56 protein-coding genes and 1 tRNA gene (2 of these 57 only partly in view) are annotated in these 55,277 nt (G+C 67.4%); 28 read left to right on the forward strand and 29 right to left on the reverse strand.

Going from position 1 to position 55,277, the window contains the following annotated elements; all coding sequences use genetic code 11:
• The 4 genes from birA to ACX9OT_RS17830 all read left to right on the forward strand — a co-directional run.
• Positions 1-882: the 3' portion of a bifunctional biotin--[acetyl-CoA-carboxylase] ligase/biotin operon repressor BirA gene (gene birA, locus ACX9OT_RS17815; RefSeq protein ID WP_277779377.1), read on the forward strand. It extends 87 nt beyond the left edge of the window; the window shows 882 of its 969 coding nt (coding positions 88-969); the start codon falls outside the window, past its left edge; its stop codon occupies positions 880-882.
• Positions 879-1,610, forward strand: coding sequence for a type III pantothenate kinase (locus ACX9OT_RS17820; RefSeq protein WP_277779378.1), 732 nt, complete (start codon positions 879-881; stop codon positions 1,608-1,610). The genes birA and ACX9OT_RS17820 overlap by 4 nt, the downstream gene beginning before the upstream one ends.
• A 9-nt stretch (positions 1,611-1,619) precedes the next feature.
• Entirely contained in the window at positions 1,620-2,465 is an 846-nt protein-coding gene (locus ACX9OT_RS17825; protein ID WP_277779379.1) for an SPOR domain-containing protein, read from the forward strand.
• Positions 2,466-2,505: 40 nt separating this feature from the next.
• A tRNA-Thr gene (locus ACX9OT_RS17830) sits at positions 2,506-2,581 on the forward strand.
• Between the two features lie 81 nt (positions 2,582-2,662).
• Here the strand turns inward: ACX9OT_RS17830 and ACX9OT_RS17835 are convergent.
• A complete protein-coding gene (locus tag ACX9OT_RS17835) occupies positions 2,663-3,205 on the reverse strand; it encodes a hypothetical protein (RefSeq protein ID WP_100474927.1) in 543 nt (180 codons plus the stop codon).
• 521 nt (positions 3,206-3,726) lie between these two features.
• Positions 3,727-4,134 (reverse strand): hypothetical protein, encoded by a 408-nt coding sequence (locus ACX9OT_RS17840; protein ID WP_277779381.1) that lies wholly within the window; start codon positions 4,132-4,134, stop codon positions 3,727-3,729.
• A 599-nt stretch (positions 4,135-4,733) separates the two neighbouring features.
• On the opposite strand from ACX9OT_RS17840, the gene ACX9OT_RS17845 reads away from it, so the two are divergent.
• The gene (locus ACX9OT_RS17845) at positions 4,734-5,504 is read left to right on the forward strand and encodes a DUF3011 domain-containing protein (RefSeq protein WP_277779382.1); all 771 of its coding nucleotides are present in this window, start codon (positions 4,734-4,736) and stop codon (positions 5,502-5,504) included.
• 74 nt (positions 5,505-5,578) lie between these two features.
• On the opposite strand, the gene ACX9OT_RS17850 is transcribed toward ACX9OT_RS17845, so the two are convergent.
• Entirely contained in the window at positions 5,579-6,028 is a 450-nt protein-coding gene (locus ACX9OT_RS17850; RefSeq protein WP_277779383.1) for a hypothetical protein, read from the reverse strand.
• Between the two features lie 276 nt (positions 6,029-6,304).
• Between ACX9OT_RS17850 and rocF the strand changes: the two genes are divergently transcribed.
• From rocF to ACX9OT_RS17865, 3 genes are all read left to right on the forward strand, one after another.
• Positions 6,305-7,225, forward strand: a complete 921-nt coding sequence (rocF, locus tag ACX9OT_RS17855) for an arginase (RefSeq protein WP_277779385.1) — start codon at positions 6,305-6,307, stop codon at positions 7,223-7,225.
• A gap of 162 nt (positions 7,226-7,387) precedes the next feature.
• Complete coding sequence (locus ACX9OT_RS17860; RefSeq protein WP_014035659.1) at positions 7,388-7,525, forward strand: entericidin A/B family lipoprotein; 138 nt, start codon at positions 7,388-7,390, stop codon at positions 7,523-7,525.
• A 203-nt stretch (positions 7,526-7,728) separates the two neighbouring features.
• Positions 7,729-7,950 (forward strand): CsbD family protein, encoded by a 222-nt coding sequence (locus ACX9OT_RS17865; protein ID WP_004153772.1) that lies wholly within the window; start codon positions 7,729-7,731, stop codon positions 7,948-7,950.
• Between the two features lie 73 nt (positions 7,951-8,023).
• Here ACX9OT_RS17865 and ACX9OT_RS17870 read toward each other — a convergent pair whose 3' ends face one another.
• A complete protein-coding gene (locus ACX9OT_RS17870; protein WP_277779386.1) occupies positions 8,024-8,830 on the reverse strand; it encodes a hypothetical protein in 807 nt (268 codons plus the stop codon).
• 108 nt (positions 8,831-8,938) lie between these two features.
• Between ACX9OT_RS17870 and ACX9OT_RS17875 the strand changes: the two genes are divergently transcribed.
• The 4 genes from ACX9OT_RS17875 to ACX9OT_RS17890 all read left to right on the forward strand — a co-directional run bounded on the left by ACX9OT_RS17875 (position 8,939) and on the right by ACX9OT_RS17890 (position 13,548).
• Positions 8,939-10,231, forward strand: a complete 1,293-nt coding sequence (locus ACX9OT_RS17875; RefSeq protein WP_094001607.1) for a tryptophan--tRNA ligase — start codon at positions 8,939-8,941, stop codon at positions 10,229-10,231.
• A 167-nt stretch (positions 10,232-10,398) separates the two neighbouring features.
• Complete coding sequence (locus ACX9OT_RS17880) at positions 10,399-10,701, forward strand: hypothetical protein (protein ID WP_065724234.1); 303 nt, start codon at positions 10,399-10,401, stop codon at positions 10,699-10,701.
• A 156-nt stretch (positions 10,702-10,857) separates the two neighbouring features.
• Positions 10,858-11,790, forward strand: a complete 933-nt coding sequence (locus ACX9OT_RS17885; RefSeq protein ID WP_277779440.1) for an MBL fold metallo-hydrolase — start codon at positions 10,858-10,860, stop codon at positions 11,788-11,790.
• A 105-nt stretch (positions 11,791-11,895) separates the two neighbouring features.
• Complete coding sequence (locus ACX9OT_RS17890; RefSeq protein WP_277779442.1) at positions 11,896-13,548, forward strand: M28 family metallopeptidase; 1,653 nt, start codon at positions 11,896-11,898, stop codon at positions 13,546-13,548.
• Positions 13,549-13,713: 165 nt separating this feature from the next.
• Here ACX9OT_RS17890 and ACX9OT_RS17895 read toward each other — a convergent pair whose 3' ends face one another.
• Together ACX9OT_RS17895 and ACX9OT_RS17900 are read right to left on the reverse strand one after the other, a co-directional pair.
• Entirely contained in the window at positions 13,714-14,010 is a 297-nt protein-coding gene (locus ACX9OT_RS17895) for a hypothetical protein (protein ID WP_100435675.1), read from the reverse strand.
• Positions 14,011-14,077: 67 nt separating this feature from the next.
• The gene (locus ACX9OT_RS17900; RefSeq protein WP_010486964.1) at positions 14,078-15,412 is read right to left on the reverse strand and encodes an MFS transporter; all 1,335 of its coding nucleotides are present in this window, start codon (positions 15,410-15,412) and stop codon (positions 14,078-14,080) included.
• 223 nt (positions 15,413-15,635) lie between these two features.
• Between ACX9OT_RS17900 and yedA the strand changes: the two genes are divergently transcribed.
• Positions 15,636-16,541, forward strand: a complete 906-nt coding sequence (yedA, locus tag ACX9OT_RS17905) for a drug/metabolite exporter YedA (RefSeq protein WP_049462312.1) — start codon at positions 15,636-15,638, stop codon at positions 16,539-16,541.
• Positions 16,538-17,434: an EamA family transporter RarD gene (rarD, locus tag ACX9OT_RS17910; RefSeq protein ID WP_032128173.1), complete on the forward strand. Its 897-nt coding sequence runs from the start codon at positions 16,538-16,540 to the stop codon at positions 17,432-17,434. Before yedA ends, rarD begins: the two co-directional genes overlap by 4 nt.
• Positions 17,435-17,552: 118 nt before the next feature.
• On the opposite strand, the gene ACX9OT_RS17915 is transcribed toward rarD, so the two are convergent.
• The 5 genes from ACX9OT_RS17915 to ACX9OT_RS17935 all read right to left on the reverse strand — a co-directional run bounded on the left by ACX9OT_RS17915 (position 17,553) and on the right by ACX9OT_RS17935 (position 25,359).
• Positions 17,553-20,378: a TonB-dependent receptor plug domain-containing protein gene (locus ACX9OT_RS17915; RefSeq protein ID WP_134951782.1), complete on the reverse strand. Its 2,826-nt coding sequence runs from the start codon at positions 20,376-20,378 to the stop codon at positions 17,553-17,555.
• Between the two features lie 427 nt (positions 20,379-20,805).
• Positions 20,806-22,128 (reverse strand): ABC transporter permease, encoded by a 1,323-nt coding sequence (locus ACX9OT_RS17920; RefSeq protein WP_277779266.1) that lies wholly within the window; start codon positions 22,126-22,128, stop codon positions 20,806-20,808.
• 13 nt (positions 22,129-22,141) lie between these two features.
• Entirely contained in the window at positions 22,142-23,299 is a 1,158-nt protein-coding gene (locus ACX9OT_RS17925; RefSeq protein WP_277779267.1) for an ABC transporter permease, read from the reverse strand.
• A gap of 14 nt (positions 23,300-23,313) precedes the next feature.
• On the reverse strand, positions 23,314-24,003 hold the full coding sequence (locus ACX9OT_RS17930) for an ABC transporter ATP-binding protein (protein WP_134951785.1): 690 nt from the start codon (positions 24,001-24,003) through the stop codon (positions 23,314-23,316).
• Between the two features lie 102 nt (positions 24,004-24,105).
• A complete protein-coding gene (locus ACX9OT_RS17935) occupies positions 24,106-25,359 on the reverse strand; it encodes an efflux RND transporter periplasmic adaptor subunit (RefSeq protein WP_134951786.1) in 1,254 nt (417 codons plus the stop codon).
• A 202-nt stretch (positions 25,360-25,561) separates the two neighbouring features.
• On the opposite strand from ACX9OT_RS17935, the gene ACX9OT_RS17940 reads away from it, so the two are divergent.
• The 4 genes from ACX9OT_RS17940 to ACX9OT_RS17955 are packed head-to-tail and all read left to right on the forward strand — an operon-like array spanning position 25,562 to position 29,051.
• Entirely contained in the window at positions 25,562-26,458 is an 897-nt protein-coding gene (locus ACX9OT_RS17940) for an ABC transporter ATP-binding protein (RefSeq protein WP_149909340.1), read from the forward strand.
• Complete coding sequence (locus ACX9OT_RS17945; RefSeq protein WP_149909341.1) at positions 26,455-27,231, forward strand: ABC transporter permease; 777 nt, start codon at positions 26,455-26,457, stop codon at positions 27,229-27,231. Before ACX9OT_RS17940 ends, ACX9OT_RS17945 begins: the two co-directional genes overlap by 4 nt.
• A 6-nt stretch (positions 27,232-27,237) precedes the next feature.
• Positions 27,238-28,452 carry a sensor histidine kinase gene (locus tag ACX9OT_RS17950; RefSeq protein ID WP_149909342.1) on the forward strand — a complete coding sequence of 405 codons (1,215 nt, stop codon included), beginning with the start codon at positions 27,238-27,240 and terminating at the stop codon, positions 28,450-28,452.
• Positions 28,449-29,051 carry a response regulator transcription factor gene (locus ACX9OT_RS17955; protein ID WP_005407733.1) on the forward strand — a complete coding sequence of 201 codons (603 nt, stop codon included), beginning with the start codon at positions 28,449-28,451 and terminating at the stop codon, positions 29,049-29,051. The genes ACX9OT_RS17950 and ACX9OT_RS17955 overlap by 4 nt, the downstream gene beginning before the upstream one ends.
• A gap of 581 nt (positions 29,052-29,632) precedes the next feature.
• Here the strand turns inward: ACX9OT_RS17955 and ACX9OT_RS17960 are convergent.
• The 9 genes from ACX9OT_RS17960 to ACX9OT_RS18000 form a co-directional block, all read right to left on the reverse strand.
• A complete protein-coding gene (locus ACX9OT_RS17960) occupies positions 29,633-30,169 on the reverse strand; it encodes a cytochrome b (RefSeq protein WP_012509795.1) in 537 nt (178 codons plus the stop codon).
• Positions 30,166-31,269 carry a catalase family peroxidase gene (locus ACX9OT_RS17965; RefSeq protein ID WP_149909343.1) on the reverse strand — a complete coding sequence of 368 codons (1,104 nt, stop codon included), beginning with the start codon at positions 31,267-31,269 and terminating at the stop codon, positions 30,166-30,168. Before ACX9OT_RS17965 ends, ACX9OT_RS17960 begins: the two co-directional genes overlap by 4 nt.
• Positions 31,270-31,404: 135 nt before the next feature.
• Positions 31,405-32,772, reverse strand: coding sequence for a leucyl aminopeptidase family protein (locus ACX9OT_RS17970; RefSeq protein WP_049398105.1), 1,368 nt, complete (start codon positions 32,770-32,772; stop codon positions 31,405-31,407).
• 3 nt (positions 32,773-32,775) lie between these two features.
• Entirely contained in the window at positions 32,776-33,495 is a 720-nt protein-coding gene (locus ACX9OT_RS17975; protein ID WP_049398104.1) for an HAD family hydrolase, read from the reverse strand.
• A gap of 31 nt (positions 33,496-33,526) precedes the next feature.
• Complete coding sequence (locus tag ACX9OT_RS17980) at positions 33,527-34,636, reverse strand: AI-2E family transporter (protein ID WP_032128161.1); 1,110 nt, start codon at positions 34,634-34,636, stop codon at positions 33,527-33,529.
• A gap of 67 nt (positions 34,637-34,703) precedes the next feature.
• Positions 34,704-35,171 carry a hypothetical protein gene (locus ACX9OT_RS17985; protein WP_032128160.1) on the reverse strand — a complete coding sequence of 156 codons (468 nt, stop codon included), beginning with the start codon at positions 35,169-35,171 and terminating at the stop codon, positions 34,704-34,706.
• Positions 35,168-35,638, reverse strand: a complete 471-nt coding sequence (locus ACX9OT_RS17990; protein WP_149909344.1) for a phage holin family protein — start codon at positions 35,636-35,638, stop codon at positions 35,168-35,170. Before ACX9OT_RS17990 ends, ACX9OT_RS17985 begins: the two co-directional genes overlap by 4 nt.
• A gap of 8 nt (positions 35,639-35,646) precedes the next feature.
• Positions 35,647-36,012, reverse strand: a complete 366-nt coding sequence (locus ACX9OT_RS17995; protein WP_032128158.1) for a hypothetical protein — start codon at positions 36,010-36,012, stop codon at positions 35,647-35,649.
• Positions 36,013-36,113: 101 nt separating this feature from the next.
• Positions 36,114-37,547, reverse strand: coding sequence for a Do family serine endopeptidase (locus tag ACX9OT_RS18000; RefSeq protein ID WP_149909346.1), 1,434 nt, complete (start codon positions 37,545-37,547; stop codon positions 36,114-36,116).
• Between the two features lie 492 nt (positions 37,548-38,039).
• Here ACX9OT_RS18000 and ACX9OT_RS18005 point away from each other — a divergent pair, with 492 nt between their 5' ends.
• Together ACX9OT_RS18005 and ACX9OT_RS18010 are read left to right on the forward strand one after the other, a co-directional pair.
• Entirely contained in the window at positions 38,040-38,921 is an 882-nt protein-coding gene (locus ACX9OT_RS18005; protein ID WP_049421477.1) for a hypothetical protein, read from the forward strand.
• Between the two features lie 107 nt (positions 38,922-39,028).
• Positions 39,029-39,724 (forward strand): hypothetical protein, encoded by a 696-nt coding sequence (locus ACX9OT_RS18010; RefSeq protein ID WP_149909347.1) that lies wholly within the window; start codon positions 39,029-39,031, stop codon positions 39,722-39,724.
• 15 nt (positions 39,725-39,739) lie between these two features.
• Here ACX9OT_RS18010 and ACX9OT_RS18015 read toward each other — a convergent pair whose 3' ends face one another.
• Together ACX9OT_RS18015 and ACX9OT_RS18020 are read right to left on the reverse strand one after the other, a co-directional pair.
• Complete coding sequence (locus tag ACX9OT_RS18015; RefSeq protein WP_149909348.1) at positions 39,740-40,099, reverse strand: DUF1428 domain-containing protein; 360 nt, start codon at positions 40,097-40,099, stop codon at positions 39,740-39,742.
• A 91-nt stretch (positions 40,100-40,190) separates the two neighbouring features.
• Complete coding sequence (locus tag ACX9OT_RS18020; RefSeq protein WP_149909349.1) at positions 40,191-42,593, reverse strand: S9 family peptidase; 2,403 nt, start codon at positions 42,591-42,593, stop codon at positions 40,191-40,193.
• 210 nt (positions 42,594-42,803) lie between these two features.
• Here ACX9OT_RS18020 and ACX9OT_RS18025 point away from each other — a divergent pair, with 210 nt between their 5' ends.
• Both ACX9OT_RS18025 and ACX9OT_RS18030 read left to right on the forward strand, forming a co-directional pair.
• Positions 42,804-43,376 (forward strand): OmpO family porin, encoded by a 573-nt coding sequence (locus ACX9OT_RS18025; RefSeq protein WP_032130335.1) that lies wholly within the window; start codon positions 42,804-42,806, stop codon positions 43,374-43,376.
• Positions 43,377-43,566: 190 nt separating this feature from the next.
• Positions 43,567-44,238 (forward strand): response regulator transcription factor, encoded by a 672-nt coding sequence (locus ACX9OT_RS18030; protein WP_049398097.1) that lies wholly within the window; start codon positions 43,567-43,569, stop codon positions 44,236-44,238.
• A 7-nt stretch (positions 44,239-44,245) separates the two neighbouring features.
• Here ACX9OT_RS18030 and ACX9OT_RS18035 read toward each other — a convergent pair whose 3' ends face one another.
• On the reverse strand, positions 44,246-44,635 hold the full coding sequence (locus ACX9OT_RS18035; RefSeq protein ID WP_032130333.1) for a DUF6165 family protein: 390 nt from the start codon (positions 44,633-44,635) through the stop codon (positions 44,246-44,248).
• 178 nt (positions 44,636-44,813) lie between these two features.
• Between ACX9OT_RS18035 and ACX9OT_RS18040 the strand changes: the two genes are divergently transcribed.
• Positions 44,814-45,512 carry a TorF family putative porin gene (locus tag ACX9OT_RS18040; protein ID WP_149909358.1) on the forward strand — a complete coding sequence of 233 codons (699 nt, stop codon included), beginning with the start codon at positions 44,814-44,816 and terminating at the stop codon, positions 45,510-45,512.
• On the opposite strand, the gene ACX9OT_RS18045 is transcribed toward ACX9OT_RS18040, so the two are convergent.
• A complete protein-coding gene (locus ACX9OT_RS18045; RefSeq protein WP_343198528.1) occupies positions 45,509-46,657 on the reverse strand; it encodes an MFS transporter in 1,149 nt (382 codons plus the stop codon). The genes ACX9OT_RS18040 and ACX9OT_RS18045 overlap by 4 nt on opposite strands.
• A 143-nt stretch (positions 46,658-46,800) precedes the next feature.
• Between ACX9OT_RS18045 and ACX9OT_RS18050 the strand changes: the two genes are divergently transcribed.
• Positions 46,801-47,688, forward strand: a complete 888-nt coding sequence (locus ACX9OT_RS18050; protein WP_149909351.1) for a LysR family transcriptional regulator — start codon at positions 46,801-46,803, stop codon at positions 47,686-47,688.
• Here ACX9OT_RS18050 and ACX9OT_RS18055 read toward each other — a convergent pair.
• Positions 47,657-48,124, reverse strand: coding sequence for a YehS family protein (locus ACX9OT_RS18055; RefSeq protein WP_005411992.1), 468 nt, complete (start codon positions 48,122-48,124; stop codon positions 47,657-47,659). The two genes, ACX9OT_RS18050 and ACX9OT_RS18055, sit on opposite strands and share 32 nt — an antisense overlap.
• A gap of 117 nt (positions 48,125-48,241) precedes the next feature.
• On the opposite strand from ACX9OT_RS18055, the gene ACX9OT_RS18060 reads away from it, so the two are divergent.
• A complete protein-coding gene (locus ACX9OT_RS18060; RefSeq protein WP_019337645.1) occupies positions 48,242-48,994 on the forward strand; it encodes an SDR family NAD(P)-dependent oxidoreductase in 753 nt (250 codons plus the stop codon).
• A 154-nt stretch (positions 48,995-49,148) separates the two neighbouring features.
• Here ACX9OT_RS18060 and ACX9OT_RS18065 read toward each other — a convergent pair whose 3' ends face one another.
• From ACX9OT_RS18065 to ACX9OT_RS18080, 4 genes are all read right to left on the reverse strand, one after another.
• Positions 49,149-50,054 carry an SPOR domain-containing protein gene (locus tag ACX9OT_RS18065; RefSeq protein ID WP_049399052.1) on the reverse strand — a complete coding sequence of 302 codons (906 nt, stop codon included), beginning with the start codon at positions 50,052-50,054 and terminating at the stop codon, positions 49,149-49,151.
• Positions 50,055-50,075: 21 nt separating this feature from the next.
• Positions 50,076-51,764 (reverse strand): arginine--tRNA ligase, encoded by a 1,689-nt coding sequence (argS, locus tag ACX9OT_RS18070; RefSeq protein ID WP_012478915.1) that lies wholly within the window; start codon positions 51,762-51,764, stop codon positions 50,076-50,078.
• Positions 51,765-51,878: 114 nt separating this feature from the next.
• Entirely contained in the window at positions 51,879-52,583 is a 705-nt protein-coding gene (gene radC, locus ACX9OT_RS18075; RefSeq protein ID WP_049421495.1) for a RadC family protein, read from the reverse strand.
• A 70-nt stretch (positions 52,584-52,653) separates the two neighbouring features.
• A complete protein-coding gene (locus ACX9OT_RS18080) occupies positions 52,654-53,280 on the reverse strand; it encodes a response regulator (protein ID WP_459003070.1) in 627 nt (208 codons plus the stop codon).
• Positions 53,281-53,508: 228 nt separating this feature from the next.
• Here ACX9OT_RS18080 and coaBC point away from each other — a divergent pair, with 228 nt between their 5' ends.
• The 3 genes in view from coaBC to ACX9OT_RS18095 are tightly spaced (at most 12 nt apart) and all read left to right on the forward strand, a layout consistent with a single transcriptional unit that may run on beyond the window.
• Positions 53,509-54,771, forward strand: coding sequence for a bifunctional phosphopantothenoylcysteine decarboxylase/phosphopantothenate--cysteine ligase CoaBC (gene coaBC, locus ACX9OT_RS18085; protein WP_149909353.1), 1,263 nt, complete (start codon positions 53,509-53,511; stop codon positions 54,769-54,771).
• Positions 54,768-55,241: a dUTP diphosphatase gene (dut, locus tag ACX9OT_RS18090; RefSeq protein ID WP_132808895.1), complete on the forward strand. Its 474-nt coding sequence runs from the start codon at positions 54,768-54,770 to the stop codon at positions 55,239-55,241. Before coaBC ends, dut begins: the two co-directional genes overlap by 4 nt.
• A gap of 12 nt (positions 55,242-55,253) precedes the next feature.
• Positions 55,254-55,277: the beginning of a phosphomannomutase/phosphoglucomutase gene (locus tag ACX9OT_RS18095; RefSeq protein WP_149909354.1), read on the forward strand. Its footprint extends 2,322 nt past the window's final position; 24 of the gene's 2,346 nt are visible here — the first part of the coding sequence; the start codon lies at positions 55,254-55,256; the stop codon falls past the right edge of the window.

Here is a 55,277-nt window from a genome sequence, read left to right on the forward strand (position 1 = left end):
GCAATTTGGAAGCGTATTCAAGGGCTTAGGGCCGCCGGTGTGGACGTCGAGGGCCGTGCCGGCGAAGGCTACGGCCTGACCCGCCCGGTCGATCTGCTGGACCCGGACGCGATCCGCGCCGGCCTGCCGGCCGGGGTTCTGCCGCTGCTGCACGACCTGCAGGTGGCCTGGACGGTGGATTCGACCAACGCCGAATTGCTGCGTTGCAGCGCGCCCCAGCGCGGGGTCAGCGTCCTGCTGGCCGAACGCCAGACCGGTGGCCGTGGCCGTCGTGGCCGCACCTGGGCCTCCCCGCTGGCCGCGCATATCTACCTATCGGTGCTGCGCCTGTACTCCGGTGGCCTCGGCCGCCTGGCCGGGCTGAGCCTGGTGGCCGGCATCGCCGTGGCCGAAGCGCTGCACGACCTGGGCTACACCCAGGCGCAGCTGAAGTGGCCGAACGACCTGATCGTCGATGGTAAGCGCAAGCTGGTCGGCCTGCTCGCAGAAGGCGGTGGCGAATACGCCGGCCCGGCGCGCGCGGTGATCGGCATCGGCATCAACACGCACATGCCGCCGTCGTTCGCCGAGCAGATCACCCAGCCGTGGGTGGACCTGGACACCCTGGCCGGCAAGCCGGTGGACCGCAACGTGGTCGTTGCGGCCGTGCTGAAGCGCCTGCTGCCGGCGCTGGAAGAATTCGATCGCGAAGGCCTCGCTCCGTTCCTGCCGCGCTACGCCGCCTTCGACATGCTGGCCGGCCGCGAAGTACGCGTGGAACTGGACGGGCAGTGGCAGCACGGTACCGCGCTAGGCCTGGCCGATGACGGCGCATTGCGCGTGCGCATCGATGGCCAGGAACGCCTGCTGCACGCCGGCGAAGTCAGCGTGAGGGCAGCATGAGCGATTGGTTGTTCGACCTGGGCAACTCGCGCTTCAAGTTCGCGCCGTTGCAGGGCGACCGCGCCGGTGACGTGCAGGCCTGGGCGCATGGCGCCGAAGGCATGGCCGGGCAACCGCCGCACAGCCTGCCCAGCGGCCGCACCGCGTTCGTGGCCAGCGTGGCCGCACCCTCGCTGACCAGCGCCATGCTGGACCAGCTGCAGCGCCGCTTCGAACACGTGCATGTCGTGCGCACCAGCGCCGAATGCGCGGGCGTGCGCATTGCCTATGCCAAGCCGGAAAAGTTCGGCGTCGACCGCTTCCTGGCCCTGCTGGCTGCAGCCAAGGCGCAGCGCCCGGTGCTGGTGGTCGGCGTGGGCACCGCACTGACGATTGACCTGCTCGACGCCGATGGCCAGCACCACGGTGGCCGCATTTCCGCATCGCCCACCACCATGCGCGAAGCACTGCACGCGCGTGCGGTGCAGCTGCCGGCGACCGGCGGCGACTACAGCGAGTTCGCCAACGACACCGCCGACGCGCTGGCTTCCGGCTGCGATGGCGCTGCGGTGGCGCTGATTGAACGCAGCGCGCAGCAGGCGCACACGCTGCTGGGCGTGGCACCGTCGCTGCTGGTGCATGGTGGCGGCGCACCGGCGCTGATGCCGCGGCTGCCCGGCGCCGACTACCACCCATCGCTGGTGCTGGATGGCCTCGCCCGCTGGGCGGTGCACCAGCCCGCAGGCTAGTATCCGCGCATGCTGACCCGTGCCCTGATCGTCGTACTGGCCATTCTCAATCTTGGCGTCGCCTGCTGGTGGCTGCTGCGCGATGCACCGCAACCGCCCGCGCCGCCGCCGCAACCGGCCGGTGTGGCCGAGCTGCGCTGGGTGCCCGGTGGTGTGGATGCCAATGCCGCAGCCGAAGCGACTGCCGCTGCCCCGACCGCACCGCTGGTGGAGCGCGAACCGGCCGCGAAGACGGCCGTGGCTGCGACGCCTGCACCCGCGCCGGCAAAGCCGGAGATCGCCAAGCCGCAGGTGGCTGAGGCTGCGCCGGTTGCTGCCGCTGCCAAGCCGGTAACACCGCCTGTACCCGTTCCGGCAGCGGAAAAGCCCGTAACCCCGCCCGAGGCCGCCGAGCCGCCGCGCTGCGTCGCGCTGGGCCCGTTCGCCGACCGCGCCGCCGCGACCAGTGCGCAAGGCAAGGCCAGCACGCTGATCAGCCAGGTGCGCCTGCGCGAACAGCCGGCTGCCAGCGGCAGCGCACGTTACCGGGTGATGCTGCCGGCCGCCGCCAACCGCGACGAAGCGCAGGCCACCGTGAAGCGCATCGTCGCCGCCGGCCTGAGCGACTACTACATCATCAGCCAGGGCGAGGAAGCCAACGCCGTGGCGCTGGGCCAGTACCGCAACCGCGAAGGCGCCGAACGACGCATGGCGGCGGTGCAGGCCGCCGGCTTCCAGCCGCGCCTGGTCGCCAGCGGCGACGCCGGCCAATGGTGGCTGGAAGGGCAGCTGGCGGCGGGCACGCAGCCGGCCCAGGCCCAGCAGCGCAGCGGCGCGGCGCAGAGCCGGTCGCTGGAATGCACGCGGTTGCGCTAGAATCCCCTGACCGCGGCATTGCCGCCGGTGATCCACCCATGCCGCTTTAGCTCAGTTGGTAGAGCAACTGTCTTGTAAACAGTAGGTCATCCGTTCGATTCGGATAAGCGGCACCACTTGGGATCTCCGCTACGCCCCAGAGCCAGGGGTTCAGCGAGAAAGGCCAGCGCAGTGCGCTGGCCTTTTCGCGTTCAGGCCTACTGCAGACGAATCAACTCGTTTCCAATCTGCTGGCACCGTTGCAGCATCGACTCGCCGGATGGCGTTCCAAGCCGGATGGTGCCGTCCACCAGCAACGGATAGGTCTCAAGCCGCACACGATAGGCCTGCTGGGACGAGATGCGTACTGCCCGATCACCCGAAGCAAGCGGGGCTCCGGGCAAGCTCTCTTCCTTGATGAGCCCGTTGATCTTGAGCTGGGCACACAGCCCTGCGTAGTAGGCGCTTCTTTCGTCGCGCGCTCGCGGATGCCTGGTAGCGTGCCCCAATGCGTGAAGGCTCTCGTGCGCAACCAGGTCAACGAGATCCGCGAAGGCTTGTCGTTGATCGCCGTAGACGTGCGATGCAAGTGCAAGCGTCCTGCCTGTCGCAAAGCGGCCAAGTGATCTTGTCCGTATTGCCCCCGCAGTGCCTTCCGGCACTAGCAGGATCCGATAGCTGTTGGATGCCGCCGGTATCCATGACTCGGCCAGGTCCGCCGCCGCATCGATCCGTGAACAGACATCTTCAGCAACGATCACAAGCCCTTCTGCGATCTGCAGGCTGATACTCCGCTCAGTGTTTGCACAGAGGTGGACGTGCGTGGTGCCTACGGCGGTTCGCCCGGGAAGCAGGGAAGCCGTGTGGAAGTAGCGGAGAGGGCCCAGAGGAACAGAAACAACTTCGGTGTATCCAGCCGAGGCGACGCCTTTGGGAACCGCAGTAGTAGTGCAGCCTGAAAGCAAAACGGTGCAGACGCCGAAAAGGAACATCGCGACTCTGTACATCCCGCCCCCTGTAGAAGCGGGGATGGATGCCCCCGCTCCGGTGAGTTAACCAGTAGTAAATTGGCATGCACAAGTGTGGCGCTGAGTGATTGACGCGATCGCGCACCTCACACTCGAGGTAATAGCTCGCCTTTCATCGCTTCTCCCAAAAGTGCGGGTGCTCAAAGCGCACCCGCATCCCCTGCTGTTTACTACCCAGCAGTGGGTCTGCCTGATTCGATGGCTGGGGGCGTGGCGTTATAAGGCTGCACGCTGGGGATCTCAACGTTCCGCATTTACTGAGCCCCGCCCACCTGCAACGCCACATACTCCGCCAGCCCCCGGCAGGCCAGCATCAGCCCTTCGCGCGTGCCGTCGCCGATATCGTCTTTCTCTTCCCCGTCCACGCGCACACGCTCGGCGGCGTGGTACAGCTCCAGCAGCGACACCAGACCCACCGCGGCGCGATCCCGACGAGCGGCGGCCACGGCCTGGCCGGGTGCGCTGGCCGGCCCTTGCCACGGCTGTCCGTCGGCGGCATCACCGGCGCGGATGCGCTGCAGGCAGCTGGGAAGGTTGATCGGCGCGGGCGCCTCGTTTGCAGCGGCGAAAGCGGCTTCCAACGGCTGCGCCAGTTCGGGCGGCAGGCGCAGGGCGGCCTCGCCCAGTGTGGCGGTCAGGTATGGGTGGTGGGGCTTGGGCATGCGGGCATCCTCGTGCGGAACAGAGGTGCCACCGGAGAAGGGTGGCGGGCGATACGTGGTTTCCAATCCCGGGACTGAATGAGCCGGTGGGCACGAGGCCCCCACGCACCGCCCGCCGTCGATCGGCGAACGGATTGCCAGCCGGCGCCGCTCTTGAGAAGACGGCGCCGGCTGGCAAGCGTATACAGCTTTCAGTCTTCGGGTTGGAAATCCCGGCCACCCCGCTGAAGGTGGCAATTCATCATGCGCACGCGAAATCACCGCCTGCCAGTCGTTTGTTTCGATGACATCGGGTGATCTGAGAGGAAAAATGAATTATCGCCTTTGGCCCGTTTCGAGCATCGCAATGCCAGAGGCGACATATCGCGCAGTGCCGCCATCATCGGCAATCAGGGCCGCGCCCTCGTGGTGACACGGCTCACTTCGGCGTGCGAAGTAAAGCTGACTTAACAGGCTCGGCAAGGCGCCAACGCCACAATATCAGACCTGAGAGCCACAGCGCGCGCCGTGCGGATCTTGATATTCCTCACGGACAGCCCGCAGCGCTGCACCGCATACTGCCGCCACACGCCCATCCTGGGCCCCTTCGGAATCCGCACATGCGTCGCCATGCCCTACCGCTCACCGCCGCACTGTTGTCCTCCGTTTTCGTGGCCCCGGCCATGGCCGCGGTGCCGTTCTTCAACGCCAGCTGCCCGGGCGGCATCGACGTGCACGCCGACGAGGGCGGGCCGGTCTACGTGCAGGGCCGCGAGGCCACACTGAAACGCTTCAACGACCGCTACGTCGAAGCACGCGATGCCAACAGTGGCATCACGCTGTCGATCAGCAGCAGCGACGACGGCGCGCCGCAGATCAGCTACACCGGCCGTGGCGGCGCCAATGGCATCTGCCAGGTCAGTGCCAGCGGAACGCCCGCGCCGGCAGAGCATCGCGACCGCCGTCGCCACGATGACGACAACGATGCGGCGCTGCCGCGCGAGGTGACCTGCGAATCCACCGACCAGCAGCAGGTGTCGTGCGACATGGATACGCGCGGCAACGTGGAGGTGGTGCGCCAGCTGAGCCACACCCGCTGCGAAGAGGGCAGGAACTGGGGCCTGTCGCGGCACTCGGTATGGGTGAACGGCGGTTGCCGCGCGGTGTTCCGCAATGTGTCCAAGGTGGCGTACAGCGCACCGGCAGGGGATATCGCGTTGGGCTCCTGCAATATGCGCAAGGGCGCGCAAGGCACGCTGGTGACCCAGATGCCGGTAGGCAGCGATTACCAGGAACTGATCATTGATTATCCCGATGGTCGTTTCCTGTGCATGATGCGCAACAACGGCCAGGTGCAGAGCCTGACGCCGGTTCGCCGCCGCGGCGGTTGAGATACCGCGGGGACGAACCCGCCGTCGGCCGCGTGTTCGAAGGGGGCAATGCGGCGTGCGTTGCCCCTGTTTCGTTACTGCTGGTTTACCGGGTCATTGCCCTTCTTGTAGGTGTACCCAGTGACTTCCCAGCCGCCGCCATGGCCGGAGGAGGGTTCCACCCAGGTGAACTCCCATGTCTGCAGGGAGCCATCGGGAAGCAGGTTTTCCACCCGGTAGATCTCACCGGGAATGCCCTGCTCCGGCAGCTTGCCGGGAATCGATCCGTCCGAGCGTGCAGATGCGCCCCCGACGGAGAACGCCCGCCGTTCCACGTGTACGTTGCCGTAGCCCTGCGGGGCGAACGTCGGCTTTACACGCTGCGCCACCCAGTCGAGCACCTGGCGTGCGCCTTGCGTGTGCATTGCAAACGCATCGGAGGTCACCGTATGGGTGATGCGCTGCGAGGACGCGCTGGCATCTGCCGCAACCAGTCCGCCCAGGGCAATTGCCAGCACCGCCAATCCATTCAGTACATGTTTCATACGCGTCGATTTCCTTTATCGGGGAATTGAAGAGGCACCGTTGGGGGTGCCGATGCAGGGTGCAGGCAATGGCGGCCTTGGATAAGAGGCGATACCGACCTGGATGTGAGGCGTGTCAAGGAAGGCCGGATTCCTTACGAACAAGTGCCGGGATGCCTGACCAGGAACGCCAGCGTGGCCCCGGTGTTCTGGATCACCGCCTGCTGCACCGCCGCGAGTGGTGTCACACAGCTCTGGCTAGACTGTGCTTCTTTTTCCCCACCGCAGGAGGCACCCATGGCCCATCCCATCTCCGTATCCCTGATTGGCGTTCCCACCGATGTGGGTGCGGGCCATCGCGGTGCACGGCTGGGGCCGGAAGCGCTGCGCGTGGCGGGCCTGCCGGAGGCGCTGGAGGCGCGCGGCGTGGACGTGCGCGACCTGGGCAACCTGGATGGCCCGCGCAACCCGTGGACCGCGCCGGTGGAAGGCTACCGCCATCTGGATGAAGTGGTGGCGTGGAACCATGCGCTGATGGAAGCCAGCTATGCCGAACTGCAGGCTGGCCGCATGCCGATCATGCTCGGCGGCGACCACTGCCTGGGCATCGGTTCGATCACCGCCGTTGCCCGCTGGTGCCGTGAGCAGGGCAAGACCCTGCGCGTGTTGTGGCTGGATGCGCATTCGGATTTCAACACCAGCGATGTGACCCCGTCGGGCAATATCCACGGCATGCCGGTGGCCTGCCTGTGCGGCCTCGGTCCGGACGCGCTGACCCGCCTGGGCGGCACGTCGCCGGCGATCACCCCGGCGCAGATGCACCAGATCGGCATCCGTTCGGTGGACCCGGAAGAGAAGCGCCTGATCAAGACCCACAAGGTGGATGTCTACGACATGCGCTACATCGATGAGAACGGCATGAAGCGCGCGGTGGAAGCGGCGCTGGCCGGCATCGACGAGAACACCCACCTGCATGTCAGCTTCGATGTGGACTTCCTCGACCCGAGCATCGCCCCGGGCGTGGGCACCACCGTGCCGGGCGGGGTGAACTACCGCGAGGCGCAGCTGGTGATGGAGATGATTGCCGACACCGGGTGCATGGGTTCGCTGGACATCGTCGAGCTCAACCCCTTGCTGGACAAGCAGAATGCCACCGCCGAGCTGGCCGTGGACCTGGTGGAAAGCCTGTTTGGCAAGTCCACGCTGATGCGCGACTGAGCGCTGGGCCTGAACGGATCGTCGATCCGTTCACACCCGCTCCACGCCGCAGCCGCCAGATTGCACTTCACGCGGCGGCGGTGGGCGTTGGCCTTCTCCCGCCGAGCGATAGAACCCCATCCGCGAATGAAGCGGTGTAGCGGCGAACCCAAGGAGAAGCCCATGAAGCGCGTAGTTGCCCTGATGCTGTTGTCGATGTTCTCGGTGGCCCTGCTGGCCGGTTGCAACACCGTTGCCGGTGCCGGCAAGGACGTGCAGAAGGCCGGTGAAAAGGTTGAGGACGCCGCCAAGGGCAAGTGAGCCCGGCGCGGATTGGAAAGCGGAAAGGCCGGGAATCTTCCCGGCCTTTTTTGTGCGCGCTGTTTACCGCATGGCTGTCGAAGCGGAGTGAACCATTCAAGCAGGTGAGCATGTATTTCATTGCCGGTTGACCGGTATTCAACGGCCGCCACGCCAAGCTGGAGCCACGGTAAGAACGCCGTTGCAACCAAGGACTCCCAGCAATGAACAAAGACATCATTTCCGGCAAGTGGTCGCAGCTGAAGGGCAAGGCCCAGGCCAAGTGGGGCGATCTGACCAACGACGACTTCGATGTGGCCGAAGGCAATGCCGAATATCTGGCCGGCCGCCTGCAGGAACGTTATGGCTGGGCCAAGGACCGCGCGGAGAAGGAAGTGCGCGAGTTCCAGGACGCCGTGAGCAAGGACTACCCGGACTACAAGTAAGCACTTCGGGTTCCCCCACGACACGACGCCCGCACCGTAAGGTTGCGGGCGTCGTGTTGTCTGCGCGGGACGATCAACGTGCCGGCGGGTCCGGCACGTAGCGGTTGGGGAACGCCTGCGGTTCACGCGGCAGGCGCGAGGGCGCATCGACCAGGATGCCGCGCGCACGCAGGTTGCGCGCGCTGTCGTAGCGCAACTGCAGTACCTGGGCCGGACTGCGGCTGGCACGTTCGAAGTCGGTATCGCGTACCGAGGACTGTTCGCGAGCGCCATGGCCGGTACCCAGCGCCGGGGCCCGCGACTTGCTGGCGTAGCCCTCGATGCGGCTGGCGCTGGCGTTGGCACTGGCATCGGCCGCAGCTTCGGCCGCCGGGGCCGGCAGCGGCAGGCCACGGCGCAGGATCGGATCGGGGCGCCAGCGGCGCGCTTCCTCGAACACGGCCACGCCCACCACGCCGATGTTGTCCGGGCGGCCGGTGCGGCTGGCATAGCTGCCGCTGGGGCTGCTGAACACGAACTGCGCCACTTCGTCCTGGCTCTTGCGCCAGCCGGTGATGTCGGCGCGCTGGCCGGGATTGAGCACGTAGCCGGTCTGCGAGGGATCGGCATCCTCGCCGGAGATGGCGTTGACGCCGTCCACCGACAGCACCACCAGCACCCGGCGAGGGCTGTCGTTGTACAGGCGCACGGCGTAGCGGTGGCCGCGTTCGCCGGCCACCCAGCGTTGGCCTTCGGCCGGGTAGCTGCGCAGTTCGGTACCGCGGTCGCGGTCGACCAGGGCCATGCGCACGGGGCCGTCCTCGTACACCGGCGGCGGCATCGGGGCCGGGCGGAAGCCGGCCAGGGGCAGGATCAGCAGCAGGGGCAGCAGGCGTTTCATCGGGCGTCTCCAGCGGGGTTGCGTGAATGAACGCGCCGCAGGCCCTGACGGGGTTGGTGGCGTGCAAGGTAAACTGGCCCCGTTCATCGAAGGTTACCCCACGCAGTCATGACGACCCGAGTCCTTACCGGCATCACCCCCTCCGGCACGCCCCATCTGGGCAACTACGTTGGCGCCATCCGTCCGGCCATTGCGGCCAGCCGCGCGCCGGGGATCGAGAGCTTCTTCTTCCTGGCCGACCTGCACAGCCTGATCAAGTCGCAGGACCCGCAGCGCACCCAGCGCGCGACCCTGGAGATCGCGGCCAGCTGGCTGGCCTGCGGCCTGGACCCGGAACACGTGTGGTTCTACCGCCAGAGCGACATCCGCGAGACCACCGAGCTGATGTGGTTCCTGACCGCCATCGCCAGCAAGGGCATCCTCAACCGCGCGCACGCCTACAAGGCGGCGGTGGACAAGAACCGGGAGGAAGGCGTGGACGAGGACGCAGGCGTCAGCGCCGGCCTGTTCATGTACCCGGTGCTGATGGCCGCCGACATCCTCATCTTCAAGGCCAACCAGGTACCGGTGGGCCGTGACCAGATCCAGCACATCGAGATGGCGCGCGATTTCGCCCAGCGCTTCAACCACGTGTACGGCAAGGAGTACTTCCCGCTGCCGGACGTGGTGATCGACGAGCAGGTGGCGACGCTGGCGGGCCTGGATGGCCGCAAGATGAGCAAGAGCTACCACAACACCATTCCGCTGTTCGTGCCGCGCGAGGAGCTGAAGAAGCTGGTGTTCTCGATCCTGACCGATTCGCGCGCACCGGGCGAGCCGAAGGACACCGAAGGCTCGGCGCTGTTCCAGATGTACCAGGCGTTCGCCACGCCGGAACAGACCGCGGAATTCGCCAAGGCGTTCGCCGCCGGCATCAGCTGGGGCGATGCCAAGCAGCAGCTGTTCGAGCGCATCGACAGCGAGCTGTCGCCGCTGCGCGAGCGCTACAACGCGCTGATGGCCGAGCCGGAGAAGATCGAAGCGCTGCTCAAGCGCCGTGGCCAGCAGCTGCGCGAGCAGCTGGCGGCACCGCTGCTGGACGAGCTGCGCCATGCGGTGGGCCTGCGTGACCTGTCCACTGCGGGCGACATCGCCAGCGAGGACGCCGGCGTGGCCCGCGTGGCACCGCCGCTGTTCAAGCAGTACCGCGAAAAGGATGGCCGCTTCTACTTCAAGCTGACCGCCGGTGACGGCACGCTGCTGATCCAGAGCGAAGGCTTCGATTCGCCGCGCGATGCGGGCCAGCTGATCGCGGTGATCAAGCAGGCCGAGCAGGGCGACCAGCTGCAGAGCGAGCTGTTCAAGCTGGACGCCGAGGTGGACGCGGTGCTGGCCGCGCTGGCCGTGCTGCGCGAAGCGTAAGGGGTAGTGCCGGCCGCTGGCCGGCAACTGCATGGAAAACGCCGGCCAGCGGCCGGCACTACCACGGCACTTGCATAGGGAATGCCGGCCAGCGGCCGGCACTACCCGCCAACGAAGGTCATGGCATGATGTCCGCGCGCCTCCGGCGCGATGACATGGAGTCTGCGATGGCCTGGTTGTCGCTGCTGCTGTTTCTGCCCTGGTTCCTGCTGCTGGGCAGCCTGTACTGGCTGTTCCCGCGCCAGCCGCGCACCGCGCGGCGGCGCCTGTTCGACAGCACCACCCTGGTGCTCGCATTCGCGCTGAGCATCGTGTCGATGCTGTGGGGCTACCGCATTGGCGTGGTGCAGCCGGGCGCCGGCCCGATCTGGCCGCAGGTGCTGGCGGTGCTGTACGCCTACGGCGCGTTCCTGGCAGTCTTGGTGCTGGCGTTGCTGCTGCGGCCGCGGTTCGCATTGCGCTCCGGCTGATCGGTAGTGCCGGCCGCTGGCCGGCAACTGCATTCAACCGGCTACCCCGAGGTTGCCGGCCAGCGACCGGCACTACCCGACCAAAGCCGCATCGAACCCGGGCCGCCTGCGCGCCTACCATGGGGGTCTGTTCCCGATCCTGCCAGGTGCGTGCCGATGACCGCCGACCCCAGCATCCACACCATCGATACCGGCTTCCAGCGCCCGGATTTCGACGCGGCCTATCTGATCGTTGAGAACGGCCGCGCCGCGTTCGTCGACTGCGGCACCGGCCTGTCGGTGCCGGCGATGCTGCAGGCGCTGGCCGACGCCGGCCTGGGCGTGGAGGCGGTGGACTGGCTGCTGCTCACCCACGTGCATCTGGATCATGCGGGCGGTGCAGGGCTGCTGATGCAGCAGCTGCCGAATGCGAAGGCGGTGCTGCACCCGCGCGGTGCGCCGCACATGATCGACCCGACCCGGCTGATCGCCGGAGCCACGGCGGTGTATGGCGCCGAAGAGATCGCGCGCAGCTATGGCCGCATCGAACCGATTCCCGAACAGCGCGTGGTGGTGGCCGAAGACGGCCACCGCGTCGACCTGGCCGGCCGCGAGCTGGTGCTGCTGCACACGCCAGGCCATGCGCTGCACCACCACTGCGTGTGGGATGCGCGCAGCCGCAGCTGGTTCACTGGCGATACGTTCGGTATCTCCTACCGCGAGCTGGACAGCGCGCAGGGCGCTTTCATCTTCCCGACCTCCTCGCCGGTGCAGTTCGATCCGGAGGCGATGAAGGCCTCGATCCGGCGCATGCTCGATTACGCGCCGCAGGCGATGTACCTGACCCACTATGGGCGCGTGCAGCAGGTGGAAAAACTGGCCGAAGACCTGTTCGAGCAGATCAATGCGATGGCGACCATCGGCCGCCAGTGCGACGGCCGCCCGGACCGTCACCGCTGCCTGCTGGCGGCGCTGCAGGCGCTGTACCTGGAACGTGCACAGCTGCATGGCTGTGCGCTGGACGAGGCGGCAGTGATTGCCGTGCTGGCGATGGACATCGAACTCAACGCACAGGGCCTGGCCTGCTGGCTGGATCGCATCAGCAGGTAGATCCACGCCATGCGTGGATGACACAGGCCCAAGCCGCGCCGTGGTGTCACGACCACGTTACACTCTGGTGACTTCCAAGCTAGCCGTGGTACTGCCGTGAATCCGATGCGCGTGTTGCTGCTGTCGTCCTGCCTGTTTGTCGGTGGCCTGGCCCATGCGGCCAACGACCTGCCGGGTGGCGGCATCGATCCGCAGGCACTGTCGCGCCATGTGCGTGTGCTGGCGTCGGATGAGTTCGAGGGCCGCGCACCGGCCACCGAGGGCGAAGAGCGCACGGTGCAGTACCTGATCGAGCAGTTCCGCAGCTATGGCCTGCAGCCGGGCGGCGTGGACGGCAGCTGGGTGCAGCCAGTGCCGCTGGTGCGTGCGCAGCTGGAGGGTGAGGCCAAGGCCAGCCTGTCGCTGAAGCAGGGCAAGCGTGCGCTGGCCAATGGCGTGGACGTGACCCTGCAGAGCCTGCAGCCGCGCAAGCGCGTGCAGATCAAGGATGCGCCGCTGGTGTTCGTCGGCTACGGCATCGACGCACCGGAGCGCCACTGGAATGACTACAAGGACGTGGACCTGCACGGCAAGATCGCCGTGGTATTGATCAACGACGCCGATTTCGAGGCCGATGCGCCGGGTGCGTTCGACGGCAAGGCGGTGACCTATTACGGCCGCTGGACCTACAAGTTCGAGGAAGCCGCACGCCGTGGCGCCGAAGGCGTGCTGATCGTGCACGAGACCGCGCCGGCCGCGTATGGCTGGGCCACGGTGAAGAGCTCGGGCACTTCGCCACTGTTCGACATCGAGCGCGGCCAGGCCGAGGCGATGGCGCAGCACACCCCGCTGCGTGGCTGGATGCAGCGCGAGCTGGCCGAGGCGATCTTCGCCGACGCCGGCCTCGACTTCGACACCGAGAAGCGCAAGGCGATGCGCGCCGACTTCCGCCCGGTGGCGCTGGACAACGCCAAGCTGAGCGTGGATTTCGCACTGAAGCGCGAGCAGGTGGTGACCCGCAACGTGGTGGCCAAGCTGCCCGGTGGCGAGCATGGCGACGAGGCGGTGATCTTCTCCGCGCACTGGGATGCGTTCGGTATCGGCCAGCCCGACGCCAAGGGTGACCGCATCCGCCGTGGTGCGATCGACAATGCCACCGGCGTGGCCACGGTGCTGGAACTGGGCCGGGTGTTCGCCGCCGGCCCACAGCCGCAGCGCACGCTGTACTTCGTGGCACTGACCGCCGAAGAGAAGGGCCTGCTGGGTGCCAGCTACTACGCTGCGCACCCGCTGGCGCCGCTGGACAAGACCGCTGCGGTGCTGAACATCGAGATGTTCAGCCCGGATGGCCCGACCCGCGACATTGCCTCGTGGGGCAAGGGCCGGGTGTCGTTGGAAGGCGATCTGGAGCGCGTGGCCAAGGCCCGTGGCCGCAGCTACAGTCCGGACCCGAACCTGGAAGCCGGCTTCTTCTACCGCGCCGACCATTTCGCCTTCGCCCGCCTGGGCGTGCCGGCGATCACCATCGGCCCGGGCCTGGACAAGCTGGACGGTGGGGTTGAAGCCGGCCGCGCGCTGCGCGAGAAGTACTTCGCTGACTGCTACCACCAGGCCTGCGATGCGTGGACGCCGAGCTGGGACCCGAGTGGCCACGCCGCCGACACCCTGCTGGTCTACGACCTGGGCGCCGAGCTGGCCAACAGCCGCCGTTGGCCGACGTGGGAAAAGGAATCGGAATTCCGCGGCGCGCGCGACAAGAGCGAAGCGGCCCGCCGTTGAGGTAGTGCCGGCCGCTGGCCGGCAACGCCCTGCTCTTTCCGGAGGTTCATGAGGTTGCCGGCCAGCGGCCGGCACTACCGAAAGTCTGTGGAGTTGCCGGCCAGCGGCCGGCACTACCGAAAGAGGTGGCGTTGCCGGCCAGCGGCCGGCACGCCCGGGTATTCGTCAGCGCCGGCGCAGCAGCTTCCACGCGCCCCAGCCACTGGCGGCGAGCGCTGCCAGATAGCACGCCACCATCGTGCGCAGTCCAACCGGCGACCCTGCATTGATGCCGCGATGCAGGCGCAGTTGCAGCGAGCTGTGGCCGCTGCCCAGGTCCACCGCCAGCTGCAGCGCCAGCGCGGCGCAGAACACCAGCAGGGCAATCCCGAATCCGATGCGCGGCCACGCGGCCTGTGCGTTGGGGCGGCGCAGCAGCCAGGCCAATGCCGTGGCTGCGGCCAGCGTCGCCGCGATCCACATCAACGGCGTGGCGGGAGACGCAGCGGCCACCGGCATTGCACCGGTGGCCGCGATCAGGGCAACGCGCTTACTTGCGGGTGCCGTCGAGCCAGTTCGGGCCCTTGTTGGTGAGGAAGAACACATAGACCACCAACGATACCGCGATCGTCGCGGTCACGTAGATGGCGAACCAGTCGACGTGGCCGGTCTTCAGCGCACCCTGGTACAGCAGCGGGGCGGTGCCGCCGAACAGCGAGTTGGCCAGCGCGTAGCCGAGGCCCACGCCCAGTGCGCGCACATGGGTGGGGAACAGCTCGGCCTTCACCACCGCGTTGATGGAGGTGTAACCGGTGAGGATGACGAACGCCATGGCCAGGGTCAGGAACGCCAGGGTGGCGTCATGCTGGTGCGGCAGCTGGGTGATCAGGTACCAGCTGTACAGCACGCCACCGACGCCGAAGAACACCAGCAGGGTCTTGCGGCCGATGATGTCCGACAGCCAGCCACCGACCGGCTGCAGCACCATCAGGAACGCCAGCACGCCCAGGTTGATCAGGGTGCCGGTCATCGGATCGTTGCCGGCGAAGGCGCTCTGGATCATCTTCGGGCCGTTCACCGAGTAGGTGTAGAAGGCCACGGTGCCGCCAGCGGTGATCAGGAAGCACAGCAGCAGCGGCCGCCACTGGTGCACGAACAGTTCGTACATCGAGCCGGACTTCTGCGCCTTGCCCTCGCGCGCGGCCTCGATGGACGACTCCGACAGCGATTCGTCCATGCCCCGGCGCAGCCAGAACACCACCACCGCGGCGATGCCGCCGATGCCGAAGGCAATGCGCCAGCCCCACTCGGAGATCTCCGGCTTGCCCCAGAAGGTCAGCATCAGCAGCAGGGTCAGCTGGGCCAGCACATGGCCGCCGACCAGGGTGACGTAGTGGAAGGAGGACAGGAAGCCGCGGCGGCCGGGAATGGCGGCCTCGGACATGTAGGTGGCGCTGGCACCGTACTCGCCACCGGTGGCGAAGCCCTGCAGCAGGCGCGCGAACAGCAGGATGACCGCGGCCCAGATGCCGATGCTGGCGGCGGTGGGGGTGATGGCGATCAGGAACGAACACAGCGCCATCAGCGTGACCGACACGGTCAGTGCCAGGCGGCGGCCATGGCGGTCGGCGAAGCGACCGAAGAACCAGGCGCCGATCGGGCGCATCAGGAAGGTCGCCGCGAAGATCGCCCACACGTACATCGTGGAGTTCTTGTCGTCGGGCGAGAAGAACTGCGATTCGAAGTACACGGCGAACACCGAGTACACGTAGACGTCGTACCACTCCACCAGGTTGCCGGCGGAGCCTTTGAGGGTGTTGGAGATCGACCGCCGCAGGGCGGCGCGGTCGTTCGCGGGTACAGCAGGTTGGGACGTGGTGCTCATCTGGGTGGGAATCCTCGATGCGGCGCGTCCGCGCGCAGGGAAAACGGCGCCCGGCCTTGGGGCGGCGCGGCCGGGCAGCCCTCTTGGTACTGCATCGACCGTCAACACGGGGTAGCAGACCAGAGCAGGGTGCATGGATGGATGACAGCGTGCCACCGTATGGGGTCCCGGACCATACTCAAAACGTCCTAGAATCCGCCTTCCCCCGGCTCCCTGGTGTGTCATGTCGGCTCCCCCCTCTTCGTCTGCGGCTGCCCCCCGGGGTGGCCTTGTCGCGCTGGCACTGCTGCTGGTCTACGTGGTCTGGGGCTCGACCTACCTGGGCATCGCCAAGGCCCTGCACGGCGGCGCACTACCGCTGACGATGGTCTCGGGCAGCCGCTTCATCATTGCCGGCGGCCTGATGTTCCTTGCGCTGCGCCTGTTCTGGAAGCTGCCGAACCCGACCCTGCGGCAGTGGCGCAACCTGGTCATCATGGGCGTGACCATGCTGGTGCTGGGCAACGGCATGGTGGTGCTGGCCGAGCGTGAGGTGTCCTCGGGCCTGGCCGCCACGGCGGTGGCCTCGGTGCCGCTGTGGATGGCGCTGTTCTCGGCGCTGCGCGGCCAGCACGCCAGCCGTGGCGAGTGGCTGGGCATCGCCATCGGTTTCCTGGGCGTGGTCTGGCTCAACGCCGGCAGCAGCCTGACCGCCTCGCCGACCGGGCTGGTGCTGCTGCTGATCGCGCCGATCGGCTGGGCCTTCGGTTCGGTGTGGGCACGCGGGCTGGATCTGCCGGGCCCGTTCATGACCGCTGCCGGGCAGATGCTCTGCGGCGGCGTGCTGCTGGTGCTGATCGGCCTGGCGGTGGGCGAGCGCCCGACCACGCTGCCCGATACCGGTGGCCTGCTGGCGATGGCCTACCTGTGCGTGTTCGGCTCCATCGTCGCGTTCACCGCCTACGTGTGGCTGCTGCAGAACGTGCGCCCCGCGCTGGCGGGCAGCTACGCGTACGTCAATCCGGTGATCGCGGTGCTGCTGGGCGCACTGCTCAACGGTGAACGCTTCGGCTGGCGCGACCTGTTGGCGATGGTGGTGATTCTTCTGGGTGTGGTGGTGCTGACGATGGCAAGGACGAGAAAGAAATGAGCATGGATGAGAAAGAACAACGCCGGGGCCTGCTGGTCACTGCGTCCACCTTCGTGATCTGGGGCCTGGTGCCGGTGTACTGGCACCTGCTCAACGAGGTGCCTTCGTTCCAGATCATCGCCCACCGCATCATCTGGAGCACCGTGCTGGTGCTGGGCTGGCTGCTGATCAGCTCGCGTCTGGGTTGGTGGCAGAAGATCGCCGCGCAGCCGCGCGCGCTGCCGATCCTGCTGGTGTCGAGCCTGACCATCGCCTTCAACTGGGGCCTGTACATCTGGGCGGTCAACGCCGGCCATGTCATCGAGACCAGCCTGGGCTACTTCATCAACCCGCTGGTGAACGTGCTGCTGGGCGTGCTGGTGCTGAAGGAACGCCTGCGCCGCCTGCAGTGGGTTGCGGTGGCAATGGCGGCGGTGGGCGTGGCCTGGCTGACCATCGACGCCGGCACACCGCCGTGGATCGCGCTGGGCCTGGCCTGTTCGTTCGGCCTGTATGGCCTGTTGCGCAAGCTGGTTTCGGTCGACCCGGTGGCCGGCCTGGGCGTGGAAAGCATGTACCTGTTCCTGCCGGCGCTGGCCTTCGCGATCTGGGCCGAGAACGGCCATGGCGGCGCGTTCTTCCATGGCTGGGGCTGGCGCAACGACCTGCTGCTGATCTTCGGCGGCGCAGTCACCGCTGTGCCGCTGATCGGCTTCGCCTACGGCGTGAAGCGCATTCCGCTGTCGCTGGTCGGCATCCTGCAGTACATCGCGCCGAGCCTGCAGCTGCTGCTGGGTGTGTTCTTCTTCCACGAAGCGTTCGACACCGCAAAGGCGATCGGCTTTGCCGCGATCTGGGCCGGCCTGGTGCTGTTTGTCGGCGACAACATCCGCACGATGCGCGCCAAGCGCTAGCGCCGCGTCCGCTCGGCTGACACGTGTGCACAAAAAAGAGCGGCGCCCCGAGGGGCGCCGCTCTGCTTCCATCCACAGCCAGGAGAGAGTTGGCTGTGACGGGAACGCGGTTGCAGGCTTAGAAGCGCTGCTGGTACTTCATGTACATGAAGCGGCCGATGTCGAAGCCACCGTAGTAGGTGAAGCTGCTGTTCGGCTGGCTGTACATGATCGGACCCTGATGGTCGAAGACGTTGTTCACGCCCAGCGACACGGTGCCGTCCCACGGCAGGCTGTAACGCACCTGCAGGTCGTGGAAGGTGTTGGAGCCCACCTTGTTGGTCGGCGATGCACTGGTGTACGACGAACTGAAGCCCGGCAGGTTGCACTCGTCCATGTACGAGCACTTCTCCTTCATGCTGGAGTAGTAGCGCGCGGTCCAGCCGATGCCGAGGTCGCCGTACTGCCAATCCAGGTTGAAGGTCGAGCGGACGCGGAAGTCGCCGCCCCAGCTGGTGCGCTGCTCCACCGGCGTGGTCGCGGCGTTGTCGTTGCGCTGCTTCAGGTAGTCGGTGTAGGTGGTGTTCCAGTTGACGGCGAACTGGCCGAACGTGGTTTCCGGCAGGCGGTAACGCACGTTGATGTCATAGCCGGCGGTTTCGCGGAAACCGGCATTGACCAGCGAGCGGTCCAGGCTGTTGACCTGGCCGTTGCTGCCACGGGTGAAGCGGCCACAGGCGGCGTCCGAACCCTGCACATAGCACTGCTCGAGAATGCTGTTGGTGGTCTCGGAGACGATGGCGTTGTTGATGCGGATCTTCCACCAGTCGAGGCTGACATCCAGGCCGGCCACGAAGTCCGGGCTGTACACCAGGCCAACGGTCCAGGTCTTGGCGGTTTCCGGCTTCAGCGCCGCGTTGGAACCCGAGTTGAAGTCGACGGTCGACTGCTGGCCCGGCTTGGTGGCAACGGTGCCATCGCTGTTGAGCTGGCGGAAGTTGGCCGGCACCTTCAGCGCCTGGCAACGGGCAGCAACGGTCGGGCTGGTGGCCGCGGTACCGAACGAGGTATCGCACGGATCGGTGAACGAATCGCGGGTGCTGACGGTACCGCCGTACAGGTCATCCACGGTGGGCGCACGGAAGCCGGTGCCATAGGTTGCGCGGACCAGCAGGCTGTCGATCGGCTTCCACTTCAGGCCGAACTTGCTGTTGGTGGTCGAGCCGAAGTTGTTGTAATCCGAGTAGCGACCGGCCACGTCCAGCGACAGTTCGCGCGCGAACGGCAGATCGGCCAGCAGTGGCACCTGCAGCTCCAGGTAGACCTCGTTGAGCGAGTAGTCGCCACGGGTGGGCTGGCCGGTGGTGCCGGTAATCTCACCCTTCTGCACCCGCATGTCCGGGGTGTAGCTGGCTTCTTCGCTGCGGTGCTCGAAGCCCATCGCGCCCATGATGTCGCCGGCCGGCAGGGTGAACAGCGAACCGGAGATGTTGGCGCTGGCCACCTTGGTGGTGCTCTTCATCTTGTCGACGAAGCGGGCGAACAGGTAGTCCTGTACGTCCTGGTTGCTCAGCGAGCCAGGGCCGGTATAACCCATCGGCGCAGCCGGGTTCCACGGCACGCAGCCGGCGATCACCGCACCCGGTGCGCCGCAGCGGGCCACGTTGCCATCCATGAAGGACGGGCCGACGGCCTGGTTGACGTGCGGCTGGTACATGCTGCCGGTACCGATGCGCTCGCCTTCATTGCGGTTGTACATGTAGCTGACGTTCCAGTCCCAGTACCGCGAACCGGTTTCGAAGCTGCCTTCCAGGCCGATGCTGGCGCGCTTGGTCTCCAGATTGTTCTCGGTGCCGCGCGGCAGCTCCTCGGAGCGGTGCGCGAACAGCACATCCTGGCCCCACAGGTTGAACGTGCTGTCCTTGGACAGCGCGGCACGGCTGCCGTTGCGCGCCTGGGCGGCGCTGACCGAGTACGGGTAGCCGGCTAGCTGCTTGGTCGATTCGCGCTTGCTGTACAGCGCGTCGGCGACGATGCGCAGGTCGTCGGTGATCGAGAAGCCGCCGTTGGCGAACACCGAGGTGCGCTCCAGGCCGGTCAGCAGGCTCATGTTGGTCTTGCTGTTGGCACCATCGGCCGGATCCGGCGCGTGGAAGTTGCCCTTCTGGCTCGGATCGCCGCCCGGGCCCACGGTCAGGTTCTTGCCACCGACGGTGACGTAGCCCCACGGGGTGTTGCCGTTCAGGTTGTCGGTCGGGTGGCGCGGGCCGTTGGGATAGCGGCTGAACTCGCGATCCTTGCCCAGCACTTCGTCTTCCTTGGTGCGCTCGGCACCCACGCTGAACCAGCCGCGGTCGAAGGTCTTGCCGAAGGTGGCGCTGTAGGAACGCTTCTGGCCGTCACCCTGGCCGTACTGGCCGACATAGACGCTGGCTTGGCCACCGTCGAAGTTCTTGCGGGTAATGATGTTGACCACGCCGGCGATGGCGTCCGAGCCGTACAGCGCGGACGCGCCATCGGTCAGCACTTCCACGCGCTCGACGATGGCCGACGGAATCGAGGCCAGGTCGGAGTAGCCGCCGGCGCTGACGCCCATGCGGCGGCCGTCGATCAGCACCAGGCTGCGTTCCGGGCCGAGGTTGCGCAGGCTGACGTACATGCCGCCGAAGTCGCGCGAGGAGGTCAGCGAAGACGCGCGGCTCATGCTCGGCGAACCAGCAGCGGGAATGTCCTGCAGGATGTCGGCGACGTTGACGTAGCCCTTCTTCTCGATCTCGGCGCGGTTGAGCGCGATCACCGGCTGTGCGGTCTCGACACTGGCCTGGCGGATGCGCGAGCCGGTGATTTCGATGCGGTCGAGAGTGGTGGTGGCGTCGCCGGTGCTCTGTGCGAAGGCGGGGGTGGTGCAGCTGGCGGCCAGCGCGATGACGATCGCGTTGCGCAGCGGAGTGGTTTTCAGGGACATCCGTGAAATCTCGTGCTTCAGAAAAAACATGCGCCCGTTCTGTGGGCGCGTGGGGTGCTGCAAACCAACGTGGGGGGCGCGATTCTAGATTGTTTCCATTCGTAACTGTTTGTCTCTGCGCCACGGATGTGCGCGAAAATGAATCGCAACCAACAATCCACAGATGTGATGTGCGCAACGTCACGTGCGTTGCGTTGGCGATGGGCAGAGGCATCGATAGCGGCGGATTTCCCGCAATCTGTAGCAGTGCGTGTGCGCAGGCATCCATCCACGCATGGCGTGGATCTACTGGACGTACTGGTTCATCACCCGGCCTGGCTGCATCGCCCTGGGTAGATCCACGCCATGCGCGGATGACGCGCAAGAAAAAGGGACGGAGCGTTCGCTCCGTCCCCTGCGCAATGCGCGTTGTATCGCTGCGTGATGCTCAGGTTTCGCGCAACGCCGTGGTGATGGGCAAACGTGCCGCGCGCAGTGCCGGGAACAGGCCGCCGACCAGGCCGATGCCCAGTGCCCATTTCAGGCCGGTCCACAGCAGTTCCGGCGACACATGGAACTTGAACACCACTGCGCTGAAGTTGCTGCCGATGGTGGACACGCTGTAGCCATTGAACAGCAGCCATGCCACCGCACACCCCAGCAGGCCGCCGAGCAGTGCCAGCAGCATCGTCTCCAGCATCACCGCCGTCACCACCGGCAGGCCGCGGAAGCCGATCGCGCGCATGGTGGCGATCTCGCGCGCACGCGTGGCGACCGCCGCGTACATGGTGTTGAGCGCGCCGAACACCGCACCGACCGCCATGATGGTGCCGATCACCTTGCCGAGGATGTCGATCAGCTTGGTCAGCCCGCCGCCCTGCTTGCTGTAGTAGACGCGGGTGGTTTCCACGTCCAGTTTCAGGCGCGGGTCGGCGGCGACGGCGGCCTTGAACTGCTCGAAGCCGGCCTTGCCATCGGTGCGCACGCTGATCGACTGCCACGCACTGCGCTGGTAGGTGGTGGCCAGCGTATCGGCGTCGGTCCACAGTTCCGAATCATGCGCGTCGCCGGTGGCGAACACACCCACCACGGTCCAGGTCTGGTTGCCCAGGGTCAGCGTCCGGCCCACGTCCATGTCGAGGAACTGGCCCTTGGCGCCCTGGCCGACCACGATCTCGCGCAGGCCGGTGGCGAACGTGCGGCCTTCGACGATCTTGACCTTGTCATGCACCGCCCACGCCTGCGGGCCGACGCCACGGAACTGCGCGTTGACGTCGGTGCCATCGGACTTCGATACCAGGTTGACCACCTGCGACAGCTCCGGTGACAGCAACGGCCGGCCTTCGGCATCGCGGCTGATGCCGGGCAGGGTGGACAGCGTGGGTACCTGCTCGCGGGTGATGACCGAGTTGGTTTCGGCCTGCGAGCCGCCACGCAGCACGATGGCAGTGGTGTCATCGCCGGTGTTGTTGAGCGTGGCCTGGAAGCCTTCGCCCATCGCCAGCATCGCCACCAGCACGCCGACCACGCCAGCGATGCCGACCACGATCACCGAGGACGCACCCCAGCGCTGCGGCAGGCTGGCCACGCCGATGCGGGTGGCGGCCAGTGCCAGTCGCCCACCGCGGGTCAGCAGCAGCCACAGGGCCACCAGCACGGCCACGGCCAGCACGCCGATCCACGGCAGGCCGATCCACAGCACCAGGCCGATCACCAGCAGCAGCACCGTCACGCCGTTGCCCAGCCACTTCTCGAGTTTGCTCTTGAACATGTCTGCGTTCTCCTCAGCGGCCGGCCAATGCGTCGACGATCTTCAGGCGCTTGGCACGCAGCGCCGGCAACAGGCCGACGATGATGCCGATCACCACGATCAGGCCCAGCCCCATCAGCCAGGTCGGCGTCGGCACGTGCGGCGGCAGCATGCCCATGCTCTTCGGCCCGATCGCCGGCAGGATCAGGGCGGCCAGGCCCATGCCGATCAGGCCGCCCAGGCCGATCAGCAGCACCGACTCCACCATCACCAGGGTCAGCACGGTGCTGTCCTTGAAGCCGAGCGTCTTCAGCGTGGCCAGCTCCGGCACGCGCTCGCGCACCGCCTGCGCCATGGTGTTGCCGGTCAACAGCAGCAGGGTGAAGAACACCGCACCCATGATCGACGTAACGATCATGCCGATGTCCGCGAACTGCTTGACGAAGGCCTGCTGGAACGCCGATTCGGTCTGGGTCTTGGTCTCGTGGTCGGAGTTGGCCGAGATCGCATCGATGGCCTGCGCCACCCGCGAGGACTGGTCCGGGTTGTCCAGCGTCACCGTGTACCAGCTCACCTGGTTCTTGATGTAGTCGTTGGATTCATCGAAGTACTTCCAGTTCATCATCAACTGGCGTTCTTCGTTGCCCGCTTGTGTGCGGTCCTTCGAGCGGAAGATGCCCTTCAGTTCCAACGGCCAGTCATTGCTGCCGCCACGCGGGAAGATGGTTGCCTGCAGCGGGATGGTGTCGCCGATCTTCCAGCCGAACTGCTTGGCCAGGGTCTCGCCGACGATGGCACCGGTGCGGGTCTGCTTCCAGTCCTCCAGCTGCGCCGGGTCGATCTGCAGCTCGCGGTAGACATCGAAGTAGTTGGGTGACACCGAGAAGTTCGGGAAGAAGTTCTTCGGATCCTGGTAGATGCCGCCGAACCACATGCCGTAGGCCACATCACGCACACCGGCCACCTGGCGGATCTGCGTTTCCAGGCGGATCGGCAGAGACTGGGTGATCGACAGTCGTGAGGCCACCACCAGCCGATTGGCGCCCTCCACGCTGCCGCCGGAATTGAACGCCACGCGTACCGAATCGAGCATGCCGAACAGCAGGAACGCGGCCACCACCGAAAGCAGGGTCAGCAATGTACGGGTGCGGCTGCGGAACAGCTGCGCCCACACCAACGAGAAATATTTCATCGCCGTGGCCTCCGTCAGTGGGCCAGCGGCGCGTCGGCCAGCTCGCCCTTGTCCAGGTGCACCGTGTGCGTGGCGTACTCGGCGGCCTTCGGGTCATGGGTGACCATGATGATGGTCTTGCCGTGCTCGCAGTTGAGCTGCTGCAGCAGGCCGAGGATTTCCTCGGCAGACTGGCGGTCGAGGTCGCCGGTCGGTTCGTCGCAGATCAGGAAAGTCGGGTCGGAGACGATCGCGCGGGCGATCGCCACGCGCTGCTGCTGGCCGCCGGACAGTTCATTCGGGCGGTGGCTGCGGCGGTCGGCCAGGCCGACCAGGGTCAGCGCGATCTCGGCGTTGCGCTTGCGCTGCGCCGCATTGAGATGGGTCAGCAGCAGTGGCAGTTCCACGTTCTTCTGCGCGGTCAGCATCGGCATCAGGTTGTAGAACTGGAACACGAAGCCGACGTGGTGGCTGCGCCAGGTCGACAGCTGGCCGCCACTCATCTGGTCGATGCGCTCGCCTTCGATGCTGATCTCGCCGCCGCTGGGGTTGTCCAGACCACCGATCAGGTTGAGCAGGGTGGTCTTGCCCGAGCCGGACGGGCCCATCAGCGCAACGAAGTCGCCGCTGGCGATGTCCAGGTCGATGCCGTGCAGCACCTGCACCTTCTCGGGGCCGCGCTGGTAGGTCTTGGTGATGTTGCGCAATGAAACCAGGGTCGACATGGGTGGTTCTCCACGGAAGGCGGGAAACGGGGAAGCACCACGGCGGTGGCCGCAGGCATGCGTCGAGCGGTGTTGCCGGCGGCGCCCGCAGGCGCCAGGCCGTTACTGCGCTTGTTTCTGTTGCACCTTGGCGCCATCGCGCAGGGTGTCGGGCGGGTTCACCACCACCGATTCACCCGCGCTCACGCCCTTGAGGATCTGGCGGTCCTTGCCCATCGCCTGGCCGGCCTCGACCGTGCGCTGCTGTACGCGGTTCTCATCACCCAGCACGAAGGCCACCGAGGCGCTCTCGCGCTGCACCACGGCGCCCGCCGGCACGCGCACGCCCTGCGGCTTGGCGGCCGCCTGCGGCTGCGCCTGTTCCAGGAAGCTGACCCGCACGCCCATCTCCGGAACGATGCGCGGGTCCTTCACCTTCAGCGCCACGCGCACCTTCACCGTGGCCTTGCCGCGGTCGGCGGTGGGGATGATGGCGATCACCTCGCCGGGAATCTTCCATTCCGGGTAGGCATTGAGCGTGGCTTCCACCGGCATCTTCGGCTGCACGCGGCCGATGAAGGCTTCGCCGACCTCGACTTCGATCTCCAGCGAGTCCATGTCGACGATGGTGCCGATGCCGGTGCGGGTGAAGCCGCCGCCGGCCGACAGCGGCGAAACGATTTCGCCGGGCTGCGCAGCCTTGGCGGTGACCACGCCGGAGAACGGCGCGCGCACGATGTTGTTGTCCACGCCCAGGTCGGCGATGGCCAGCTGGTCGTTGGCGACCTTGACGTTGCGCTGTGCGGTGTCCAGCTGTGCACGCAGGCTGTCGCGCTGGGCCACGGCCTGGTCGTACTGCGAGCGCGACACCAGCTGCTGGCCGACCAGCGCCTGCAGGCGGCTGGCCTCGGCGGCGGCCTGCTTCTGTTGTGCCTCCAGACCGGCCACCTGGCTGCGTGCGGCCTGCAGCTGCGAGGCATACAGGCTGCGCTGCGCGTCGGCATCGATCGGGTCCAGCGTGGCCATGATCTGGCCCTGCTCCACGCGCATGCCTTCCTCGATCATCACCTCGCGCACCTTGCCGGTGATCTTGGCCGAGACCGTGGCCATGCGCCGGGCGACCACGTAGCCGCTGGCATCGAGCACCGAACTGCTGGCGCTGCCCTGCTGGATGGCCACGGCAGGTGCGGTTTCCACCTCCACCGCCGGCGCACGGCCGAACAGGAAGGTGACGGCGGCGGCGACCAGCAGCACGACCACGATGATCGCGATCCACAGCCAGCGGCGGCCACCACCACTGCCACTCCCTCCGGAGGCGGGCGGCGGGGACTTGCGGTCGATACGGAGTTCCTTCAACAGCTCGGCAGAAGCGTTCATTCGTTCCATCACAGGCGTTCGGGCGGGTGTGACCGGAAGGGCGGACGGCGGCGGTTCCGGCGGTGGAGCGTGCGGCACAGCATGAAGGCAGGCACAGCGATGACGGCAGTGACAGCTGTCACCCGATGACACTGACGGCGGCAACTGCGAAACGTGACCACGGCGGCACAGGATGGCAACGTCCCCGCTACCGGTACCGCCCATGGATCCGATCGCCCCGTCGCTGGCCCGCCTGCAGCAGGTGCAGGTGCGTTACCGCGACCATACCGCCCTGCATGGCATCGACCTGCAGGTCCGCGCTGGCCAGGTGCTGGCGCTGCTGGGCCGCAACGGTGCCGGCAAGAGTACCGCGATCAGCGTGTTGTTGGGCCTGCGCCGCGCCGATGGCGGGCAGGTCGAACTGCTCGGCGGCGACCCGCAGCAGCGGACCAGCCGTCTCGGCCTGGGCGTGATGCTGCAGAGCACCAGCCTGCCGACGATGCTGCAGGTGGACGAACTGGTGGCGCAGGCCAGCGCCTGCTATCCCGACCCGATGCCGTTGCAGGAGGTGCTGCAGCGCGCGGGCCTGCAGGCGCTCGCGCGCCGCCGCTACGGCCAGCTGTCAGGTGGCCAGCAGCGCGCCGTGCAATTCGCCATCGCGCTGTGTGGCCGCCCGCGCGTGCTGTTCCTGGACGAGCCCACCACCGGCCTGGACATCCAGGCGCGGCAGGCGATGTGGCAGGCGATCCGGCAGCTGGTGGCCGAAGGCTGTGGTGTGCTGCTGACCACCCATTACCTGGAGGAAGCCGAAGCGCTGGCGCAGCAGGTGGTGGTGCTGGAGCAGGGCCGGGTACTGGCCGACGCGCCGCTGAGCGAGCTGCGCCTGGCCGATCGGCCGCGCCGCATCCGCTGCCGCAGCGGGTTGCCCATTGCGGACGTGCAGCAGTGGCCGGGCGTGCAGGAGGTGCAGCGCGACGGCGAGCACCTGCAGCTGCTGGCGAGCCCGGCCGAGCCTGTGGTGGCGCGCCTGCTGGCCGCCGATGCGCAGCTGCGCGAACTGGAAGTACAGGGCGCGGCGCTGGCCGACGCCTTCCTCGACATGACCCGGGAGGCCGCATGAACACCCTTGTCCGTACCACCGGATTGTCGCTGCCTGCATGGCGACAGGCACTACGTCCGTACCGCGCCGAGCTGATGGCCGAACTGCGCCGCGCCTGGCGCACGCCGGCGTTCGCGGTGCCCTCGCTGCTGTTCCCGGTGCTGTTCTACCTGCTGTTCGGCGTGCTGCTGGGGCGCGGTCATGCGCCGTTGTACCTGTTGGCCACCTACTGCGTGTTCGGCGCGATGGCCCCGGCCCTGTTCGGCTTCGGCGTGCAGTTGGCGCTGGATCGTGAAGGCGGCCTGCTGACTCTCAAGCGCGCGCTGCCGATGCCGGCGGCGGCACCGCTGCTGGCACGGCTGGCGATGGCGGTGATGTTCGCGCTGCTGGTGGCGTTGCTGCTGATCGGCGTCGCGCGCGTGCTCGGTGGCGTGCAGCTGCAGGCGTTTCAGATGGTGCAGCTGCTGGCGGTGGCGGGCCTGGCGGCGCTGCCGCTGGGGGCGATTGGCCTGCTGATCGGCAGCCATGTCAGTGCCAGCGCGGCACCGGCGATGGTCAATCTGGTCTACCTGCCGCTGGCCCTGTTGTCGGGCCTGTGGCTGCCGCTGTCTGTGCTGCCCACGCTGTTCTCGACGATGGCCCCACTGTGGCCGACCTGGCATCTGGCGCAGCTGGCGCTGCCGGTGGTCGGGCTGCCGTCGGTGGGCAGCGTGGCCGGCCACCTGCTGGTGCTGCTGGCGGTCACGGTGGTGGCGCTGCTGCTGGCGCGCCGTCGCCTGCGCCGGATCGGCTGAACTGGCATGATCGGCAGCGATCGTCCCCGCCTGGATTCTCCCGTGTCGTCGAGCTGGCTTGCGTCCCTGCTGCGCCCTGCGCCGGATTCGGCCGTGGCCGAACTGCTGCGACGTGGCAAGTCGCCCTGGAGCGGAGCGATCCACCTGCTGTGGTCGGTATGGATCTTCCTCACCCCGGTGCTGGGCAATGGCTTCACGCTGCGCTGGCTGCTGCTGACCCTGGCCAGCTACCCGCTGTTCCTGCTGCTCTATGCCAGGGTGATGCTGTCGCCACGGCACCATGGGTGGCGCTATGCGCTGGGCATGATCGTGATGGCGCTGGTACTGCTGCCTTGGTACCCCTCGGGACTGAGCTACTTCGTGTTCGGCTGCGTGATGATCCGCATGAGCGGGCGCAGCAGCTGGTGGGCGTACCTGCTGCAGCTGACCGCGCTGAACCTGCTGTTCTGCGGCACCGCGCTGTACTTCGGCTATCCGTGGCAGGCCATGGTGTGGATGCCGGCGGTGTCGTTCATCGTCGGGCTGGTGGTGAACGTGGAGGCCCTGAGCCAGCAGCGCGACGTTGCCCTGCAGCTGTCGCAGGACGAGGTGCGGCGACTGGCCACCACCGCCGAGCGCGAGCGTATCGGCCGCGACCTGCACGACCTGCTGGGGCACACGCTGTCGCTGATCACGCTGAAGCTGGAGCTGGCACGCAAGCTTTACGATCGCGATGACGCGCGTGCACGGCAGGAGATCGGCGAGGCCGAGGACATTGCACGCGAAGCGCTGGCACAGGTGCGCAGTGCAGTGACCGGCATCCGCGCCAGTGATCTGGCGGGGGAACTGGCGTCGGCGCGTCTGCTGCTGGAATGCCAGCAGGTACATCTGCAGTACACGGCGCCACCTGCGATGCCGGTGGAGGTGGAGCGCGGGCTGGCGTTGGTGCTGCGCGAGGCGGCGACCAACATCGTGCGCCATGCGCAGGCGACCCGGGTGCAGGTGGATTTCATGCTTGAGGAACGACAGTTGGCGATGCAGATACGCGATGACGGCCGTGGCGGCGTGCAGGCCGAGGGCAATGGGTTGAGTGGCATGCGTGAGCGGGCCGCAGCACTGGGTGGCCAGTTGACGCTGCAGTCGCCGCGCGGGGCGGGCACCGTGCTGACGGTACGCGTGCCGTTGATGGCCGCGACCACGCCGCTGTCGCCCACGTCGTTGGCGCAGGACGGTGCCGCATGATCCGCATCCTGCTGGCCGAAGACCAGGCCATGGTGCGCGGCGCACTGTCGGCGCTGCTGGGCCTGGAGCCGGACATCGAAGTGCTGGGCAGTGCTGCCGATGGCGAGGCCGCCTGGCGGATGTTGCAGCAGCTGCAGCCGGACATCCTCGTGACCGACATCGAGATGCCGGGCCTGAGCGGGCTGGAGCTGGCGCAACGCATCGCCCGCCACGAACTGCCGATCAAGGTGGTGATCGTGACCACCTTCGCCCGCGCCGGTTTCCTGCGCCGCGCGCTGGAAGCTGGCGTGCTGGGCTACCTGCTGAAGGACGCACCGGCCGAGAACCTGGCCGATGCCCTGCGCAAGGTGAAGCAGGGCATCCGCGCGATCGACCCGCAGCTGGCACTGGATGCGTGGTCGCAGGCCGACCCGCTGACCGACCGCGAACGCCGCGTGCTGCGGCTGGCGGGCGAGGGCCGCACCGCCAGCGAGATCGCCGAGCAGCTGGGGTTGTCGCACGGTACGGTGCGCAATTACCTGTCCGAGTGCATCGGCAAGCTGGGTGTGGCCAATCGCATCGAGGCGTACCGGCTGGCGCGGCAGAAGGGGTGGTTGTAGGGGCGTGCGCCGCCGCGCTGGTAGCGCCGGGCGCTGCCCGGCGGATTGTTTCCGCGACCGCGGAGGGGGTGTCACTTTCTTTGCTCGTGCAAAGAAAGTAACCAAAGAAACACGCCGCCAGAGCGCGAGCCGGTGCTACGCACCGGTGCCCTGCGCTTCTCGGGGAATCAGGGGACGGCGCCGAACTCGCTGCGCTCAGACACCGGCGCCTCTTCGCCCCTGATTCCCCTGCGATGCTCGGCTCGCTCAAGGCGGACCCAACGTCAAAGGCAGAAGCTGCACCCAGTAGATCCACGCCATGCGTGGATGCTGTTGCCGTTGATCTTGACCTTCCAGTCCGCCTTCAAGCGAGCCGAGCACCGCAGGTCCGGCGAGGGCGAAGAGGTGCGGGTGTCTGAGCGCAGCGAGTTCCCGCACCGTCCCTCGCCGGACCGAGGAGCGCAGGGCACCGGCGTGCGAAGCGCGCCGGCTCGCGGCCGGCGGAGCGTTTCTTTGGTTACTTTCTTTGCGCGCAAAGAAAGTGCCCCCCCCCCCCCCCGCGGTCGCGGAAACGATCCGCTGGGAACGCCCGGCGAACCCGTTCAATCCTTCCCGCGCGCCATCGCCTGGAACACGCCATCCCGCCGCACCCACAGGTGGAACAGCGCCGCACCCACGTGCATCAGCACCGTGGCGAACAACACATAGGCCAGCAGGCTGTGCGCGTTACGCAACGCGGCATACAGCGCCGGGGTGTGCGGTACGATCGGCGGCAGGTGCAGGCCGCCCCACAGCACGATCGGGTAACCGCCGGCCGACAGCATCGCCCAGCCGATCAGCGGCATCGCCAGCATCAGTGCATACAGCATCCAGTGCGAGGCCTTGGCCGCCATCACCTGCCATACCGGCAGATCCGCCGGCAGCGGTGGCGGACGATGGCGCAGCCGGTTGTACAGGCGCAACAGCACCAGTACGCCGATGGCGATGCCCAGCGGGCGGTGCAGGTCGATCAGCATCGGCCGCAGGTGCAGCGAGGCGACCATGGTCACGCCGATGAACAGCATGGCGATGATCATCAGCGCCATGGACCAGTGCAGCACGCGCGCGAGCAGATTGAAGTGGCCGTTGCCGGTGCTCATCGTGCGGCCTCCTTCGGTTGCTCGACGTTGCCGGTGGCGCGCTCGCGTTCGCGGCGGTTGAAGGACTGCGAATACACCGCCGAGCGGGCGGCCAGGATCGGATCGTCACTGCCACGCACGCCACTGGGCAGGATCAGCGGATCGAAGTTGATCTGGCCGCAGGCGCCTTCTTCCTGCGACTGCAGGCGGTCCAGGCTGAGCACGCCGGCCACCACCTGATCACGCGACTCGGGCCACGGCACCGACGGATCTTCGATGGCATCGCCGGGCTCGGCGGTGGTCACGACCAGGTTCCAGCGCACCGGGCCGCTGGCCAGGCGCTGCTGCAGTTCCTGGCTGAGGAAATCGACGCTGGCCTTCTTGCGCGTTTCCGCATCCATCTCGACCACCGGCGCCTGCGGCTGCCAGCGCCAGCGCACCGCGCGTTTCTGGCCCTGCGCGTTGGTGAACCAGAAGCTGTTGACGCTGTTGAAGGTGGTGTCAGCCCAGCTGCTGGTCCACGGCGCGGTCTTGGCCCACTGCTGGAACGCTTGTGCACTGGGGTATTTCGCCAGCACCGAGGCCATTTTCTGCGGGTCGGGCTTGCCGGTGGCCGGGTCCGGGATGGAGGCGCGCGTCTGCGCGTAGAACGCCTCGGCGTTGGGCACGGCGAAGAACGGGAAGCTGTTCATCGCCATGCGCCATTCCTGGCCATCATCGCTGACCATCTGTACCGCGAGGCTGCGTACGCGTGCGGTGTTGTCGGCGCCGTAGGGGTCGCCGCCGCCGATCGACAGGCGACCCATCACCGGCACGCGGCGCTGCGAGAACACGCGGGCGCTGGACAGGGTGGGGGCCTGCGCACTGGGTTCGAACCAACCGCTTACACACACGCCCTTGCTGTGCGCACGGCGGAAGCCCGGATGGGCCGGGCCGGTGGCCTCGATGGTGTCGGTGAAGCGCTGCGCGGTCAGGCGGCCGCCAATCCAGCCGGCCAACCAGGCGAAGGCCAGCGCCACCGCACCCAGAATGAGTGCGATCAGTGCGATCCAGAGCAGGGGGGAATGCTTGCGCGGCGCGCCCGGTGTCTGGCCGACGCGGGTGTAGCGGAAGAGCGACATGGTCGGAGTCCTGCCTTCACGGAGCGTGTGGGTGGTCGACCCACACATCCTCGCAGAACCCTTCCAGGCCCGGTATTCAATTTTTCGTCAAGTTTGCCGGGGACGGCGTGCCGACCAAGGTCGGCACCCACCCGATCAGCTGTAGCGCTGCTTCAGCATCGCCCACGCCGAACGCAGCGCCAGTGCTTCACCGCCAGCCGGCCGGCCCGGGCGTTCGCCGTCGTTCCAGGCATACACGTCCAGATGCGCCCAGCGCTGGCCGTCTTCCAGGAAGCGTTCCAGGTACAGCGCGGCGGTGACCGAGCCGGCCATGCGCGAACCGGCGTTGGCCAGGTCGGCGATGCCGCTGCTCAGGTAACGCAGGTAGGGGCGCCACAGCGGCATGCGCCAGACCGGGTCGCGGGTCGCGTCGCCGGCCTGCAGCCACTGCTGCGCCACGCTGTCGTCGTTGCTGAAGAGCGCCGGAAGGTCCGGGCCCAGCGCAATGCGCGCGGCGCCGGTAAGGGTGGCGAAGTCCAGTACCAGGTCCGGCTTCTGTTCGCTGGCGAAGGTCAGCGCATCGCACAGGATCACGCGGCCTTCGGCGTCGGTGTTGTCGATCTCCACGCTCAGGCCCTTGCGGGTGGCGATCACTTCGCCCGGGCGGAAGGCATCGGGGCCGATCGCGTTTTCCACCGCCGGCACCAGCAGGGTCAGGCGCACCGGCAGGCCGCGCGCCATCACCAGGCCGGCCAGGGCCAGTGCATGCGCGGCACCGCCCATGTCCTTCTTCATGTTGCGCATGCCGTCGGCCGGTTTGATGTCCAGGCCGCCGGTATCGAAGCACACGCCCTTGCCGACCAGCACCAGTGCCGGATCGGTGTCCTTGCCCCAGCGCAGCACGACCAGGCGCGGAGCGCGGTGCGAGGCGCGGCCGACGGCATGGATGGCCGGGAAGTTCTGCTTCAGCAGTTCATCGCCGGTGATCGCCTCGACCTGCGCACCGTGCGCATCGGCCAGCGCGCGCGCGGCGTCTTCCAGCTGCTGCGGACCCATGTCTTCGGTCGGGGTGTTGACCCAGTCGCGCACGCGCAGGCTGGCGGCGATCAGGTCGGCCACTTCGCCGGTCGGCTCAGCTACCAGGCGTGCCGGTGCACGGTGGCGCTTGCGGTAGCGATCGAAGCGGTAGCTGCCCAGGCCCCAGCCCAGCTGCAGCAGCGCCAGTTCGGCGGCCGGCAGTTCGCTGGCCAGCTGCCACACGCTGCCTTCCGGCAGGGCATGCGGGGCATGCGAGTAGCTGTAGGCATCGCCACGATCACCCACGCCGATCACCGCACCGGCCAGGCCATCGGCGCCGGGCAGCAACGCCGTGGTGAAGGCACCGGCGGTGAAGCCCTGCGACGCCAGCCATGCCTGGGTGGCGGCTGGCTGGCCGTCCTTCCAGGACGCGAACTGCTCGCGGTCCAGCACGTACAGCGGCAGTGCTGCGGCGGTGTCGGCAGTGAAACCAGTGATCTCGCTCATGCGTCAGGTACTCCGGGGTGCGGCAGCGTCGAGGTTGGCATCCAACCAGTCGGCCAGGCCGGTGAGGGTGTCGAACTGCAGGTCCGGCTGCAGCTGCGGATGGGTCCAGGTGGCTGCTTCGCGGTTGATCCAGCAGCCGCGCAGGCCGGCGGCGATCGCCCCGGCCACGTCCATTTCGGCGTGGTCGCCGACGTGCAGTACCTGTGCCGGCGCAACACCCAGGCGGGTGCAGGCGGCGTGGAAGATGCTCGCCTCCGGCTTGGCCGCGCCGTGTTCGCGCGCGCCCAGCTGGAAGGCGAAATGATGGGCCAGGCCGATCCGCTCCAGATCGGCATTGCCGTTGCTCAGCGCCGCCACCGGCACCCGCGCGGCAATCCGCGCCAGTGCGTCGATCGCATCGGGGTAGCACTCGACCTGGTTGCGCGCGGCGAAGAACACGTCATACGCCGGCTCCAGCAGATCCAGGCTGGCACCACTGGTGTGCAGCGCTTCGTGCAGGGTCAGCCGGCGCAGTGCGCTCAGGTCGTGATGGAGGTGCGGATGGGCGTGGTACAGGCGCTCGCGCAGTTCGCGCATCGCCGCCACCGGATACATCTCGGCCGTGGCGGGGCTGTGCTCACGCATCCACTCGTGCAGGACCAGGTCGATGCGGGCGCCGATCGGAGCGAACGGCCACAGCGTGTCGTCAAGGTCGAGGGTGATGGCTTGGACGGGGAAATTCACCCCGCCATTCTACCCCTGCCCGCGCGGGCTTTCATTCCAGCAGACGCGCCCAGCCCTGCATCCCGTCCAGCCGCGCCAGCACCAGCTTGATGCAGACCAGCAGCGGCACCGCCAGCAGCAGCCCGATCATGCCCCAGGCCCAGCCGAACACCATCAGCGCAAGGATCAGCACCAGTGGCGACAGTTTCATGCGACGGCCCAGCACGATCGGGGTCACCATCTGCCCTTCCAGGGTGTGCAGGCCCAGGTAGGCGGCGGCTGGCAGCAGGGCCTGCAGCGGGTCGCGGAATTCCACGAAGCCCATCAGCAGCATCAGCGCCACGCCGATCAACGGACCCACATACGGAGCGAAATTCAGCAGTGCGGCCACCGTGCCCCACAGCAACGCTTCCTGCAGGCCGATGCCGAGCAGCATCAGTACGCCGGCGAACACCAGCCCGACCAGGGTGTTGATCACGCTGATGGTCAGCACATAGCGCGACACCTCGCGCTCGATCGAACGCAGGATGTCACTGGTGAAGCGCTGCTGCTGACGGTTCGGGAACAGGGCGATCGCCGCGCGTTGCAGGCTCTGCCCGTAGATCATGAAGAACAGGGTCAGCAGCACCACCGCCAGCACCGAGGCGGCCAGCCGCGGCGCACGGGTCAACATGCGGTACGGGTCATCGAGCTGGGCGCGGATCACCTGCACCTTGCGGTTGCTGTCGCCACCGGCCACGCGGGCGAAGTTCTCCGCGGCCTGGTTGGCCTGCTGCACCGGCTTGGTCAGGTCCTGCACCTGGCGGGCGATCTTGCGCAGCTGCTGCGGTGCTTCCTGTGCCCATTCCATTGCCGGGCCGATCAACTGCACCGCCAGCGAACCGGTCACGCCCAGGCCCGCGCCGAGGATCAGCAGAGCGCCCAGCGCACGCGGAATCCACAGCTTCTGCAGCAGGCGCAGGATCGGATTGCCGACCAGTGCGAAGAACATCGCCAGCAGCACCGGCAGGATGATGTCCTGTGCCGCCCACAGCGTGTAGCCCACCGCCAGGGTCGCCAGCACCACCAGCGACATCGGTCCGCGCGGACGCGACGGTGGCGGCAACGGGGCGTCGGGCTGTTCGGGGCCGGCCGGTGACGGGGACAGGAGGGACTCGCTCATCGACGCACCAACCGGGAAGGGGAGCGCATTATCCGCCGGCCGCGATCGGCGCGGCGGATTCCATGGATCAACGTTCGGACAGCTCGGTAGCCGCTTCGGCCGGACGCGGTCCGCGCGGGTCTGGTTCCGGCTCTGGCTCCGGCACGGAACGTGGAGCCGGTGCCGGCCGTGGCTCGGCAGCGGAGGCCGCCGCCTGTGCCTGTTCGCTGGCTTCGTCGGCTTCCTCAGCCGCGTCGTCGGCAGTGGCTGCGGCCTGCGCCGCCATCGCCGTGGCGAACGCCGCCTGTGCACTGGCGAACAGGTTCGAGACCGAACCCACCATCTGCAGCCAGCGGGCACCGTTGACCTTGCCCGGCACTTCCAGCTTGCCGGCGATGAAGCCACCGGCCAGGCCGACCACCACGATACGCAGCGGCGACCAGCCCTTTCGCCAGACGTCGCTGAGCGTGGACCAGTGGTCCTGGGTTTCGCCCAGGCGCACGGTCACCACCTGTTCGCAGCGTTTCACCCGCCGTTGCAGCGCGCCGAACTTCATGGCTTGCCCTCGGGCAGCTGCACCTCGGCATCGGGATCGTCTTCGCTGGGTTCGTCGAACAGGCCCAGGCGTGACAGCTGGCGCCGGGTAGCGTGCATGCCGGTGTGGTGGAAGAAGTAGGACACCCGCCAGATCGCATAACCGGTGACGGCCAGGCTCAGCAGCGAGGTGATCAGCAGCGCCTGCAGCCAGCTCAGGCCCCAGCTCTGCAGCAGGGCGATGAGGGTGGCGGCCATCAGCAGCCAGGCCGAGGCACCGAACACGATCGCCACGCCGGCCCAGGCCAGCGCGCGACCGAATGCACTACGCGCCAGCGCGAAGTCGGCCGAGGCCAACCGGCGCAGCGAGCGCAGCGTGTGCTTGGCAGAATCGGCAGCGGCACGACCGGCCTCGCCGACCTGGCGGATGCTCTCATCCAGCGGCGGGGTAGCCGCCGGATCAGGCGCTTGCGCGTTGTCTTCGCTCACGCCGCGGCTTACTTGTCGCTGCTGCCGCGGGCCAGCTTGGCGATGATCCAGCCGGCAGCGAAGGCGACACCGAACGAGGCCAGCGGACGTTCACGGATCAGCTCAGCGGCGCTGTCGATCAGGTCCTTGCCCTTGTCCATCAGCGCGTCGACCTGTTCCTTGGCGGCTGCACCACCAAACTCGGCGGCGGCCAGGCCGGACAGCGCGCTGTCTGACAGTTCAGCCTTGACGTTGGCCTTGCCGATGCGCAGTTCGTCGCCGGCTGCGCCGGTTGCACCCTTGATCGCACCGCCGGCGGCCGACGCGGCCTGCTTCAGGTGGGAACCGGCTTCACCCAGGTGTTCCTTCAGGTTCTCGGTATTGGTGGGGCTCATCGAATCACTCCTGTTGCGATGGGGGAACGGGAGTCGGCGGTGCCGACCTGGACTGACAGCAATAGCATTGCCGGGGTATAGGGGGTGTTACGGCAGGGCGATCAGCGCATCACGAGCTGGCCCTGCTGCTGGCCATTGTTGCGCAGCACGCGTATCACCAGGGTCGGCGGGCGCTGCTGGAAGTTGGCGCGCCAGCTGGCCAGGTCGGCGAATTCGCCCACGGTGGCATCGGTGATGATGTCGCCCTGCTGCAGGCCGTTGGTGGCCGCGCGGCTGCCGCGCTTCACCTCGCTGACCAGCACGCCACCGACACCGGACTGGCGCAGCGACTCGGGCAGGTCGACGAAGGTGGCCCCGGTCAGGCGCGGGTCCAGGCTCTCACCGCTGACCGCGCGCGCCTGTTCCTTCAAGGTTGCCTTGATCTGCAGCGGCTTGCCCTCGCGGCGCACGTCCAGCGTCAGCGTGCTGCCGACCGCCGCCAGGCCTTCCACGTTGTGCAGGGCTTCGGCGCTGTCCACGCGTTGGCCGTTGGCCGAGACCACCACGTCGCCCGGCTTCAGGCCGGCGGTCGCAGCGGCCGAACCGGCCAGCACGCGGGTGATCAGTGCGCCACGGCTTTCGCCCAGGCCCAGGCCCTGCGCGATCTGCGCGGTCAGGTTCTGGCTCTCCACGCCCAGCGTGCCGCGCACCACTACGCCGTGCTTGACCAGCTGGTCGACCACGCTGCGCGCCAGGTTGGAGGGGATCGCCAGGCCCAGGCCGATGTTGCCGGCCATGCTGCCCTGCGGGTTGAAGCTGGCGGTATTGATGCCGACCAGCTGGCCCTGCAGGTCGACCAGTGCGCCACCGGAGTTGCCCGGGTTGATCGACGCATCGGTCTGGATGAAGTTCTGGTAGCCCAGCCCGCGGATGCCGCTGCGGCCCACCGCCGAGACGATGCCGGAGGTGACCGTCTGGCTGAAACCGAACGGGTTGCCGATGGCCACCACGAAGTCACCGACCCGAAGCTGGTCGCTGTTGCCGAGCTTGATGTCGGTCAGGTTCTGCGCCGGGATGCGGATCAGCGCGATGTCGGTATCGCGGTCCGAACCGAGGAACTCGGCCTTGACCGTGCGCCCGTCGGCCAGTGTCACCTGCACGTCATCGGCGTTGTCGATGACGTGGTGGTTGGTCAGCACCAGGCCCTCCTTGGCGTCGATGATCACGCCCGAGCCCAGCGATTCGTTGATGCGTTCCTGCGGGATGTCCGGGAACAGGCGGCGGAAGAACGGGTCGTTGAAGAAGGGGTTGCGCACGCGCACCACCTGCTTGGTGTTGACGCTGACCACGGCCGGCATCGCTTTCTCCAGCATCGGTGCCAGCGACGGCACCGCCTGTCCGGCCACCGAGGCCGGCAATGCCGCCGTGGTCGGCAGTACCGCAGGCAGCGGCGCGGCGTCGGCGCGGTTGTCCAGGTGGGCATTGATGCCGGTGGCAACGAAGCCACCGAAGGCGGCGGCGATTGCGAGCGTGAGCAGGGTGGGAAGCGGTCGCATGGGAGTCGGTTCGCTGGCGTGGGTGGGGGCGGTTCGGCCCTACGGTAAAACAAGCTGAATGAGTGTGTCGCGATCTGGATAAATGCGCCATGAAAACCGGGCGCCCGGAACGCGGGTCGGCGTCGCCATCTGTGGGGCGGTGGCGACAACGTCGGGCGTGCTTCGCAATGTGCCGACGTCTGCCGAAGCGCGTGTGGATACAGGCTGATACTTGCGCAGTTCTGCGCATCCTGGTGCCGCGATGCGCCATATCGCATGCCTTTCGCCGCACTCGGGCAGGTGCGCGCAGGCAGCACCTGCCGCTACCCGCACCGTGCGGCGCAGCACTGAAAAAAAGGGGTTTCCTGTCAACCCACTGTGCTCGAGAGGGTGCTGGGCTACACCATTACCGTCGCAGCAGATGCGATTGCGGGCGCATGCCCCGTTCCACGATCGTCAATGTCGGTATAGCATCGCCCCCGTTTTGATACTTAAGGCCCGCAGGAGGGCAACATGAGCAACGGTAATGGTGTGTCGGTCGTGACCGACGCCGTCGAGAACGTCAAAGAAACCGCCACCAACGTTGGCGAGACCATCGCCCACGCTGCCGAAGACGCAGTGAAGTCGGTCAAGAAGACCGTCAAGCGCGCCACCAAGGCTGCCGGCACCCGCGTTGCCAAGGCCAAGAAGGCCGTGGCCAAGGTCGAGAAGACCGTTGCCAAGAAGGCCGAGAAGGCTGCCAAGTCGGTCGGCAAGACTGTTGCCAACGCCAAGAAGAAGCTGGAAGCCGCCAAGAAGAACGCCAAGGCCGAAGCCGCTGCCCTGAAGAAGGAAGTGGCCAAGAAGAAGGCGGCTGCAGGCAAGGCTGTGACCAAGAAGGCCGCCGCTGCCAAGAAGACCACCAAGGCTGCTGGCAAGAAGGTCGCTACCGTGAAGAAGGCTGCCACCAAGAAGGCCGCCGTCGCGAAGAAGACCGTTGCCAAGAAGACCGCGGCCGCCAAGAAGGTTGTCGGCAAGAAGGTCGCCACCGCCAAGAAGGCCGTGGCCAAGAAGACCGTCGCCGCCAAGAAGGTCGCTGGCAAGAAGGCCGTGGCTGCGAAGAAGGTTGTCGGCAAGAAGGTTGCCGCTACCAAGAAGGTCGCCACCAGGAAGACCGCGGCCGCCAAGAAGGTTGTCGGCAAGAAGGCTGCTGTCGCCAAGAAGGCCGTCGGCAAGAAGACCGCTGCTGCCAAGAAGGTTGTCGGCAAGAAGACCGCCGTTGCCAAGAAGGCGGTGGGCAAGAAGGTTGCCGCCACCCGCAAGACGGTCGCCAAGAAGGCTGCGCCGCTGAAGAAGGTCGCCGCCAAGAAGGCTCCGGCCAAGAAGGCCGTGCGCAAGGTCGCCAAGCGCAAGTAATCGCGCCGTGACCGAAGGCCCTGCCACCCAACGGGTGGTGGGGCCTTTCGCGTTTCTGGGGCACGGTCTGGGGCAAGATGCAGGTTCTTCCTGCAGGAGCCCCGGGCATGCGTGGTATCGACTTCAGTTCCTGGCAGGGCGTGCTGTCCACGTTGGCCGGCCTGGTCCTGATCACCCTGCTGGGCGTGGGCATCCGCCTGCTGGTGATGCAGACCCTGCAACAGCGCCGCGAGCGCGAGAACCGGCAGATCAACGAACGGCTGCGCACGCTGATGGCGGCCTACAAGACCCTGGGCGGGTCGTTCACTGGCGAACTGGGTGTGGATCCCAGCCATCGCCGCGACCTGCGCCAGCGCGAAAATGCCGAAGGCATCGCCGAACCCCGCTCGGATCGCGCGCGCCGCATCCGCGATGCGGTTGAAGCGGCACTGTCGGACATCCTGTTGCTGGGCACCGACGAGCAGGTGCGGCTGGCCGCGCGTGCGGCCAACGAACTGGCACAGGGGCGGCCGGTGCACCTCCACGAACTGGTGGTCTCGCTGCGCGACTTCGTGCGCGAAGCGCTGGATCTGGCCCCCATCCCGACCGACCTGCAGATTCCGCCGCAGGGGCCGACCCGGCCGGGCGGTTCCAGTGGTGGTGGCAAGGGCCGCAACGACGGCGATGCCAAGGGCGGTCGTGCGGGTGGAGGCGGCGGTGGCGGTGGCGGAATGGGGGCCGGCATGGGCGGTGTGGGCCTCGGCGCCGGCGCCGCACTGGGCGCCGGCCATGCCGCTGGCAGCGATGCAACGGACGCGCGCTGAGCACGTCCGCCCGGTTCAGCGGGTCAGTTCGTAGATCGGCACGAAGCCACCGTAGATCATCCGCGCGCCGTCGAATGGCATCGGATTCGTTGCCGGATCAAACCTCGGGTCTTCCATCATCTTCTTCATGCCGGCGTCGCGGGTCGGCTTGTCCGGCCATTCGATCCAGGAAAACACCACCGTCTCGTCCGGCGTGGCTTTCACCGCGCCGAAAAAATCGGTGGTCTTGCCGTGCGGTACGTCGTCACCCCAGCACTCGACCACGCGCAGCGCGCCGTACTCGATGAAAACGGGATCCCCTGTGCGTGCATGGGCGAGGAACTTCTTCTTGTTGGCGGTGGGCACCGCCAGGACGAAACCATCGATGTAGCTCATTGCCTGCCTCCGGATGGACCGTGCCGCATGCACGGCCTTCAAGTACCCGACGAACCAGGGCGTCGGGGATCGACATCCTGTGTGCGCCTGTTCAGCCCGGGCCACCGGGCAGCGGTGCCAGCACCGTATCCGGTGGCTGCTGGCCGGCCAGGTGGCGCACGAAGTAGTCCCACATGCGGTGCGTGTAGCTGGCGTCGTTGCGGAACAGTTCGTGGTCCTGCCGGGCCAGGTACAGCAGGTCGTAGCGGCGCTGGGCCTTGTTCAGGGCGGCGGCCAGCTGCAGGGTCAGCGCCGGTGGCGCGTTCTCGTCCAGTTCGCCATAGACCAGCAGCAGATGCCCGCGCAGGTTGCCGGCCAGTGCCGCATTGTCGAGCCCGGCAAAGGGCGCCGGCACGCCATCGGCCATGGCCGTAGCTGGCAGCACGCCACCGAACAGCCGGTCCATGCCGTGCAGGGCGCCGCCGTACATGCCCTGGAAATTGTGGCTGCCGGCCGAGGCCACGCCCACCTTGTAGAACGCCGGATAGCGCAGCACGGCGCGCGCTGCACTGTAGCCGCCGAACGAATGCCCGTAGATGCCGACCCGCTGCAGGTCGATGCCCGGGTAGCGTTCGCCCAGCTGGCGCAGCGCGGCCACATGGTCATCCAGCTGCACATCGGCGGCGTGCAGGAAGCTGCTGTCATGGAACGCCTTGTCGCGGCCACCGGTGCCACGCGCATCGATGCTGACCACCATGAAGCCGAGTTCGGCCAGGCTGGCGCGTGACACCGGGTTCAAGGCAGACACCGCCTCGGCGTAGGTCACCGGCGCATTGCTGATGAAGGAACCACCGTACATCGCGTCGATCACCGGGAAGCTGCCGTCATCGCGATAGTCACGGGGCAGGTAGACGGTGGCGAAGATCGGCGTGCGCCCATCGGCGGCCAGCAGCCGCTCGCGCCGTGGTGGACGCCAGCCGGCAGCAACGATCGCGCTGTCATCGGCTGTTTCCAGCACCATCACTTCACGGCCGTCATCGCTGGCCCGCAGCACGGTGCGTGGTGGCTGGTCGAGACGGGAAACGGTATCTACCAGATAGCCACCACCAGGCGACAGCGCCTGGGGCGCGCGCGCCCCGAACAGCGCGCCGGTACCGGCATCGGCCATGTGGTCGTTGCCATCGGCGGCCAGGCGCTGGACCGGGCCGCCCTGCAGCGATACCCGGTACAGGCCGCGCACGTAGGGGTCGCCACCGTCGACGCCACCGGCGCTGAAGTACGCCCAGCCACCCGCAGCGTCCACACCCAGCAGGTCACGCACCACCCATTTGCCGCGGGTGAGCTGGCGCAGCACCTTGCCATCGGACAGGCGCACCCGGTACAGATGGCCCCAGCCATCGCGCTGCGAGAACCACACCGCCGCGTCCTGGCCGGGCAGGATGGCCACCGCTGGCCGGTTGTAGGAATACACGTTGAGCTGCAGGCGGGTGTCGCTGGCCTCTTCCAGAACCGTACGCAATGCACCGCTGTTGGCATTGATCTCCACCAGGCGCAGCCTGCGCGGTGTGCCGAAGTGCGCGATCACGGCATACAACCGATCACCGTCCCAACCCAGGATGCCGGCCTCACTGAGCGTGTTCCAGCCCTCGGGCAGCACGATGTCATGCTGCCTGCCGCTGAGGATATCGATCACATACAGGCTGTCGCGGACCTGCTGTGCATCGCCCAGCACACCTAGCTTCACGGTATGCACGCGCGGCCGCGCGCTGTGGGTCGGGCTGCTTTCCAGATAGGGGTAGTCCTGCAGCGCGCGTTCGTCGTAGCGGATGCCGGCCACGTAGCGGCCATCCGGTGACCAGCCGACCGCGAACGGCCGCGTCGGCATCCGGCCCTGGCGGCGGGGAATGCCGCGCAGGGTGAAGTCCGGCAGCACGCCATAGCCATGATTGGATTCACCGCCGCTGGTCAGCGCTCGTGCTGCCGTTCCGGGCGAGTGCAGCCACAGGTTGTGATCGCGTACCTGCAGCCAGGCATCACCGCCGGGCGATGGCAGTGCATCGGCCGCTGGCGCTGCGTCCTGCGAAGGCACGCACTGCAGGCGTGGCCATTGACAGCTGATCGCCGCCTCGCCGTTGAACTGCAGGCGCAGGCCTCCATCCAGTACCTGCACGTTGTTCAAGCGCAGGCGTGGTCCGCTGGCGCCGAGAGGTGCAACCGCAGCGTCCAGCGCATCGGGTTCGAACAGGATCTGGCGTGTGGCCTGGACTGGATCGACCAGTACCGCGTGGCGCCGGCCCTGCGTGGTTTCGCGTTCGTACCAGAAGCGCCCATCGGCCAGCCAGTGGGGCAGCACCGAAGCATTGCGCAGCGCACCGCGAAGGTGACTGTCATGCACGCGTTCGGCGCGCTGGTAGTCAGCGGCCTGCAGTGCGTGCGCAGCGTGGATCGGGAACAGGGCAGCGCATGCCAGGAGCGCGGCGCGAACAGGCACCAGCGGCGGATCGGAAACGTACAAGGCAACCTCCTGTTGCAATCGACGACGAATCACAAATGCACGCGCGCCGCGCGCGTATGCCAGAGACAGCCTGAATCAAGGCAAAAAATTCAGCAATGCGAAGACCGCTGTTTTCAGGGAGCGTTGTGGCGAATAACGGAGAATTTACATTCCCGATGCGATGGCGCCCTGGCGCTGCTGCACACCATAAGAAAGTAAAGGTGTACCCCCATGAAGAATTCGCTGATTGCTCTGGCACTGGCCGCTGCCCTGCCGTTCACCGCCTCGGCTGCTGAGAACCTGTCGTACAACTACGCCGAAGCCGACTACGCCAAGACCGACATCGACGCGTTCAAGGCCGACGGCTGGGGCGTGAAGGGTTCGTACGGCTTCCTGCCGAACTTCCACGCTTTCGGTGAGTACAGCCGCCAGGAAATCGACCACACCAACATCAAGCTGGACCAGTGGAAGATCGGCGCCGGCTACAACGTTGAAATCGCTCCGACCACCGACTTTGTTGCCCGCGTTGCCTACCAGAAGCGCGACCAGAAGCACGGCCTGGACTTCAATGGCTACAGCGCTGAAGCCGGTATCCGCACCGCCTTCGGTGCCCACGCCGAAGTCTACGGCATGGTCGGCTACGAAGATTTCTCGAAGAAGCACGGCATCAATCCGGAAGGCCAGTGGTACGGCCGCCTGGGTGGTCAGGTCAAGCTGAACCAGAACTGGGGCCTGAACGGCGAGCTGAAGATGAACCGCGACGGCGACAAGGAATACACCGTCGGCCCGCGCTTCAGCTGGTAATTGCTTCTTCGGCGCGCCTGCGCGCCGAAGATGCCTCGACAGGCCCGGCCCATGCCGGGCCTGTTGCGTTTCCGGCTGGGCAAACGCTACCTGACCGTGTCGCGGCGGAAGGGCGGCATTGCAACGAATTGGATTCCGCAGGCGTCGGCTGCGCCCTAGGGTGAGTGGCCTGTTCTGCAGGAATGCAACGATGCCCACGTTTCCGTCGCCCCGCGATTCTCCCTGCCGCCTCTTGCTGCTGGATCCACACCCGCTGTTGCGGCATGGCGTGCAGGAAGTCCTGGCCCGGCAGGCGGGCCTGCAGGTGGATGGAAGCTACGGCCGCAGCGGTGATCTGCTGCAGCGCCTGCAGCAGCAGGCGGCCGCGATCGATCTGCTGCTGGTCGACGCCTTGCCGATCGGTGACAGCGGCGAAGGCCTGGAACTGCTGCGGCACCTATCACGCCATTGGCCGGCAGTGCCGATCCTGGTGCTGTCCGCGCACTGCAACGCGGGTGTCGTGTCCTTGGCCCTGCAGGCCGGTGCGCGCGGATTCCTGTCCAAGGCCTGCGCGCCGCAGATGCTGCTGCGGGCAGTGAGCGTGGTTGCCCGTGGCGGGCGCTTCGTGCCGCCGGAGCTGCGTGCACAGTTGAACCAGTCCCGTCGGCAGCGCCAGCAGTCCATGCGTTCACCACGGTTGAGTACCCGCGAGCGCACCGTCCTGCAGTGGGTGCTGCGTGGTTGCAGCACCGGCGAGATGGCACGCCGCAGTGGGCGTGCAGCCAGCACCATCAGCACGCAGAAGCGAGCGGCGTACCGCAAGCTGGGCATCCGCAACGATGGCGAGCTGTTCCGCTTCCGCCATCTGATCGACGCTGATTGAGGTGGCGTTACTCGCCCTGGTACTGCTTTTCTTCCACCAGGGCCGAACCGGCCACGCGGTTGATCTCGTTCTTCACCTGCACGCGCTCGCCATTGGTGCCATAGACACCACGCGCCAACTGGATGAAGGCATCGTCGAACACCTGGGCCGCTTCCTTGTCGCGCAGCTGGTCCTGGATGTCCCACATGCGCTCGTTGATCGCCTTCAGCTGCTGCTTCAGCACGGCCAGCGCCGGCTGAGCCTGCAGCTGCAGCTGCAGCAACGGCAGCAGGCCGTCCAGCTCGGTGCGCACGTTGCTCAGCTTGGCGGCATCGTCGATGCGCTCGGCCTTGATCTCGAGAATGGTGATCTTGTCGATCAGCTCGCCGATCGATACCGGAGTCAGGATGGCGTCCACGCGGTTGGTTCCTGGAAACAGGGCGCCATGATACCGCGCTGCTGGCATGTGGCCCCGGTCCGCGGGATTTACGCCGAATTTGCGCCACGGGCCCGGCAGCACCCTCGATCCGTTACGGCCACCGCCTCGACACTGCGGTCCCGGCGGCGTGACCGCCTTCGACGAGGAACACAGTGCAGTGAACAGCAAGGGGATGATGGCGGCAGTGGTGGCCGCTCTGGCAGGGCTGCTCGGCATCGGCACCGCCCAGGCGCAGGTGCAGGTGAGTGGCAGTGCCGCATTGACCAGCGATTACGTGTGGCGCGGCAGCTCGCAGAGCGACGGCGACCCGGCGGTGCAGGCCGGCGCGAAGGTCTCGATCCCATCGCGCTGGTACGCCAGCGTGTGGGGGTCCAACGTATCGTTCAAGCCGGACAACGGCGCGCGCAGCGAGTTCGACCTGGTGGCCGGTTGGAGTGGTGCACTGGCACCGGACTGGGCACTGGATGCCAACCTGACCCGCTACGTGTACCCGGGCACCGGCCGCGCGCTGGACTGGACCGAGCTCAATACCACCGTGACCTGGAAGCAGCGCGCCTGGCTGCAGCTGGCGCATTCCAACAACGCGCTGGCGGGCGGCCATCGCGGCACCTACGCCCAGCTGGGTGTGCGGGTGCCGTTGCACGAACGGTTCCGCCTCGAAGCGGCGGTAGGCCAGTACTGGCTGGCCACCGCACAGGGGCCTGATTACCTGCATGGCCAGCTCAGTGCCATCGCCTCGCTGACCCCGGCATGGGAACTGCGCGCCACCGTGCATGACACCGACAACGCAGCGAAGCGGCTGTTTCCGGGCAATGCCGGCGGACGCTGGGAGCTGGCGCTGCAGGGCAGCTTCTAGTCAGTCACCGAAGCCTGGCGCGCGCGCAGCGCGCCGGGCAGCCACAGCAGCAGGGCCAGCATGGCCACCGCAGCACCGGCCACGCAGACGCCGGTCCAGCCGAAGCGCTGGTAGACCTGCGCCGACAGCAGCGAACCCAGCGAACCGCCGATGAAATAGCCGGTCATGTAGCCGGCATTGAGGCGGTTGCGTGCCGCCGGTTGCAGTGCGTAGATCAGGTTCTGGTTGCTGACGTGCAACAGCTGCGCGGCCAGGTCCAGTACCACCACGCCCACCAGCAATGCCAGCAGCGAGTGTGCGGACAGCCCCAGCGGCAGCCACGACAGCAGCAACAGCAGCAGTGCAATGGCGGTGGCACGCCCGGTCTGGCCACGGTCGGACATGCGGCCAGCCAGGCCGGCCGCCAGCGTACCGGCCGCGCCGACCAGCCCGAACAGCCCGATGGTGGCGTCGCTGTAGGCATACGGCGGCTGTGCCAGCAGGAACGCGAGCGGGGTCCAGAAGATCGCGAACATGGCGAAGCTGCAGGCGCCCAGCAGCGTACGCTGGCGCAGCACCGGTTCCTGCACGAACAGCACGCCGATCGAGCGCAGCAATGCGAAATAGCCCAAGCCGGCGCTGTGGTGGAATCGCGGCAGACCGCGCTGCAATGCCAGTGCGGTCAGCACCAGGGTGGCAGCGGCGATCGCATACACCAGGCGCCAGTCGCCCAGGCTGGAAAGCAGGCCGGCCACGGTGCGCGCCAGCAGGATGCCCAGCAGCAGGCCACTCATCAATGTGCCGACCACGCGGCCACGATGTTCCGGCGCGGCCAGCGTGGCCGCAAACGGCACCAGTACCTGCGCCACCACCGAGAACAGGCCGGTGATCGCGGTGCCGACCAGCAACCAGGTCAGCGACGGTGCACAGGCACTGATCACCAGCCCGCCTGCCGACAGCAGGCTCATCACCACGATCAGGCGGCGGCGTTCGAACAGGTCTCCCAGCGGCACCAGCAGGATCAGTCCGGCGGCATAGCTCAGCTGTGCGGCAGTGACCACCATGCCGACCTGGCCGAATGGCACACCGAAGGCATCGGCAATGGTGTGCAGCAGTGGCTGCGCATAGTAGTTGCTGGCCACGGCCACGCCGGTAGCCACCGACATCAGCAGCACCTGCCAGCGGTGCAGAGGGGGGAGGGACGGACTCACGCGGTATTCCACAAAGCGGGATGCACAGTGTCCGCCTGCTGCGGCCATGATGGAAATGAATCATCATCATCCATGCCATCTGGAAACGAGATAGTTGGATGAATCTCAAACAGCTCGAGTTTGCCGTCGCCCTGGCCGAAGAGGGCAATTTCACCCGCGCCGCGGAACGCTGCCATGTGGTGCAGTCCGCGTTGAGCCACCAGATTGCCTACCTGGAGCAGGAACTGGGTACGCCCCTGTTCGAGCGCCTGCCGCGGCAGGTGCGGGCCACCGCCGCCGGCGAGGCGCTGCTGGTGCATGCACGCCAGGTGCTGGCCAGCCTGCGCCACCTGCGTGCCGACGTGGCCGCCGTCACTGGCGAGGTGCGTGGCCTGCTGGCGATCGGGCAGATCTCCTCGCTGACCGACATCGATGTGGTGGCGATGCTGGCGGCCTTCCAGCAGGCGCACCCGCAGGTGGAGTTCCAGCTGCGGGTCGACAAGAGCGAGGACCTGATCGCGCAGGTGCAGTCGCGAGAGCTGGACGTGGCGCTGGTCGGATTGGCGCCGTCGGCGGGGCTGGACGGGGTCTGCCACCAGATGCTGCAGGAAGAAGACCTGGTGGCGGTGCTGGCGCCGTCACACCGCTTGGCCCGCCGCAAGCGGCTGCCATTGACCGAACTGCAGGACGAGGCGCTGGTCGACTTTCCGCGCGGCACCGGTGCGCGGCGGCAGACCGACGATGCCTTCGCTGCCGCTGGCCTGCCGCACACGGTGCGCTTCGAGGTCAATCTGATGGAACTGATCGAGCGCTTCGTCCGCCATGGGCTGGCGGTTGGCATCGTGCCAGCGTTGATCGCCGACGGGTTCCAGGGGGTGGTACAGATTCCGCTGCAGCCGACCCCGACCCGCCGCGTGCACCTGGTCTGGCAGCGACTGCCGACACCGGCGGCGCGGGCGTTCGTCGAGGCCGTGCTCAGCCGCGCAGGCGCAGGCTCAGGCCCTTGAGGAAATTGCGCAGCATCTGGTCCAGGCAGCGCCGGTAGTTGGTGTGCCCGGGCTGGCGGAACAAGGCGCCCACTTCCGACTTGGAGACGTTGAAACCGGCGCTGGCGAAGATCTCCATCAGATCGACGTCGCGCAGCTGGAACGCCACGCGCAGCTTCTTCAGCACCAGGTTGTTGTCGATGCGGGTTTCCACCGCACGCTGCGGCTGGCTTTCGTCGCGACCGCGCAGGTGCACGATCAGGCCGTCGAGGAAGTGCGCCAGCGCGCTGTCGCTCATCGCCTCGAAACCGGCTTCGTCCTCGCGGCGCAGCCAGGCCTTCACCTGTTCGGGATCCACGGCGAAGGCCGGGTCGGCCATCTGGCACAGGGTCACCACGTGGTGGTCGCCCAGGTCCAGGGAGTAGCGCACGCTGCGCAGGACATCGTTGTTGATCATGGCCCCAATTGTACCGGTCACCCCGGCAGGTGGGGCCGGATCTGGCCGATCAGGCAACGCAACCCCCGGCCGACGGTGCCAGAATGGGGGTCTGGTTTTTCCCCCTGGAGTTGCCTGATGACCCGCACTGTCCTGATTACCGGCGCCACGTCCGGCTTCGGCGCCGCCGCCGTCCACCGCTTCGCCCAGGCGGGCTGGAAGGTGATCGCCACCGGCCGCCGCGGCGAACGCCTGCAGCCGCTGGTCGAGCGCTACGGCAAGGACGTGGTGCATGCCGCCGCCTTCGACATCCGCGATCCGGTGGCGATGGAAGCGGCGCTGCTGGCACTGCCGCCGGCCTTTGGCGAGATCGATCTGCTGGTCAACAACGCCGGCCTGGCGCAGGGCACCGCGCCGGCACAGAGCGCCAAGCTGTCGGACTGGACCACGATGATCGACACCAACATCACCGCGCTGGTGACCCTGACCCACCGCCTGCTGCCGCAGCTGGTGGAGCGCAAGGGCGCAATCATCAACATTTCGTCGGTGGCCGGCGTCTACCCGTACCCGGGCGGCAATGCCTACGGTGGCACCAAGGCTTTCGTCAGCCAGTTCTCGCTCGGCCTGCGTTCGGACCTGCACGGCACCGGCGTGCGCGTGACCACGATCGAGCCGGGCATGGCCGAAACCGAGTTCACCGTGGTGCGTACCCATGGCGACCAGGCGGCGTCGGACAAGCTCTACACCGGCGCCAACCCGATGACCGCCGAAGACATCGCCGAACAGATCTTCTGGGTGGCCAGCCTGCCGCCGCACCTGAACATCAATCGCCTGGAACTGATGCCGGTCAGCCAGTCCTTCGCCGGTTTCCAGGTCGCCCGCGAAGGCTGACGGTCATTTGTAGAGTCGAGCCATGCTCGACTGCTCTTCGCCCTTTGTAGAGTCGAGCTTGCTCGACTGCTTTGAACGGCAGTCGAGCAAGCTCGACTCTACACAGACAAAAAAAGCCGGGCTGTGCCCGGCTTTTTCATTCACTTCGGCAGACTCACTGTGCCTTGATCGCCATCGCCTGCAGGCCGGTGCCATCCAGCTTCTGCTTGGCTTCAGACAGTTCACCTGCACTGCCATACGGCCCCATGCGCACGCGGTACACGGTCTTGCCGTTGATCTGCGCCGATTCCACGCGTGCCGCCAGGCCCATCATCGCCAGCTTGGCCTTGGTCGCTTCGGCATCGCCGGAGGCACCGAACGCACCCGCCTGCAGGATGTAGCGGGCATTGTCGGCGGCAGCCGGTGCCGCAGCGGCCGGGGTAGTGGCCGCGGTCGGCGCGGTTTCCGCACGCGCTGCCGGAGTGGCGGCGGCGGTGCTGGTCGACGCCGTCGGCGTGCTGGCCGGAGGCGTTGCCGCAGCCGGTCGTTCGCTCAGCGGTGCCGGCAGCGGACGGCTGGTGGCGGTCACCGGCGCGGTACTGGCCACGCTGGCGGTTGCCGTCGGTGCGGGCGCGGTAGCCGCTGGCGGCGGAACCGGCTTGCCTTCCAGTGCCGCCTGCGCGCGCTGCGCTTCAGCCTTGGCCCGGCGCTGGTCTTCTGCACGCGCGCTGGCAGCCAGTTCGGCGTCGGACATTTCAACTTCCTTGCCCGGCAGCAGGGTGTAGAAGTCGTACTGGGTGGCGGCCGGCTTTTCCGGTTCGGCCGGCTTCGGCGTGGCCGGCTGCGCGGCCGGCTGGGTGCCGACATCGCTGTCGGCATCAGCGACCGGGGCAGGCTGCGCGTTCGGGTTCGGCTGCGGACCGGCGCGCAGGAAGCCATCGCCTTCGCCCTTGAACAGGTTCGGCGCCGCCAGGAACACCACGGCCGCAATCGCCACGCCAGCGACCAGCCACACCCATCCGGGTGTGCCCTGGCTGCTGCTGTTGCGTCGTGCCTGGTTTTTGCCGCGTCGTGCTGCCATGTGTACTGCGTCTCCTGATGCTTACATTTTTTCCGGGGCGCTGACGCCCAGGAGTTCGAGGCCGTTGGCCAGCACCTGGCGCGCGGCGCAGGCCAGGGTCAGCTTGGCGTTGCGATCCGCAGCGTCTTCCACCAGCACCGGCGTCCCGTGATACCACGTGTGGAACGCGTGCGCCAATTCACGCAGGTACTGCGCCACCAGATGCGGTTCCAGCGCCACGCCGGCCGCCTCCACCACTTCCGGGTACCGCGAGATCTCGTTCATCAGCAGCAGCGAGGCGTCGTCGGCCAGGCGGCCGAGGTTGGCCAGGCCATTGCCCTGTTCGTACACCAGGCCCTTCTCCTGTGCCTGGCGCAGCAGGCTGCAGACGCGGGCGTGCGCGTACTGCACGTAGAACACCGGGTTGTCGTTGCTCTGCTGGCGGGCCAGGTCGATGTCGAAGGTCAGCTGCGAATCGGGCTTGCGCGCGATCAGGAACCAGCGGGTGGCATCGCGGCCGGCCTCCTCGATCAGGTCGCGCAGGGTGAAGTAGCTGCCGGCACGCTTGGACAGCTTCACTTCCTCGCCGCCACGCATGACGGTGACCATCTGGTGCAGCACGTACTCCGGCCAGCCCTGCGGGATGCCCACTTCCATCGCCTGCAGACCGGCGCGCACGCGTGCCAGCGAACCATGGTGATCGGCGCCGAGCTCGGTGATCGCGCGCTCGTAGCCGCGCTGCCACTTGGACAGGTGGTAGGCCACGTCCGGCACGAAGTAGGTGAAGGTGCCGTCGGACTTGCGCATCACGCGGTCCTTGTCGTCACCGAAGTCGGTGCTGCGCAGCCACAGCGCGCCACCTTCTTCATAGGTATGACCCGAGGCCTGCAGCTTGGCGACCGCTTCGGCGACTTTGCCGTCGGCGTACAGCGAGCTTTCCAGGAAATAGATGTCGAAGTCGACGCCGAACGCGGCCAGGTCCAGATTCTGCTCGTTGCGCAGGTAGGCCACGGCGAAGCGGCGGATCGCCTGCATGTCGTCCGGGTCCTTGGCACCGACCACGGTGCTGCCTTCCAGATCGACGCTGGCGCCGGCCATGTAGGCGCGGGCGACGTCGGCGATGTATTCACCGCGGTAGCCACCTTCCGGCCAGCCATCCTGGTCCGGCGCGATGCCCTTGATCCGCGCCTGGGTGGACAGCGCCAGGTTCTCGATCTGCACGCCGGCGTCGTTGTAGTAGAACTCACGCTTGGCGTTCCAGCCGTTGGCGTCGAGCACACGCGCCACGCAGTCGCCGATCGCCGCCGCGCGGCCATGGCCGACATGCAGCGGGCCGGTCGGGTTGGCCGACACGTACTCCACGCCCACCGTGCGGCCATTGCCGGACAGGTTGCGGCCGTAGTCGTGGGCTTCCTTGATGACCGACGCGGCTTCACGCTGGTACGCGGCCGGCGCCAGGTGGAAATTGATGAAGCCGGGGCCGGCGATCTCGACCTTGCTGACGTCCTCGCTGCGCGGCAGTGCCTCGACCAGCGCCTGTGCCAGTGCGCGCGGATTGCTGCGCGCGGCCTTGGCCAGCAGCATCGCGGCATTGGTGGCGAAGTCGCCGTGGTCACGGGTCTTCGGGCGCTCGACCACGAAGTCCGGCGGCAGGGAGTCGGCGGGCAGGGTGCCATTGGCGCGCAAGGCTTCGATGCCTTGGCTGATCAGGGCGCGGAGGAGATTTTTCACGAGGCCTGCTGTGAGAATGAGCGGCGGAATCGCCCATTTTAGCGCAGATACCAGCGACCACGCTGACCGAAACCTGCCTGTGGGGGCGACCGATGGCGCCCGGAGGGCGGGCGCTCAGCCGAACAGGCGGGGCTGGGGCGGCGACAGCAGGCCTCGTTCAGCAAACGAAACGGGGCGGCCCTCACCGACCACGAAGTGGTCCAGCAGGCGCACGTCCACCATCGCCAGTGCCTGCTGCAGTTCGTCGGTGATGCGGGTATCGGCGCTGGAGGGTTCCGGGTCGCCGGAAGGGTGGTTGTGGCTGAGGATCACCGCCGCCGCGTTGTGCAGCAGGGCGCGCCGCACCACTTCGCGGGGGTAGACCGGTGCGGCGTTGATGGTGCCGTGGAACAGCTCCTCGCAGGCGATCAGGCGGTGCCGGTTGTCCAGGAACAGGGCCATGAAGATCTCCCGGGCCTGCCCGCGCAGGCGGTGCTGCAGATAGCGGCCGACCGCGGCCGGGTTGTTGCCGACCGCTTCGCCGTGTTCCAGCTCGGCAGCCAGGTAGCGGTGGGCCAGTTCCAGCCCGGCAGCCAGCGTACAGCTGCGCGCCGGGCCGAGCCCGGGCAGGCGGGCCAGTTCACGCGCGGGGCGGTCCAGCAGCACCCGCAACGGGCCGTGCGCCTGCAGCAGGTCGCGCGCGGTCTGCACGGCATCGCGGCCACCGAACCCGGAGCCGAGAAACAGGGCCAGCAGTTCGGCGTCGGAAAGTGCCGTGGGCCCGCGCGCGATCAGCTTCTCACGGGGGCGTTCCTGTTCGGGCCAGTCATGGATGGGCATGCCTGCATCATCGCCAGCCTGCGTGGCGGCTCCCATCGGTGCATACCGCAGCACCGGGTCGGGCGATGCCTCACCCGCGCCGGGTCTGCAGATAGTCGAACAGTTCCTGGTTGTTCTGCAGGCCCAGCTTGCGCTTGGCTTCGGCCTTCTGCCGGCTGATGGTCTTCGGGCTGCGCCCGCAACGCTCGGCGACGGCATTCACGCTGAGCCCGGCCGCCAGCAGATCCAGCACTTCCTGTTCGCGTGCCGACAGCGGTGACGGTTCGCGTGGAAACAGCAGGTCGCGCGCCTGCAGGTGGTGGCGCAGCTGCTGGGAGACGAAGACCTGCCCGGCCAGTGCGGCGTTCAGTGCCTGCGGCAGTTCGGCGAAATCGGCGCATTTGTCGACCAGCCCACTGATGCCCTCGCGCAGCAGTCCGTCCAGCAGCCCGGGATGGCGGGCGCCGGTCAGCACCACCACCGGCAGCCCGGGGTGACGCACGCGCAGCGCGTCGATCGGCTCTGGACCGTCCGGGCCGTCACCCGGCATCGACAGGTCGGTCAGCACCGCATCGCAGTCGTGGTGGTCCACCAGCTCCAGCAGCTGGGCGCCGTCACGTGCACTGCCGACGATGTCCATCAGGTGGGTCTGCAGCACGATACGGATGCCATGCAGGACCACGGGATGGTCGTCGGCAATGATGATGCGTGGATGCACGAGGCTCCTCGAAGGTCGAACAGGCCACGGCAGACGGCAGCCAATGCCTGATTCTGCAAAAGCGCAGACCCGTAGAGGTATAGGAAAGGTCCGAAACCGATGCCCGGCAAACCCCGGGTCAAGCGCAGCGCGCTCCATCTGCTGATAGCTGTCCGCTATGTGCACCGTGCACCGGGACATTACCGACCATCGGGTAAGCTAACGCCCTCGTTTGCACAGGAATTCCAGGTGGCTGACTCCCCCAACGCTTCCCCCGCGCCGGCCCGCGCGCTGGAAGGTCAGAAACTGCTGTTGTGCGTCGGAGGCGGGATCGCGGCCTACAAGGCCCTGGAACTGGTGCGGCGCCTGCGCGACGCCGGTGCCCAGGTGCAGGTGGCGATGACCGCCGGTGCCCAGCAGTTCGTCACTCCGCTAAGTTTCCAGGCCCTGTCCGGGCAGCCCACCCGCACCACGCTGTGGGACAGCGCCGCCGAACAGGCCATGGGCCACATCGAGCTGGCGCGCTGGGCCGACCGCATCGTGGTTGCCCCGGGAACCGCCGATCTGCTGGCCCGGCTGGCCCAGGGCCATGCCGATGACCTGGTCAGCACGCTGTGCCTGGCCAGTACCGCGCCGTTGACGATCTGCCCGGCGATGAACCATCGCATGTGGCTGCACCCGGCCACCCAGGCCAACATCGCCCTGCTGCGCCAGCGCGGCGCGCAGGTGATCGGCCCGGTCGACGGCCCGCTGGCCGAAGGCGAGTCCGGTCCGGGGCGTCTGGCCGAACCGGGCGACATCGTGGCCGCGCTGGCCGCCAATGGCAGCAGCGCCGCGGCCGTTGCCGCGCCGGAAACCCGCGCGCTGCAGGGCCTGCGCCTGCTGATCAGCGCCGGCCCGACCTATGAAGACATCGATCCGGTGCGCTATGTCGGCAACCGCAGCAGCGGCAAGATGGGCTTTGCCCTGGCCGCGGCCGCCGCCGCGATGGGTGCTCAGGTGGTGCTGGTCAGCGGCCCGGTACAGCTGCCGACGCCGCCCGGCGTGCAGCGTGTGGACGTGCGCTCGGCTGCGCAGATGCGCGATGCCGTGCTGAAGTCGCTGCCGGCCGACATCTATATTGGTGCCGCAGCGGTGTCCGACTACACGCCGCGCCAGGTGGCCCAGCAGAAGCTGAAGAAGACCGCCGACAGCCAGTCGCTGGTGATCGAGCTGGTGCGCACGCCGGACATCCTTGCCGAAGTCGCCGCGCAGACGCAGTCGCTGAAGCTGGTGGTCGGCTTCGCCGCCGAGACCCACGACGTGGAGAAATACGCGCGTGGCAAGCTGGTCGACAAGCGCCTCGACCTGGTGATCGCCAACCAGGTCGGCATCAGCGGTGGCGGTTTCGAGAGCGACAACAATGCCGCCACGGCCTTCTGGCAGGACGGTGAACAGGTATTCCCGGCCACCTCCAAGCGTGAGCTGGCCGAACAACTGCTGGCGCTGATCGCGCGGAGACTCCAGGCATGACCCAGGCTTTCACTTCCCAACCGCTGCAGGTCAAGCTGCTCGACCCGCGTTTCGGCGACAGCTGGCCACTGCCGGCCTACGCTACCGAGGCCAGCGCCGGTATGGACCTGCGCGCGGCGCTGGATACCGCGCTGACCCTGCAGCCGGGCGACACCGCGCTGGTGCCCAGCGGCCTGGCCATCCACATCGCCGATCCGCACCTGTGCGCGGTGATCCTGCCGCGCTCGGGGCTGGGCCATCGCCACGGCATCGTGCTCGGCAATGGCACCGGCCTGATCGACGCCGATTACCAGGGCCCGCTGCTGATCAGCGTCTGGAACCGTGGCCGCGAGGCCTTCACCATCGAGCCGGGTGATCGCATCGCGCAGCTGGTGATCGTGCCGATTGCCCGCGTCAGCCTGCAGGTGGTGGATACTTTCACCGACAGCGTGCGGGGAACGGGTGGATTCGGCCATACCGGGGTGCGTTGACAGGGGACATCGATGAGCGGCATCGGGGAAGGACAG

The sequence above is a fragment of the Stenotrophomonas genospecies 3 genome, assembly GCF_054473855.1.

Bases quoted from the DNA above. Each gene is read 5' to 3' on its own strand.
- dut (WP_132808895.1), top strand. From the start codon at position 54,768: ATGACCCAGGCTTTCACTTCCCAACCGCTGCAGGTCAAGCTGCTCGAC.
- ACX9OT_RS17900 (WP_010486964.1), bottom strand. From the start codon at position 15,412: ATGAGCACCACGTCCCAACCTGCTGTACCCGCGAACGACCGCGCCGCC.
- rarD (WP_032128173.1), top strand. From the start codon at position 16,538: ATGAGCATGGATGAGAAAGAACAACGCCGGGGCCTGCTGGTCACTGCG.
- radC (WP_049421495.1), bottom strand. From the start codon at position 52,583: ATGCCCATCCATGACTGGCCCGAACAGGAACGCCCCCGTGAGAAGCTG.
- ACX9OT_RS17820 (WP_277779378.1), top strand. From the start codon at position 879: ATGAGCGATTGGTTGTTCGACCTGGGCAACTCGCGCTTCAAGTTCGCG.
- ACX9OT_RS18005 (WP_049421477.1), top strand. From the start codon at position 38,040: ATGAGCAACGGTAATGGTGTGTCGGTCGTGACCGACGCCGTCGAGAAC.
- ACX9OT_RS17865 (WP_004153772.1), top strand. From the start codon at position 7,729: ATGAACAAAGACATCATTTCCGGCAAGTGGTCGCAGCTGAAGGGCAAG.
- ACX9OT_RS18025 (WP_032130335.1), top strand. From the start codon at position 42,804: ATGAAGAATTCGCTGATTGCTCTGGCACTGGCCGCTGCCCTGCCGTTC.
- yedA (WP_049462312.1), top strand. From the start codon at position 15,636: ATGTCGGCTCCCCCCTCTTCGTCTGCGGCTGCCCCCCGGGGTGGCCTT.
- ACX9OT_RS18065 (WP_049399052.1), bottom strand. From the start codon at position 50,054: ATGGCAGCACGACGCGGCAAAAACCAGGCACGACGCAACAGCAGCAGC.
- ACX9OT_RS17860 (WP_014035659.1), top strand. From the start codon at position 7,388: ATGAAGCGCGTAGTTGCCCTGATGCTGTTGTCGATGTTCTCGGTGGCC.
- ACX9OT_RS17935 (WP_134951786.1), bottom strand. From the start codon at position 25,359: ATGAACGCTTCTGCCGAGCTGTTGAAGGAACTCCGTATCGACCGCAAG.
- ACX9OT_RS17870 (WP_277779386.1), bottom strand. From the start codon at position 8,830: ATGAAACGCCTGCTGCCCCTGCTGCTGATCCTGCCCCTGGCCGGCTTC.
- ACX9OT_RS17940 (WP_149909340.1), top strand. From the start codon at position 25,562: ATGGATCCGATCGCCCCGTCGCTGGCCCGCCTGCAGCAGGTGCAGGTG.
- ACX9OT_RS17955 (WP_005407733.1), top strand. From the start codon at position 28,449: ATGATCCGCATCCTGCTGGCCGAAGACCAGGCCATGGTGCGCGGCGCA.
- ACX9OT_RS17925 (WP_277779267.1), bottom strand. From the start codon at position 23,299: ATGAAATATTTCTCGTTGGTGTGGGCGCAGCTGTTCCGCAGCCGCACC.
- ACX9OT_RS17840 (WP_277779381.1), bottom strand. From the start codon at position 4,134: ATGCCCAAGCCCCACCACCCATACCTGACCGCCACACTGGGCGAGGCC.
- ACX9OT_RS17915 (WP_134951782.1), bottom strand. From the start codon at position 20,378: ATGTCCCTGAAAACCACTCCGCTGCGCAACGCGATCGTCATCGCGCTG.
- ACX9OT_RS17930 (WP_134951785.1), bottom strand. From the start codon at position 24,003: ATGTCGACCCTGGTTTCATTGCGCAACATCACCAAGACCTACCAGCGC.
- ACX9OT_RS17885 (WP_277779440.1), top strand. From the start codon at position 10,858: ATGACCGCCGACCCCAGCATCCACACCATCGATACCGGCTTCCAGCGC.
- ACX9OT_RS17850 (WP_277779383.1), bottom strand. From the start codon at position 6,028: ATGAAACATGTACTGAATGGATTGGCGGTGCTGGCAATTGCCCTGGGC.
- ACX9OT_RS17970 (WP_049398105.1), bottom strand. From the start codon at position 32,772: ATGAGCGAGATCACTGGTTTCACTGCCGACACCGCCGCAGCACTGCCG.
- ACX9OT_RS18030 (WP_049398097.1), top strand. From the start codon at position 43,567: ATGCCCACGTTTCCGTCGCCCCGCGATTCTCCCTGCCGCCTCTTGCTG.
- ACX9OT_RS17950 (WP_149909342.1), top strand. From the start codon at position 27,238: ATGATCGGCAGCGATCGTCCCCGCCTGGATTCTCCCGTGTCGTCGAGC.
- ACX9OT_RS17845 (WP_277779382.1), top strand. From the start codon at position 4,734: ATGCGTCGCCATGCCCTACCGCTCACCGCCGCACTGTTGTCCTCCGTT.
- ACX9OT_RS18015 (WP_149909348.1), bottom strand. From the start codon at position 40,099: ATGAGCTACATCGATGGTTTCGTCCTGGCGGTGCCCACCGCCAACAAG.
- ACX9OT_RS18045 (WP_343198528.1), bottom strand. From the start codon at position 46,657: ATGTCGGTGGCTACCGGCGTGGCCGTGGCCAGCAACTACTATGCGCAG.
- ACX9OT_RS17880 (WP_065724234.1), top strand. From the start codon at position 10,399: ATGGCCTGGTTGTCGCTGCTGCTGTTTCTGCCCTGGTTCCTGCTGCTG.
- ACX9OT_RS17875 (WP_094001607.1), top strand. From the start codon at position 8,939: ATGACGACCCGAGTCCTTACCGGCATCACCCCCTCCGGCACGCCCCAT.
- ACX9OT_RS17895 (WP_100435675.1), bottom strand. From the start codon at position 14,010: ATGTGGATCGCGGCGACGCTGGCCGCAGCCACGGCATTGGCCTGGCTG.
- ACX9OT_RS17890 (WP_277779442.1), top strand. From the start codon at position 11,896: ATGCGCGTGTTGCTGCTGTCGTCCTGCCTGTTTGTCGGTGGCCTGGCC.
- ACX9OT_RS17945 (WP_149909341.1), top strand. From the start codon at position 26,455: ATGAACACCCTTGTCCGTACCACCGGATTGTCGCTGCCTGCATGGCGA.
- ACX9OT_RS18055 (WP_005411992.1), bottom strand. From the start codon at position 48,124: ATGATCAACAACGATGTCCTGCGCAGCGTGCGCTACTCCCTGGACCTG.
- ACX9OT_RS17995 (WP_032128158.1), bottom strand. From the start codon at position 36,012: ATGAGCCCCACCAATACCGAGAACCTGAAGGAACACCTGGGTGAAGCC.
- ACX9OT_RS18010 (WP_149909347.1), top strand. From the start codon at position 39,029: ATGCGTGGTATCGACTTCAGTTCCTGGCAGGGCGTGCTGTCCACGTTG.
- ACX9OT_RS17985 (WP_032128160.1), bottom strand. From the start codon at position 35,171: ATGAAGTTCGGCGCGCTGCAACGGCGGGTGAAACGCTGCGAACAGGTG.
- rocF (WP_277779385.1), top strand. From the start codon at position 6,305: ATGGCCCATCCCATCTCCGTATCCCTGATTGGCGTTCCCACCGATGTG.
- ACX9OT_RS17980 (WP_032128161.1), bottom strand. From the start codon at position 34,636: ATGAGCGAGTCCCTCCTGTCCCCGTCACCGGCCGGCCCCGAACAGCCC.
- ACX9OT_RS17960 (WP_012509795.1), bottom strand. From the start codon at position 30,169: ATGAGCACCGGCAACGGCCACTTCAATCTGCTCGCGCGCGTGCTGCAC.
- ACX9OT_RS17920 (WP_277779266.1), bottom strand. From the start codon at position 22,128: ATGTTCAAGAGCAAACTCGAGAAGTGGCTGGGCAACGGCGTGACGGTG.
- ACX9OT_RS17965 (WP_149909343.1), bottom strand. From the start codon at position 31,269: ATGTCGCTCTTCCGCTACACCCGCGTCGGCCAGACACCGGGCGCGCCG.
- ACX9OT_RS18060 (WP_019337645.1), top strand. From the start codon at position 48,242: ATGACCCGCACTGTCCTGATTACCGGCGCCACGTCCGGCTTCGGCGCC.
- ACX9OT_RS18000 (WP_149909346.1), bottom strand. From the start codon at position 37,547: ATGCGACCGCTTCCCACCCTGCTCACGCTCGCAATCGCCGCCGCCTTC.
- ACX9OT_RS17825 (WP_277779379.1), top strand. From the start codon at position 1,620: ATGCTGACCCGTGCCCTGATCGTCGTACTGGCCATTCTCAATCTTGGC.
- ACX9OT_RS18050 (WP_149909351.1), top strand. From the start codon at position 46,801: ATGAATCTCAAACAGCTCGAGTTTGCCGTCGCCCTGGCCGAAGAGGGC.